At 54.4% G+C, this 56,354-nt stretch carries 57 protein-coding genes, 2 pseudogenes and 1 riboswitch (2 of these 60 cut by a window edge); of the genes and pseudogenes, 29 read left to right on the top strand and 30 right to left on the bottom strand.

Going from position 1 to position 56,354, the window contains the following annotated elements:
- The 5 genes from manX to mntP form a co-directional block, all read left to right on the top strand.
- Positions 1-357, top strand: partial view of a PTS mannose transporter subunit IIAB gene (gene manX, locus ABLV07_RS05310; RefSeq protein ID WP_348853571.1) — the 3' end only. It extends 609 nt beyond the left edge of the window; 357 of the gene's 966 nt are visible here — the last part of the coding sequence; the start codon falls outside the window, past its left edge; it ends in the stop codon at positions 355-357.
- 55 nt (positions 358-412) lie between these two features.
- Positions 413-1,213 (top strand): PTS mannose/fructose/sorbose transporter subunit IIC, encoded by an 801-nt coding sequence (locus tag ABLV07_RS05305; RefSeq protein ID WP_015366039.1) that lies wholly within the window; start codon positions 413-415, stop codon positions 1,211-1,213.
- Positions 1,214-1,225: 12 nt separating this feature from the next.
- A complete protein-coding gene (locus tag ABLV07_RS05300; RefSeq protein ID WP_015366038.1) occupies positions 1,226-2,077 on the top strand; it encodes a PTS mannose transporter subunit IID in 852 nt (283 codons plus the stop codon).
- 95 nt (positions 2,078-2,172) lie between these two features.
- Positions 2,173-2,631 carry a DUF986 family protein gene (locus ABLV07_RS05295; RefSeq protein ID WP_047040812.1) on the top strand — a complete coding sequence of 153 codons (459 nt, stop codon included), beginning with the start codon at positions 2,173-2,175 and terminating at the stop codon, positions 2,629-2,631.
- A 199-nt stretch (positions 2,632-2,830) separates the two neighbouring features.
- Positions 2,831-2,979, top strand: a riboswitch (yybP-ykoY riboswitch).
- A 62-nt stretch (positions 2,980-3,041) separates the two neighbouring features.
- On the top strand, positions 3,042-3,608 hold the full coding sequence (gene mntP / locus ABLV07_RS05290) for a manganese efflux pump MntP (RefSeq protein ID WP_015366036.1): 567 nt from the start codon (positions 3,042-3,044) through the stop codon (positions 3,606-3,608).
- Positions 3,609-3,611: 3 nt separating this feature from the next.
- On the opposite strand, the gene rlmA is transcribed toward mntP, so the two are convergent.
- The 6 genes from rlmA to mgrB form a co-directional block, all read right to left on the bottom strand.
- Positions 3,612-4,406, bottom strand: a complete 795-nt coding sequence (rlmA, locus tag ABLV07_RS05285; protein ID WP_015705931.1) for a 23S rRNA (guanine(745)-N(1))-methyltransferase — start codon at positions 4,404-4,406, stop codon at positions 3,612-3,614.
- 61 nt (positions 4,407-4,467) lie between these two features.
- Positions 4,468-6,213 carry a peptidoglycan glycosyltransferase FtsI gene (gene ftsI, locus ABLV07_RS05280; RefSeq protein WP_020078474.1) on the bottom strand — a complete coding sequence of 582 codons (1,746 nt, stop codon included), beginning with the start codon at positions 6,211-6,213 and terminating at the stop codon, positions 4,468-4,470.
- A 190-nt stretch (positions 6,214-6,403) separates the two neighbouring features.
- Positions 6,404-6,613: a transcription antiterminator/RNA stability regulator CspE gene (cspE, locus tag ABLV07_RS05275; protein WP_001062678.1), complete on the bottom strand. Its 210-nt coding sequence runs from the start codon at positions 6,611-6,613 to the stop codon at positions 6,404-6,406.
- A gap of 40 nt (positions 6,614-6,653) precedes the next feature.
- A complete protein-coding gene (locus ABLV07_RS05270; protein ID WP_071530300.1) occupies positions 6,654-6,770 on the bottom strand; it encodes a DUF2627 domain-containing protein in 117 nt (38 codons plus the stop codon).
- 641 nt (positions 6,771-7,411) lie between these two features.
- Positions 7,412-7,702, bottom strand: a complete 291-nt coding sequence (locus ABLV07_RS05265) for a YebO family protein (RefSeq protein WP_015366033.1) — start codon at positions 7,700-7,702, stop codon at positions 7,412-7,414.
- Between the two features lie 74 nt (positions 7,703-7,776).
- Positions 7,777-7,920 carry a PhoP/PhoQ regulator MgrB gene (gene mgrB, locus ABLV07_RS05260; RefSeq protein WP_015366032.1) on the bottom strand — a complete coding sequence of 48 codons (144 nt, stop codon included), beginning with the start codon at positions 7,918-7,920 and terminating at the stop codon, positions 7,777-7,779.
- Between the two features lie 159 nt (positions 7,921-8,079).
- Here mgrB and ABLV07_RS05255 point away from each other — a divergent pair, with 159 nt between their 5' ends.
- Entirely contained in the window at positions 8,080-8,319 is a 240-nt protein-coding gene (locus ABLV07_RS05255; RefSeq protein ID WP_058675517.1) for a YobH family protein, read from the top strand.
- A gap of 51 nt (positions 8,320-8,370) precedes the next feature.
- Here the strand turns inward: ABLV07_RS05255 and kdgR are convergent, their stop codons facing one another.
- Positions 8,371-9,162 carry a DNA-binding transcriptional regulator KdgR gene (gene kdgR, locus ABLV07_RS05250; RefSeq protein WP_015366030.1) on the bottom strand — a complete coding sequence of 264 codons (792 nt, stop codon included), beginning with the start codon at positions 9,160-9,162 and terminating at the stop codon, positions 8,371-8,373.
- 177 nt (positions 9,163-9,339) lie between these two features.
- Between kdgR and ABLV07_RS05245 the strand changes: the two genes are divergently transcribed.
- Positions 9,340-10,710, top strand: a complete 1,371-nt coding sequence (locus tag ABLV07_RS05245) for an MFS transporter (RefSeq protein WP_015705935.1) — start codon at positions 9,340-9,342, stop codon at positions 10,708-10,710.
- A 70-nt stretch (positions 10,711-10,780) separates the two neighbouring features.
- Here ABLV07_RS05245 and htpX read toward each other — a convergent pair whose 3' ends face one another.
- The 4 genes and pseudogenes from htpX to ABLV07_RS05225 all read right to left on the bottom strand — a co-directional run bounded on the left by htpX (position 10,781) and on the right by ABLV07_RS05225 (position 15,247).
- Entirely contained in the window at positions 10,781-11,665 is an 885-nt protein-coding gene (htpX, locus tag ABLV07_RS05240) for a protease HtpX (RefSeq protein WP_015366028.1), read from the bottom strand.
- Between the two features lie 235 nt (positions 11,666-11,900).
- A complete protein-coding gene (prc, locus tag ABLV07_RS05235; protein WP_015705936.1) occupies positions 11,901-13,949 on the bottom strand; it encodes a carboxy terminal-processing peptidase in 2,049 nt (682 codons plus the stop codon).
- A gap of 19 nt (positions 13,950-13,968) precedes the next feature.
- Positions 13,969-14,652, bottom strand: a complete 684-nt coding sequence (gene proQ / locus ABLV07_RS05230) for an RNA chaperone ProQ (RefSeq protein ID WP_015366026.1) — start codon at positions 14,650-14,652, stop codon at positions 13,969-13,971.
- A gap of 81 nt (positions 14,653-14,733) precedes the next feature.
- Positions 14,734-15,247, bottom strand: a pseudogene (locus ABLV07_RS05225) (GAF domain-containing protein).
- A gap of 133 nt (positions 15,248-15,380) precedes the next feature.
- Here ABLV07_RS05225 and yebS point away from each other — a divergent pair.
- From yebS to ABLV07_RS05200, 5 genes are all read left to right on the top strand, one after another.
- Positions 15,381-16,664, top strand: coding sequence for a membrane integrity lipid transport subunit YebS (gene yebS / locus ABLV07_RS05220; RefSeq protein WP_015705937.1), 1,284 nt, complete (start codon positions 15,381-15,383; stop codon positions 16,662-16,664).
- Positions 16,633-19,266 (top strand): PqiB family protein, encoded by a 2,634-nt coding sequence (locus tag ABLV07_RS05215; RefSeq protein ID WP_015366023.1) that lies wholly within the window; start codon positions 16,633-16,635, stop codon positions 19,264-19,266. The genes yebS and ABLV07_RS05215 overlap by 32 nt, the downstream gene beginning before the upstream one ends.
- Positions 19,267-19,353: 87 nt before the next feature.
- A complete protein-coding gene (rsmF, locus tag ABLV07_RS05210; protein WP_072058496.1) occupies positions 19,354-20,787 on the top strand; it encodes a 16S rRNA (cytosine(1407)-C(5))-methyltransferase RsmF in 1,434 nt (477 codons plus the stop codon).
- Positions 20,788-20,899: 112 nt separating this feature from the next.
- Complete coding sequence (locus tag ABLV07_RS05205; protein WP_015705939.1) at positions 20,900-21,139, top strand: YebV family protein; 240 nt, start codon at positions 20,900-20,902, stop codon at positions 21,137-21,139.
- 101 nt (positions 21,140-21,240) lie between these two features.
- Positions 21,241-21,432, top strand: a complete 192-nt coding sequence (locus tag ABLV07_RS05200; protein WP_015366020.1) for a YebW family protein — start codon at positions 21,241-21,243, stop codon at positions 21,430-21,432.
- On the opposite strand, the gene pphA is transcribed toward ABLV07_RS05200, so the two are convergent.
- Positions 21,429-22,085: a protein-serine/threonine phosphatase gene (gene pphA, locus ABLV07_RS05195; RefSeq protein ID WP_015366019.1), complete on the bottom strand. Its 657-nt coding sequence runs from the start codon at positions 22,083-22,085 to the stop codon at positions 21,429-21,431. The genes ABLV07_RS05200 and pphA overlap by 4 nt on opposite strands.
- Before the next feature lie 145 nt (positions 22,086-22,230).
- Here pphA and ABLV07_RS05190 point away from each other — a divergent pair, with 145 nt between their 5' ends.
- The 7 genes from ABLV07_RS05190 to ABLV07_RS05160 all read left to right on the top strand — a co-directional run bounded on the left by ABLV07_RS05190 (position 22,231) and on the right by ABLV07_RS05160 (position 29,117).
- Complete coding sequence (locus ABLV07_RS05190) at positions 22,231-23,199, top strand: VirK/YbjX family protein (protein ID WP_162198566.1); 969 nt, start codon at positions 22,231-22,233, stop codon at positions 23,197-23,199.
- 118 nt (positions 23,200-23,317) lie between these two features.
- Positions 23,318-23,461, top strand: coding sequence for an Ecr family regulatory small membrane protein (locus ABLV07_RS05185; RefSeq protein ID WP_015366016.1), 144 nt, complete (start codon positions 23,318-23,320; stop codon positions 23,459-23,461).
- A gap of 483 nt (positions 23,462-23,944) precedes the next feature.
- Complete coding sequence (locus ABLV07_RS05180) at positions 23,945-24,517, top strand: spore coat protein U domain-containing protein (protein ID WP_015705943.1); 573 nt, start codon at positions 23,945-23,947, stop codon at positions 24,515-24,517.
- A gap of 21 nt (positions 24,518-24,538) precedes the next feature.
- Positions 24,539-25,057: a spore coat U domain-containing protein gene (locus ABLV07_RS05175; RefSeq protein WP_015366014.1), complete on the top strand. Its 519-nt coding sequence runs from the start codon at positions 24,539-24,541 to the stop codon at positions 25,055-25,057.
- Between the two features lie 17 nt (positions 25,058-25,074).
- A complete protein-coding gene (locus ABLV07_RS05170) occupies positions 25,075-25,824 on the top strand; it encodes a molecular chaperone (RefSeq protein ID WP_015366013.1) in 750 nt (249 codons plus the stop codon).
- Between the two features lie 2 nt (positions 25,825-25,826).
- Complete coding sequence (locus ABLV07_RS05165; RefSeq protein ID WP_045360584.1) at positions 25,827-28,151, top strand: fimbria/pilus outer membrane usher protein; 2,325 nt, start codon at positions 25,827-25,829, stop codon at positions 28,149-28,151.
- Between the two features lie 12 nt (positions 28,152-28,163).
- On the top strand, positions 28,164-29,117 hold the full coding sequence (locus tag ABLV07_RS05160) for a spore coat U domain-containing protein (RefSeq protein WP_100279670.1): 954 nt from the start codon (positions 28,164-28,166) through the stop codon (positions 29,115-29,117).
- A gap of 387 nt (positions 29,118-29,504) precedes the next feature.
- On the opposite strand, the gene ABLV07_RS05155 is transcribed toward ABLV07_RS05160, so the two are convergent.
- Genes ABLV07_RS05155 through yobA form a run of 3 tightly spaced genes read right to left on the bottom strand, consistent with a single transcriptional unit; the run spans position 29,505 to position 31,107 of the window.
- Positions 29,505-29,846 (bottom strand): YebY family protein, encoded by a 342-nt coding sequence (locus ABLV07_RS05155; protein WP_015705946.1) that lies wholly within the window; start codon positions 29,844-29,846, stop codon positions 29,505-29,507.
- Positions 29,847-29,859: 13 nt separating this feature from the next.
- Positions 29,860-30,729, bottom strand: coding sequence for a copper homeostasis membrane protein CopD (gene copD / locus ABLV07_RS05150; protein ID WP_042893412.1), 870 nt, complete (start codon positions 30,727-30,729; stop codon positions 29,860-29,862).
- Positions 30,730-30,732: 3 nt separating this feature from the next.
- Positions 30,733-31,107 carry a CopC domain-containing protein YobA gene (gene yobA / locus ABLV07_RS05145; RefSeq protein WP_015366008.1) on the bottom strand — a complete coding sequence of 125 codons (375 nt, stop codon included), beginning with the start codon at positions 31,105-31,107 and terminating at the stop codon, positions 30,733-30,735.
- Between the two features lie 134 nt (positions 31,108-31,241).
- On the opposite strand from yobA, the gene ABLV07_RS05140 reads away from it, so the two are divergent.
- Entirely contained in the window at positions 31,242-31,472 is a 231-nt protein-coding gene (locus ABLV07_RS05140) for a DNA polymerase III subunit theta (protein ID WP_015366007.1), read from the top strand.
- A gap of 79 nt (positions 31,473-31,551) precedes the next feature.
- Positions 31,552-32,211, top strand: coding sequence for an exodeoxyribonuclease X (gene exoX / locus ABLV07_RS05135; protein WP_015366006.1), 660 nt, complete (start codon positions 31,552-31,554; stop codon positions 32,209-32,211).
- Between the two features lie 2 nt (positions 32,212-32,213).
- Here exoX and ptrB read toward each other — a convergent pair whose 3' ends face one another.
- The 3 genes from ptrB to ABLV07_RS05120 all read right to left on the bottom strand — a co-directional run bounded on the left by ptrB (position 32,214) and on the right by ABLV07_RS05120 (position 35,532).
- The gene (gene ptrB / locus ABLV07_RS05130; RefSeq protein WP_032708611.1) at positions 32,214-34,274 is read right to left on the bottom strand and encodes an oligopeptidase B; all 2,061 of its coding nucleotides are present in this window, start codon (positions 34,272-34,274) and stop codon (positions 32,214-32,216) included.
- Between the two features lie 122 nt (positions 34,275-34,396).
- Positions 34,397-35,068 carry a DUF533 domain-containing protein gene (locus ABLV07_RS05125; RefSeq protein ID WP_015705950.1) on the bottom strand — a complete coding sequence of 224 codons (672 nt, stop codon included), beginning with the start codon at positions 35,066-35,068 and terminating at the stop codon, positions 34,397-34,399.
- A 104-nt stretch (positions 35,069-35,172) separates the two neighbouring features.
- Positions 35,173-35,532, bottom strand: coding sequence for a YebG family protein (locus ABLV07_RS05120; protein ID WP_015705951.1), 360 nt, complete (start codon positions 35,530-35,532; stop codon positions 35,173-35,175).
- Between the two features lie 136 nt (positions 35,533-35,668).
- Between ABLV07_RS05120 and purT the strand changes: the two genes are divergently transcribed.
- Positions 35,669-36,847, top strand: a complete 1,179-nt coding sequence (gene purT / locus ABLV07_RS05115) for a formate-dependent phosphoribosylglycinamide formyltransferase (protein WP_015366002.1) — start codon at positions 35,669-35,671, stop codon at positions 36,845-36,847.
- Between the two features lie 54 nt (positions 36,848-36,901).
- On the opposite strand, the gene ABLV07_RS05110 is transcribed toward purT, so the two are convergent.
- The 3 genes from ABLV07_RS05110 to zwf form a co-directional block, all read right to left on the bottom strand.
- Positions 36,902-37,543: a bifunctional 4-hydroxy-2-oxoglutarate aldolase/2-dehydro-3-deoxy-phosphogluconate aldolase gene (locus ABLV07_RS05110; RefSeq protein WP_015366001.1), complete on the bottom strand. Its 642-nt coding sequence runs from the start codon at positions 37,541-37,543 to the stop codon at positions 36,902-36,904.
- A gap of 38 nt (positions 37,544-37,581) precedes the next feature.
- The gene (gene edd / locus ABLV07_RS05105) at positions 37,582-39,393 is read right to left on the bottom strand and encodes a phosphogluconate dehydratase (protein WP_015366000.1); all 1,812 of its coding nucleotides are present in this window, start codon (positions 39,391-39,393) and stop codon (positions 37,582-37,584) included.
- Positions 39,394-39,615: 222 nt separating this feature from the next.
- Complete coding sequence (gene zwf, locus ABLV07_RS05100) at positions 39,616-41,091, bottom strand: glucose-6-phosphate dehydrogenase (protein WP_015365999.1); 1,476 nt, start codon at positions 41,089-41,091, stop codon at positions 39,616-39,618.
- Between the two features lie 319 nt (positions 41,092-41,410).
- Here zwf and ABLV07_RS05095 point away from each other — a divergent pair.
- Together ABLV07_RS05095 and pyk are read left to right on the top strand one after the other, a co-directional pair.
- Positions 41,411-42,315, top strand: a pseudogene (locus ABLV07_RS05095) (MurR/RpiR family transcriptional regulator).
- A 125-nt stretch (positions 42,316-42,440) separates the two neighbouring features.
- Positions 42,441-43,883 (top strand): pyruvate kinase, encoded by a 1,443-nt coding sequence (pyk, locus tag ABLV07_RS05090; protein WP_015365996.1) that lies wholly within the window; start codon positions 42,441-42,443, stop codon positions 43,881-43,883.
- Between the two features lie 249 nt (positions 43,884-44,132).
- Here the strand turns inward: pyk and lpxM are convergent, their stop codons facing one another.
- From lpxM to znuA, 3 genes are all read right to left on the bottom strand, one after another.
- Positions 44,133-45,104: a lauroyl-Kdo(2)-lipid IV(A) myristoyltransferase gene (gene lpxM / locus ABLV07_RS05085; protein WP_032705956.1), complete on the bottom strand. Its 972-nt coding sequence runs from the start codon at positions 45,102-45,104 to the stop codon at positions 44,133-44,135.
- A gap of 126 nt (positions 45,105-45,230) precedes the next feature.
- Positions 45,231-46,550 (bottom strand): murein DD-endopeptidase MepM, encoded by a 1,320-nt coding sequence (gene mepM, locus ABLV07_RS05080; RefSeq protein ID WP_015365994.1) that lies wholly within the window; start codon positions 46,548-46,550, stop codon positions 45,231-45,233.
- Positions 46,551-46,565: 15 nt separating this feature from the next.
- Positions 46,566-47,510 carry a zinc ABC transporter substrate-binding protein ZnuA gene (gene znuA / locus ABLV07_RS05075; protein ID WP_045360651.1) on the bottom strand — a complete coding sequence of 315 codons (945 nt, stop codon included), beginning with the start codon at positions 47,508-47,510 and terminating at the stop codon, positions 46,566-46,568.
- 78 nt (positions 47,511-47,588) lie between these two features.
- On the opposite strand from znuA, the gene znuC reads away from it, so the two are divergent.
- Both znuC and znuB read left to right on the top strand, forming a co-directional pair.
- Complete coding sequence (znuC, locus tag ABLV07_RS05070; protein WP_015365992.1) at positions 47,589-48,341, top strand: zinc ABC transporter ATP-binding protein ZnuC; 753 nt, start codon at positions 47,589-47,591, stop codon at positions 48,339-48,341.
- Complete coding sequence (gene znuB / locus ABLV07_RS05065) at positions 48,341-49,126, top strand: zinc ABC transporter permease subunit ZnuB (protein WP_015365991.1); 786 nt, start codon at positions 48,341-48,343, stop codon at positions 49,124-49,126. Before znuC ends, znuB begins: the two co-directional genes overlap by 1 nt.
- A 39-nt stretch (positions 49,127-49,165) precedes the next feature.
- On the opposite strand, the gene ruvB is transcribed toward znuB, so the two are convergent.
- The 6 genes from ruvB to aspS form a co-directional block, all read right to left on the bottom strand.
- Entirely contained in the window at positions 49,166-50,176 is a 1,011-nt protein-coding gene (gene ruvB / locus ABLV07_RS05060; RefSeq protein WP_015365990.1) for a Holliday junction branch migration DNA helicase RuvB, read from the bottom strand.
- 8 nt (positions 50,177-50,184) lie between these two features.
- Positions 50,185-50,796 (bottom strand): Holliday junction branch migration protein RuvA, encoded by a 612-nt coding sequence (ruvA, locus tag ABLV07_RS05055; protein ID WP_015365989.1) that lies wholly within the window; start codon positions 50,794-50,796, stop codon positions 50,185-50,187.
- A gap of 81 nt (positions 50,797-50,877) precedes the next feature.
- Positions 50,878-51,399: a crossover junction endodeoxyribonuclease RuvC gene (gene ruvC / locus ABLV07_RS05050; protein WP_015365988.1), complete on the bottom strand. Its 522-nt coding sequence runs from the start codon at positions 51,397-51,399 to the stop codon at positions 50,878-50,880.
- Between the two features lie 45 nt (positions 51,400-51,444).
- Complete coding sequence (locus ABLV07_RS05045; protein ID WP_015365987.1) at positions 51,445-52,185, bottom strand: YebC/PmpR family DNA-binding transcriptional regulator; 741 nt, start codon at positions 52,183-52,185, stop codon at positions 51,445-51,447.
- A 49-nt stretch (positions 52,186-52,234) separates the two neighbouring features.
- Positions 52,235-52,678 (bottom strand): dihydroneopterin triphosphate diphosphatase, encoded by a 444-nt coding sequence (gene nudB / locus ABLV07_RS05040; RefSeq protein WP_015365986.1) that lies wholly within the window; start codon positions 52,676-52,678, stop codon positions 52,235-52,237.
- Position 52,679: 1 nt separating this feature from the next.
- Positions 52,680-54,467 (bottom strand): aspartate--tRNA ligase, encoded by a 1,788-nt coding sequence (aspS, locus tag ABLV07_RS05035; protein ID WP_032705959.1) that lies wholly within the window; start codon positions 54,465-54,467, stop codon positions 52,680-52,682.
- 266 nt (positions 54,468-54,733) lie between these two features.
- Here aspS and ABLV07_RS05030 point away from each other — a divergent pair, with 266 nt between their 5' ends.
- The 3 genes in view from ABLV07_RS05030 to ABLV07_RS05020 are tightly spaced (at most 53 nt apart) and all read left to right on the top strand, a layout consistent with a single transcriptional unit that may run on beyond the window.
- On the top strand, positions 54,734-55,300 hold the full coding sequence (locus tag ABLV07_RS05030) for a hydrolase (RefSeq protein WP_015705959.1): 567 nt from the start codon (positions 54,734-54,736) through the stop codon (positions 55,298-55,300).
- On the top strand, positions 55,297-56,115 hold the full coding sequence (locus ABLV07_RS05025) for a DUF72 domain-containing protein (RefSeq protein WP_015705960.1): 819 nt from the start codon (positions 55,297-55,299) through the stop codon (positions 56,113-56,115). The genes ABLV07_RS05030 and ABLV07_RS05025 overlap by 4 nt, the downstream gene beginning before the upstream one ends.
- A 53-nt stretch (positions 56,116-56,168) precedes the next feature.
- Positions 56,169-56,354 carry the 5' portion of an MAPEG family protein gene (locus tag ABLV07_RS05020; protein WP_015365982.1) on the top strand. 210 nt of this gene lie beyond the right edge of the window, so only the first 186 of its 396 coding nucleotides appear in the window; it begins with the start codon at positions 56,169-56,171; its stop codon lies beyond the right edge, outside the window.

Below are 56,354 nucleotides of genomic sequence, written 5' to 3'. Positions count from 1 at the left end.
ACGCTGCTGACCCAGGTGGCTCCTCCGGGCGTGACCGCTCACGTTGTTGATGTCGCGAAGATGATTCGCGTCTATAACAACCCGAAGTACGCCGGCGAGCGCGTCATGCTGCTGTTCACTAACCCAACGGACGTTGAACGTATTGTTGAAGGCGGCGTGAAAATTACCAGCGTCAACATCGGCGGTATGGCTTTCCGCCAGGGTAAAACGCAGGTCAATAACGCGATTTCGGTCGATGCGACAGATATCGAAGCATTCAAGAAGTTGAATGCCCGCGGTATTGAACTGGAAGCGCGTAAAGTTTCCACCGACCAGAAACTGAAAATGATGGATTTGATCGCCAAGGTGGGTAACTAACCCGGCGCTCGCGAGCCAACCTTCACTTTAAGACTTAATCAACAGGAGAAGTACAATGGAGATTACCCTTCTTCAGATTGTGCTGGTGTTCATCGTCGCGTGTATTGCGGGTATGGAGTCGGTACTTGATGAATTTCAGTTCCACCGTCCTCTGGTCGCCTGTACGTTAATTGGCGCCGTTCTCGGTGACATGAAAACCGGTATCATCATCGGCGGTACGCTGGAAATGATCGCTCTGGGCTGGATGAACATCGGTGCGGCAGTTGCGCCTGATGCCGCGCTGGCATCCATTATTTCTACCGTACTGGTTATCGCCGGTCACCAAAGCATTGGCGCCGGTATCGCTCTGGCTATCCCGCTGGCGGCGGCAGGCCAGGTTCTGACCATTATCGTTCGTACCATCACCGTTGCCTTCCAGCACGCGGCGGATAAAGCCGCTGAAAACGGTAACCTGACGGCCATCTCCTGGCTGCACGTTTCCTCGCTGTTCCTGCAGGCAATGCGTATCGCCATCCCGGCGGTTATCGTAGCCATCTCTGTCGGTACCAGCGAAGTTCAGGGTCTGCTGAATGCCATTCCGGAAGTCGTGACTGGCGGTCTGAATATCGCGGGCGGCATGATCGTCGTCGTCGGTTACGCGATGGTCATCAACATGATGCGCGCGGGCTATCTGATGCCGTTCTTCTATCTCGGTTTCGTCACCGCGGCCTTCACCAATTTCAACCTGGTTGCGCTGGGTGTGATTGGTGCCGTTATGGCCATTCTCTACATTCAGCTGAGCCCGAAATATAACCGCGTAGCGGGTGCCCCGGCTCAGGCGGCTGGTAACAACGATCTCGATAACGAACTGGACTAACAGGTGAGCGAAATGGTTGATATGACTAAAAATACCACCGAGAAAAAACTCACTCAGAGTGATATTCGTGGCGTGTTCATTCGTTCTAACCTGTTCCAGGGTTCATGGAACTTCGAACGTATGCAGGCGCTGGGCTTCTGCTTCTCTATGGTTCCGGCAATCCGTCGCCTGTACCCGGAGAACAACGATGCGCGTAAGCAGGCTATTAAGCGTCACCTTGAGTTCTTCAACACCCATCCGTACGTCGCGGCGCCGGTACTCGGCGTAACGCTGGCGATGGAAGAGCAGCGTGCTAACGGCGCGGAAATCGACGATGGCGCAATCAACGGTATCAAAGTCGGTTTGATGGGGCCGCTGGCAGGCGTCGGCGACCCGATCTTCTGGGGTACCGTGCGTCCGGTATTCGCCGCGCTCGGCGCCGGTATCGCGATGAGCGGTAGCCTGCTTGGTCCGCTACTGTTCTTCATCCTGTTCAATGCCGTGCGTCTGCTGACCCGCTACTACGGCGTAGCATACGGCTATCGTAAAGGCGTGGACATCGTTAAGGATATGGGCGGCGGCTTCCTGCAGAAACTGACCGAGGGGGCGTCAATCCTCGGCCTGTTTGTCATGGGGGCCCTGGTTAACAAATGGACGCACGTTAATATCCCGCTGGTGGTTTCCACGATCACCGGTCAGGATGGTCAGACTCGCGTGACCACCGTGCAGACCATCCTTGACCAGCTGATGCCGGGACTGGTGCCGCTGCTGCTGACCTTCGCTTGTATGTGGCTGCTGCGTAAGAAAGTCAACCCGCTGTGGATCATCGTTGGCTTCTTCGTCATCGGTATTGCCGGCTACGCGGTCGGCCTGCTGGGTCAATAATCGTCACGTAGTAGGCCGGGGGCAGCTTTGTCCCCGGCTTTTTTTTAGCGTTAAAACGTGTACCTGTATGCAGGTCCACGCTGGCTGGAGGATCAATGGCAATCACGGAGCTGGTGCTCATTCTGTTTATCGTCGCCCTGGTGGCTTTCGCTATCTACGACCAATTCATCATGCCGCGCCGCAATGGCCCCACCCTGCTGTCAATCCCCCTGCTGCGTCGTGGACGCGTCGACGGGATGATTTTCGTCGGCCTGACGGCGATTCTCATTTACAACAATATTGCCAGCCATGGCGAAATAATCACCACCTGGTTATTATCTGCGCTGGCATTAATGGGGTTATATCTGTTCTGGATCCGTACGCCGCGAATTCTGTTTAAAAAGAGCGGTTTTTTCTTTGCCAACGTGTGGATTGAATATCCGCGGATTAAAGCGATGAATTTGTCGGAAGATGGCGTACTGGTGATGCAATTAGAGCAGCGGCGCCTGCTTATTCGCGTACGAAATATCGACGATCTGGAAAAAATATACAAACTACTCGTTACCATTCAATAAGTTACGGATATAGCCTGAGCTATATTTCCGCCAGTCATTACTGTGGGAATATATAGCCATGGCTATATTTACCCGCCTTACCTCGTTATATTATTTAACCAATCCTTCACTTAATATTTTAAATGAAAATCGTTATCATTTATTGTAGCTAATATTATTTTTCTGTGATTGTTTTACCTTCTCAAAATATGTTAAGGTTGCGCCCGTCGTTGGGGAGTAGCCGATTTTCCGCAGGTGGAAAATGTACGTGTCAACATACTCGTTGCAAAACGTGGCACGTACGGGTTGAGCGGTCGTTCAGTCAGGCGAGACCATAGATACATCACTGCTGTACGTTATGCTCAGGCTCCGCGTATATTTACTGGGGGCAGCGATGTGTCATATGGATATTCCCCGGTCAGGACACGCTCATGAATATTTCTGCCACTATCCTTCTTGCCTTTGGTATGTCGATGGACGCGTTTGCCGCTTCTATCGGTAAAGGCGCCACCCTGCATAAACCTAAATTTTCTGAAGCGCTGCGCACCGGTCTTATATTCGGCGCGATCGAAACCCTGACGCCGCTGGTCGGCTGGGGGCTGGGCATGTTGGCCAGCCAGTTTGTACTGGAATGGAACCACTGGATCGCGTTCGTGCTGCTGGTGTTTCTCGGCGGGCGTATGGTGATTGAAGGTTTTCGCGGCGGCGATGACGATGAATGTGAAGCGCCGCGTCGCCACGGCTTCTGGTTGCTGGTGACTACCGCATTCGCTACCAGTCTTGACGCGATGGCCGTTGGCGTGGGGCTTGCTTTCCTGCAGGTCAATATTATCGCCACCGCGCTGGCTATCGGCTGCGCCACCTTTACCATGTCAACGCTAGGAATTATGGTTGGCCGCTTTATCGGCCCGCTGCTCGGCAAACGGGCCGAAATTCTCGGCGGTATCGTGCTAATCGGTATCGGCGCGCAGATTCTGTGGGGCCATTTCGCGCCGTAGCCCTTACGCCTCGCGCTGCCAGCAGTGAATCATGAAATCGGTCTGGCAGCCAAAGGTCTCCTGCTGGCGCAGTAATTCTCGTACCTCCGGTTTCGCTCGCCAGGCAAACGGCGTCATCTGCAGTAACGCTTCCGCCTGCGTGCCGCTCAACTGCATCGGATAGGCTAACTGCTGCTCATGACGCAGCGTAAAGCCCGGCATCGCTTCCCGGTTCAGTTCATGCAAACGAACTTCATCGTAGATCAGCCCTTTCAGCTCCATCAGATGGCGCGGTCCCGGCGTAGCGGTAATCACCCAACCGCCGCCTTTCACTACACGCGCTAATTCGTCCGCGTTACAGGGCGCATAAATACGCACCACCGCATCCAGAGACCGATCGGCAAAAGGCAACCGTTGGCTGGAAGCAACGCAGAATTCGACCTGCGGGTAACGTTTAGCGGCGGCGCGGATCGCCGATTTTGAGACATCGAGGCCGAAACTGCGTGCGGCAATGGCGGCGAAAGCATGCGTGTAGTATCCCTCTCCGCAGCCAATATCCAGCAACTCGCCCGGCGCGAAAGCCCGCAGATAGCTGCAAATCGCCTCACGCAACGGCTGATAATATCCGCCATCGAGGAAGGCGCGGCGCGCCTGCATCATCTCAGCGCTATCGCCCGGGTCGCGCGAACGTTTGAACTGCACCGGCAGTAAATTGACATACCCTTCCTTTGCCAGATCGAACTGGTGCCGCTGCGGGCAAATATAGCTATTTTCGCTGCGGCTAAGCGGCGCGTGGCATAGTGGACAGGTATAAGACATGATAACTCCGGTGGCGCTGAAAGGGCGAAAGTGTAGCGCTATTCGCCCTCGCAGACCACTGTTACAGCGCGGGAACCGAATCCTCGCGGTTATGCATGACGATAAGATTCTCAGAGCCCTGCGGCATACCGTCGGGCATTACGTTTTCCAGACGCAACACATCGCCCATGATCTGGCTGAACACCGGCGCGGATACCGCCCCGCCATAGTATTTACCGTTGCTGGGGTCGTTTATCACCACCACCAGCGCAAACTTCGGCTGACTGGCCGGCGCCACGCCGGCGGTGTAGGCGACGTATTTATCGATGTATTTCCCGTCGGGGCCAATTTTCTTCGCCGTGCCGGTTTTCACCGCGATACGATAATCGCGTACCGCCGCTTTCGTCCCGCCCCCACCCGGCAGCGCCACGCTCTCCATCATATGTTCCACTTCATGCACGATCTCCTGCGGCATAACTCGCGTACCGATAACCGGCGGATCGATACGGGTTATCGACAGTGGGCGTTCAATGCCGTAGCCGCCGATCGTCGCATAGACATGCGCCAGCTGCAGCGGGGTTACCATCAGTCCATAGCCAAAGGCGAAGGTGGCGCGATCCAGCTCACCCCAATAACGGCGATGCGGCATTAACCCGGAGCTTTCGCCGGTCAAGCCAAGCCCGGTCGGGTCGCCAAAGCCAAAGGCCTTATAAGTGTCGATCAAGTGTTGCACCGGCATTGCCAGTGAGAGGTGCGAAACCCCGGTATCGCTCGATTTTTGCAAAATACCGGTGAGCGTCAACTCAGGATAATAACCCACATCGCGAATGCGATGACCATCAAGGGTAAAGGGATGGGTATCAACCACGCTATCCGGCTGCACAATCCCCTGCTGCAGCGCGGTCATAATCACCAGCGGTTTGACCGTTGAACCCGGCTCAAAGGTATCGCTGATAGCGCGATTTCGAAAATCATCGAGCTGGGCGCTGTCGCGGTTATTAGGGTTGAAGTCCGGGTAACTGGCCATCGACAGGATTTCGCCGGTATCAATCTTGATTAATACCGCCGCGCCGGATTCCGCCTTATTCCACCGTACGGCATTATCCAACGCATCTTCCGTCACCGTCTGCAGGCGCTCGTCAATACTGAGCTGCAGGTTATGCGCCGGCACAGCGGCCTGCTCGGTAATATTCTCAATCACGTGGCCATGGCGGTCCTTACGCACCAGCCGACGCCCCGGCGTTCCCATGAGCTGTTTGTTAAAGCTTTTTTCAACCCCCTCGATCCCCTGATTATCCACGTTGGTAAAACCCAGCAGGTTCGCCGCGACGTGCCCGGCGGGATAGAAGCGGCGTGATTCATCGCGCAGATAAACGCCCGGCAGGTGTAATTTATCGATCCACTCCGCCTGTTCCGGATTAACCTGACGCGCGAGATAGAGGAATCGGGCATGCGGATGTGACTGCACCCGATGAGAGAGGTCAATAAGATCAATATGCAACGCTTCCGCCATTGCCTGCCAGCGCGGGCCATAGCCGACGCCGCCCTTCTCCAGCATGGTCTGTGGATCTATCCAGATTGCGCTTACCGGCACGCTCACCGCCAGCGGGCGTCCTTCACGATCGCTGATAGTTCCGCGCATTACGGCAATGGGTTCTTCGCGCAGCGAACGCATATCCTCTTGTTTAACCAGATTATCCGGAGAGACGATTTGCAGCCAACCTACCCTCGCCAGCAGAAATCCAAGACATCCCAAAATCGCCACACACAGCAACCCAAAACGGATAGGGAGAAAATTTGTGGCGGACTTACTTTTATTCTTTTGCACCGTAGCTCCAGCATTATTTTGCAACCACCTGATTTAACAGAAAATTGGCAAAACAGACTGCTAAACAGTGCTAATAAGGGTGATGTTTTGCAACAAAGCGCGTCGGAGGGGAAATATTGGAAATACTTTGCAACAGATGCTAAAAAGCCCCGCTATAGCGAGGCTTTCTTACAAGATGAGTGGTCTTGAATCAGATAGCAGTTACGTTAACTGCAGCCGGACCTTTCTGGCCGTCCTGAATTTCGAACTCAACGTTCTGGCCTTCAGCCAGAGTTTTGAAGCCGTTACCCTGGATTGCAGAGAAGTGTACGAACACGTCTTTGCTGCCATCAGCCGGAGTAATGAAGCCAAAACCTTTAGACTCGTTGAACCACTTAACTTGACCTTTAATCTTTGCCATTTGCAAAATTCCTTAAACTGTTTTCTTCACCCGCAGGTGCTTACATAGATAAAACTGACACATAACTGCATGAGGCACTAATATAAGGTTCGGCAGAGAAGCGGTATTCAACGACAACGTGTTTACTCAGGACTTCTTTACTGAAAATGCCACACATAAACAGAACTGTACCTCGTTTAACCCGAAACGTGTTATCACACACAACGTAAATAATGGCAAGCCATTTTTAAACGTGTCACGATCGTTCGCACAAATTATCAGGAAATCATTTGATCGCCTGCACATTTATGCGTCTTTGCCGCGCCTGGCTTATCTTTGCATCGTTACCAAACACACAATAACGTATGCCTGATAAATGCAACTTTTTTACCATAGCTCAACAACTTCTGTTCGTCCAGGTACGTACGTATACGAACTGCCATATTTGAGGGGGTGTTGCGGCATCATCTGCATAATGATGCGCAAATAACTTTAAAGAACAAGAGGAAATCGCCTTAACTCGCCGCGTAGTAGTGTTAATTAAACCCCTAACTCGTTACAGCCCAAATATCCGCTAAAATAGCCCTTAATAATGAAATATTAATGACAAAGTATTGCCGTCAAGCAATAGAAACGTTTCGTTATTACTTTTTTTGATTAGCTCAAAAGATTATTCAATATGTGAAACAGAGCGTGGATGTTTAATTCATTAAACGGTAACGACCGGCCGCGAAATGGGGAATTACATAAGAATAAGTTATAGCAAAATTTTGTAGCACTCACAGGCGCGCACGCGATGTGCACACCTGTTCTTCAAACTTAACGTTCGGCAACGAGACGAATGAAATCGTCGTCGTTTTTCTCCTTCTCATCCGCTGAAGGTTCAGCAACCTCTTCTTTGTGCGGCGCATTGGCTTCACAGAGACGGCGCAGCAGCGCATTTTGCCGCTTTTGTTGATCCAGCAGCGACTGCAGCAGTTCGATTTGCTCATTGCTACGTGAACTGGCGCGATTCACAAAGAACCATAACAGCAGCCCCACCAACAGCAGTACAACGGAAAGCGCCAGAGACGCCAGACTTACAATCCCAGGATTCAGTAACTCACTCATTTCACCACCTCAAAGAGAAGGCGTTCATTCTACCACCCGCGCGGCAGAAGAAAATCCGTCGGCACAAAAATGTCTTACCAGGGGATGAACTTGTTAATAGCGCAAATACCGCTGAAAAATTGCACATCCTGATCGCACATTACGTTAAGCATCTGAGTCCACAGCAGCAAACAACCCGCTATGACAACGATCAGCAAAACCCAGCGTAATTTTTTCACTCCACACTCCGTACCATAATCAGATGTTGCCAGGATAACACGACCTTCTTAAACCGCGGCTAACTGTAATACGAAAGGCAAGTTTAGGAATCATAGACTTGTATCAAATAGTGTTCGTGCCAGAATACACGGCAGGATCATACAAATAACGAGGCAAAAATGCGATTGATCATTCGCTCTATTGTCATACTGGCGATTGTCTGGATTGGCGTATTATTAAGCGGTTATGGCGTGTTAATTAGCAGCAATCAGAATGCTGGCGGGCTGGGACTGCAATGCAAATACCTGACAGCGCAGGGTATCACCACCGCACAATATGTTCATTCTGATAGCGGTATTATCGGTATTACCAACTGCCCTATTCTGCGCAAAAGCGTGAAGGTTATCGACCAGGGTTAAAATGACAGGAGCTACAGGGTAAGGTATTACGCTGTAGCTCATCATTCACTGTCAGAACGGGTAACGGTTATAACCCATCTGCTCGGAAATCTTACGCGCCGCAGCGTGCAACATCGCCACATATTCGTGCAAACGTTCTTCAGAGAAACGCAGCGTCGGGAAGGAGATACTCAGGCCGGCAATCACCACGCCGAAGCGATCGAAGACCGGCACCGCAATACAGCGTAATCCTTCTTCCTGCTCCTCATTGTCTTCGCCATAGCCCTGCTCGCGCACCTGGTCCAGCACTTTCAATAGCGCGCTGGTATCAGTAATGGTTCGCTCGGTGCTACGTTTGTACTCGACACCGTCCATGATTTGCTCGACTTCCGCCCGGTCGCGCCACGCCAGCAGCACTTTGCCAATGGCGGTGCTGTACAGCGGATTACGTCGGCCGATACGCGAATACATCCGCAGGTTGTACATGGAATCAATTTTGTGGATGTAAACGATGCTGTCTTCATCCAGCGCGCCGAGGTGAATCGTCTCTTTGGTCAGGCGAGAAATTTCACGCATCTGGATATCCGCGCTGCGGATCAGGTCAACGTTCTGCAACGCCCGCGCGCCAAGCTCGAACAACTTCAGCGTTAAAGAATATTTCTCAGACTCGCCTTCCTGCGCGACATAGCCCAGTGACTTCATAGTCTGTAAAAAACGATACACCGTGCTTTTGGACATCATCACACGCTGTGACAATTCGGTGATACCAATCTCACGCTCTTCGCCCAAAGCCTGCAGGATGCCAAAAACTTTTAATACTGAAGAGACAGAATCTGGCTGTTTATCCATATCAGCAGCTGCCATTGTTCACCTCATCGTAACTGTTTTATAAAATTCAGAACTGTTTTTTATTATAAATTCACATTATGACCGTCGCAATCGTTGTTCTGCGAGTTGGTTACAAATCTGCGACTTATGGTTGAATAATCAATGCTAAAATCATTAATCAGAAAATAGTTTCCTCTAAGACTTAAACTTCACATGGAAAAAAAACTTTTGGATGGCCTGCCGGTTCCCCAGCGTTACGGCGCCATTCTGACGATTGTATTAGGCCTGACGATGGCCGTACTCGACGGCGCTATCGCCAACGTCGCCCTGCCGACTATCGCCACCGACCTGAATGCCTCGCCGGCATCTTCAATCTGGATAGTCAACGCCTATCAAATCGCTATCGTCATCGCCCTGCTGCCACTCTCGTTTCTTGGCGATATGGTTGGCTATCGACGAATCTATAAAATTGGTCTGGTAGTGTTTACCATCACCTCGCTGATTTGCGCCCTCTCCCGAAGTCTCGAGATGTTAACGCTGGCGCGTGTGGCCCAGGGGCTGGGCGGCGCGGCGCTGATGAGCGTCAACACGGCGCTGATTCGCCTTATCTATCCTAAGAGGCAGCTAGGTCGCGGAATGGGCATCAACTCTTTCGTCGTTGCCGTCTCCTCCGCCGCGGGGCCTACCATTGCCGCCGCTATCCTCTCGCTTGCTTCCTGGCAATGGCTGTTTTTAATCAACGTACCGCTGGGGATTATTTCCATCTTCCTCGCCATGCGCTTTTTACCGCCCAACAGCAGCGCCAGCAAGATTACCCGTTTCGATCTGCCGAGCGCGATGATGAACGCCCTTACCTTCGGGTTGCTCATCACGGCGCTGGGCGGCTTTGCCCAGGGGCAATCCGGTTACCTGGTATTGGCCGAGGTCATTGCTATGCTGATTATCGGCTTCTTCTTTGTTCGCCGGCAGTTGCGCATGCCGGTCCCACTGCTGCCGGTTGATTTACTGCGCATTCCAATCTTTTCGCTCTCTATCTGCACCTCGATCTGCTCTTTTTGCGCGCAGATGCTGGCGATGGTTTCCCTGCCCTTTTTCCTGCAAACCGTTATCGGACGCAGCGAAGTAGAGACCGGGTTACTGTTAACGCCGTGGCCGTTGGCGACCATGGTGATGGCCCCTCTGGCGGGTTATTTGATCGAGAAGGTTCATGCCGGGCTGTTGGGGGCAATGGGACTGCTGATCATGGCCTGCGGCCTGTTTGGCCTTGCGCTATTACCCTCTTCACCTTCCGATCTCGATATTATCTGGCGGATGGCGTTGTGCGGCGCAGGTTTCGGTCTGTTTCAGTCGCCAAACAACCATACCATTGTCTCCTCTGCGCCAGGACATCGCAGCGGAGGCGCCAGCGGTATGCTGGGTACCGCACGCTTACTGGGACAAAGTAGCGGCGCCGCGCTGGTCGCCCTGCTGTTTAACCTGGCAGGCAATAGCGGCACCCACACCGCGCTTCTGCTGGCCGGCTCCCTGGCGGTCATTGCCGCCGCCATCAGCGGGCTACGCGTAACTCAACCGCGCGCCGCCTGATAACGAGCGGCCAAAAAAAATCCGCAGCCGGAAAGCTGCGGATTTTTATTTTCAGCGTCTGCACGGCAGATTATTTCAGGTATTCTCCGCTACGCAGCGCTTCAATACGTTTGTCCAACGGCGGATGGGTCATGAACAGTTCGCTCATCGATTTCGCTTTACCGTTGATACAGAACGCCATCATGCTGCTGGCTTCCTGCGGTTCATAGCTGGTTTTCAAACGCTGCAATGCAGCAATCATTTTCTCACGACCGACCAGTTTGGCGGAACCTGCATCGGCATGGAATTCACGATAGCGCGAGAACCACATGGTGATGATGCTGGCGAGAATACCGAATACCAGTTCCAGTACGGTAGCGACCGCAAAGTAGATAAGCGGGTTACCGTTGCTGCTTTCACCTTCATCTTCACGGTTGCCGCCGAGGAAACCGGCCGCAATCTGCGCGATAACGCGGGAAATAAAGATAACGAAGGTGTTCACTACACCCTGAATCAGCGTCATGGTGACCATGTCGCCATTAGCAATATGGCTGATTTCGTGAGCGATAACAGCTTCCGCTTCATCACGGCTCATATTCTGCAGCAGACCGGTACTCACGGCGACCAGAGAAGCGTCGCGGCGCGCGCCGGTGGCGAAGGCGTTGATGTCAGGGGCGTGATAAATCGCCACCTGCGGCATGGCGATGCCTGCCTGCTGCGCCTGCTGTGCGACGGTGTTCATCAACCAACGCTCAGTTTCGTTACGCGGCTGTTCGATAACTTCCCCACCAACCGACTTCAGCGCCATCCATTTCGACATCAACAGCGAAACGATCGAGCCGCCAAAACCAAACAGCAGCGCCATGATCAGCAGGCCGGTCATGCTGCTCGACTGGATCCCCGTCAGGCTAAGCACCAGGCCAAACACCACCATGACTGCCAGGTTAGTCAGCAGGAAAAGCGCGATTCGCATCATAATATTCTTTTTACCTCGATTTAACAAAACGCACTATGCGATACCCCATATCGTATGGGTCAGATGCTAATTTTCAACGATCAGACCCCGCTAAGTCACGAGAAAGACACAACTTTACATTTTGTAGCATATCGCTGACACCCCAGGCGAGTGTTGACAATTTTGTTGAATAAAGTCGACAGCCGGATGAGGACAGAAAAAGAAACGGGCACAATCACTTGTGCCCGTTGAGGAGTTATTTGCTAACCGGTGGTTCTACCGGAGGCTGCGCTTTTTCCTGTTGCGCCAGGTCAATCGCGATATGCACGGTTTCATCAAGATACGGATCCGGCTCCTGATAATCCTTCGGCAGATCGTCTATCTTTTTGAGAAGCGGCTTGCCTTCGCGCTTAAGGCGATCGTTTACCCGCGCCAGACGAATCGCATCATCTTCTTCATTCTCTTTCTCACGCTGCGCGTAGTTCAGAGAAACGATATTGCGCTTATCTTTCATGGCGTTAAAGCGCGCAATATCCTTCATGATGTACTGGAATTCCGGATCTTTTGCGATACGGTCTTCATGGCGCTTAAGCAGTTCAGGTTCGAACGGTTTCATATCCCCGGACTTCACGTAGGTCGCCGGATCGATGCTATCCCACGGCAGCGCGTTATCTTCATACTGCTCGCCGGTATCGCGATCTTCTTTACCGGTTGGCATCATGATGTCCGGAGTAACCCCTTTACGCTGAGTGCTGCCGCCGTTAATGCGGTAGAACTTCTGGATGGTGTACTGCACGGAACCTAATGCCGGCCATTCCGGGCGCAGCATCTGATCGTAGATACGGTTCAGCGAACGATACTGCTGAACGGTGCCTTTACCGAAGGTCTGCTCGCCAACAATCAGCGCACGGCCATAGTCCTGCATCGCGGCAGCAAAAATTTCCGATGCGGAAGCGCTGAAGCGATCGACTAAGACCACCAGCGGGCCTTTATAGTAAACCACACCGTCGGTATCGCTATCTTCGCGGACCTTACCGTTGTTATCACGCACCTGTACTACCGGGCCGGATGGGATAAACAGACCAGAAAGCGAAACCGCCTCCGTCAGCGCCCCACCGCCGTTACTGCGCAAATCGATGACGATACTGCTGACGTTCTGTTTTTCCAGCTTCTGCAGTTGTACTTTGACATCATCAGTCAGGCCAACGTAGAAACCCGGGATATCCAGCACGCCGACTTTTTCTTTACCGACGGTTTTGACCGACATCTTAACCGCGCGATCTTCAAGACGAATACGTTCGCGGGTCAGAGTAACAATACGGGTTTTCGCCCCTTTGCCCGCTGGCAGAACCTCCAGGCGAACTTTACTGCCCTTCGGCCCTTTGATCAGCGCGACAACATCGTCCAGCCGCCAGCCGATAACATCAACCATGCTCTTACCCGGCTGACCAACGCCGACGATACGGTCGCCAACGCTAATCGCTTTGCTCTTCGCCGCCGGGCCGCCGGCAACCAGTGAATTGATCACCGTGTAGTCGTCGTCCATCTGCAGCACCGCGCCAATACCTTCCAGAGACAAGCTCATTTCAGTATTAAACTGTTCGGTGTTACGCGGGGAGAGATAGTTGGTATGCGGGTCGATTTCGCGGGCGAAAGCGGTCATCGCCAGCGAGAAGACGTCTTCGCTGTTGGTTTGGGCCAGGCGACGAATCGCAAACTTATAACGCCGGGTCAGGGTTTCACGAATTTCTTTATCGTCTTTACCCGCCAGCTTCAGGCTCAGTTCATCGAACTTCACCTTGGCGTCCCACAACGCGTTAAGCTCGGCTTCATCCTTCGGCCACGGCGCCTTGCTGCGATCGAGGTTGAAGTTGTCGTTGCCGGTAAAATTCATCGGACGATCCAGTACCTTCAGGGCGTACTGGTAACGCTCAAAGCGACGCTTCTGCGCGAGGTTGTACAGGTCGTAGAAAACGTCCAGTTTGCCGCTGCGCAGTTCATCGCCGATTTTATTTTTTTGCGCCGCAAACTGAGAAACATCGCTGGCCAACAGCACGTTATGGCTGTAATCCAGCAGATTCAGATAGCGGTCGAAAATCTTTGCCGAAAAGGCGTTGTCGAGATCAAACTGCCGATAATGGGAGCGGGTAAAGCGCGAGGTAACGCGCTCGCTCACCGTCGCGTGCTGCGGCTCTTCTTTCAGCACGGGAATTTGATCGACTCGGGTGATATCGTCCACGGCGAAGGCATGGCCTGCTATTGCTAGCAGGCCCGCAAGCGCGGTGAGCTTAAAAAGTTTGTTCATGCCTGGCCCGGCCTCCGTTTCAGAACACCAGGTGTTCTGCGCGTACAATCATTGACATACCAGAAGTCAGCTGTACACGAACGCCATCTTTGGTGATTTCCACAACGGTGGCGTCCATTGCGTTGTTGCCTGCTTTCACCTTCAGAGCCTGACCGACGCTCAATACAGAGACGTCAGACACCGGGGTAAGACGTTGCTCTTCACGCGGTGCTTTGGCAGCTGCAGGACGCGGCTTACGCTGTTCACTACCTTCTTTACGGCGAGCCTGCGGCTGAGGACGCGGTTTACGCTCGCGGCGTGCACCTTCTTCCTGTTGGCCTGCCGCGGCAGCGGCTTCGCGCTTTTTAGCCTGCTGGCTGGCGCGCTGCGCCTGAACGCGAGCTTTGGCTTCTTCGAGCTGCTGACGGGCGTGAGCAACGTGTTGCTCTTCCAGTTCACCGCACGGGTTGCCGTCGAGATCGACGCGAATCGCTCCCGCTTTCACGCCGTACAGATAACGCCAGCTCGAAGTATAAAGACGTAAGGCAGCGCGCAGTTGGGTTTTGCTGAGATTCATCTCGCCGCCAACTCGCTCTACAAGATCCTGAAAAATACCGATTTTCAGGGGGCGCGCTTCGCCTTCAGCGCTGAAACACTGAGGAAAACGTTCGGCCAGAAACGCGATTACTTCTTTACTGCTATTCAACTTAGGTTGATTTTCCATGAAATTTCCTGATTACAACGGACGTAGCCAACAAGCCGCAGGCATGAACAGGCGTCATTATAATGACGTCATCGCTAAATGCTACGTTATCCGTTGATTATCCTGCGACGTGGGCAAAGATTTTTTGATAATCGGTCGCCGCAATCAGCGTTTCGAGGCGCGAGACCAGCTCTGCAAGCCCCTGTTCGTCTTCTGCGGTGAAGCGGGAATACGCCGTGCTATCGATATCCAGTACGCCGATAATCTGATTATTCACCTGCAACGGAAAGACGATTTCCGAATTGCTGGCGGCGTCACAGGCGATATGGCCATCAAACGCATGGACATCTTCCACGCGCTGGACGCGGTTCTGCGCCACGGCGGAACCGCACACGCCGCGGCCGACCGGAATACGTACACAGGCCAGCTTACCCTGGAACGGCCCCAGCACCAGCGTATCGCCTTCCAGGAGATAAAAACCGGCCCAGTTGACCTCTTCCAGGCGTTCAAACAGTAACGCGCTGGTATTTGAGATCATTGCCAAAAAACTGGTTTCGCCTGCCATAAGCGCCTGAAAATCGCGGTTCAGATCCGCGTAGAATTCTGTTTTGTTCATTTTTTAATCACTTAGTTGTCTTACTATCTCATCTGCAGATGCCTACTAAAATAAGCATTAAATGCCTTCGGGCTCAAGATGAATTCATTCCTGGGTTAATATAGTGGGATACATTCATTCCCGAACGTAATAAATGCTGATAAAAACACCCTCAATCACGCCGACGAAGAAGATTACCGTTCATTCGGTCAGTTCGCCAACGCCGCATGCGCACTATCAGCGCTGTACGCAGTGCGACATGCTGTTCCGCATACCGGTTGTGAAACGAAATCAATGCGCCTGGTGTCCGCGGTGCAACGCGAAGGTACGCGACGGCCGCGATTGGTCCCTTTCCCGGCTCGCTAGTATGGCGTTTACAATGATGTTGCTGATGCCGTTCGCCTGGAGCGAGCCGCTACTGCGTTTGCATCTGCTCGGCGTGCGTATTGACGCCAACGTCCTGCAGGGGATCTGGCAGATGACCAACCAGGGCGATCCCATTACCGCTGCGATGGTGCTCTTCTGCGCGGTGGTTGCGCCCGTCCTGCTGGTGGTCTCCATCGCCTACCTTTGGCTTGGCAACGTGCTGGGGATGAACCTACGTCCGGTGCTGCTGATGCTCGGCAAACTGAAAGAGTGGGTGATGCTGGACATTTATCTGGTCGGTATCGGCGTCGCCTCCATTAAGGTCCAGGACTATGCTTTCCTGCAGCCCGGCATCGGCCTGATCGCCTTTATCGCGCTGACCCTACTCAGCATCCTGACGCTCATCCACATGAACGTTGAAGAGTTGTGGGAGCGTTTTTATCCCGAACGACCGGCCATGCGCTACGACACCAATCTTCAGGTTTGCACCGGCTGTCACTATACCGGTTATCGCGACTCCCGCGGCCGCTGCCGCCGGTGCCATACCTCGCTGCATCATCGCCGGCCGCAAAGCCTGCAGCGCAGTTGGGCGGCTTTGATTGCGTCGCTGGTTTTCCTGCTGCCGGCCAACCTGCTGCCGATTTCGATAATCTACGTCAATGGCGCGCGCCAGGAAGATACGATTCTTTCGGGGATCATTTCACTTGCCAACAGCAACATCGCAATCGCCGGCGTAGTGTTCATCGCCAGTATTTTGGTACCATTCACCAAAGTTATAGTGTTATTTACCCTGCTGGTCAGCATACAATTCAAGTGCGAACAGGGGCTACGTACGCGTATCCTGCTGCTGCGGCTGATTACCTGGATCGGCCGCTGGTCGATGTTGGATCTGTTTGTTATCTCATTAACCATGTCGTTGATAAACCGCGATCAGCTCCTGGCCTTTACCATGGGGCCGGCGGCGGTCTATTTCGGCGGCGCGGTGATTTTAACTATCCTTGCAGTTGAATGGCTGGACAGCCGCTTACTTTGGGACGCTCATGAGTCAGGAAACGCCCGCTTCGCCGACTGAAGCCAAAATAAAAACCAAACGCCGTATCTCGCCATTCTGGCTGTTGCCGGTCATCGCGCTGATGATTGCCGGATGGCTCATCTGGACCAGCTTTGAAGGTCGGGGAACGACGATTACCATCGATTTCCAGTCCGCAAACGGGATTGTTCCGGGACGTACCCCTATCCGCTATCAAGGGGTAGAGGTTGGTACGGTACAGGATATCTCTTTGAGTAAGGACCTCAGCAAGATTGAAGTTTCCGCCAGCGTGAAGAGCGATATGAAAGACGCGCTGCGCAAAGATACCCAGTTCTGGCTGGTGACGCCAAAAGCCTCTCTGGCCGGCGTTTCCGGGCTGGATGCGCTGGTCGGCGGTAACTATATCGGTATGATGCCGGGCAAAGGCGAACCGGAAGATCATTTCGTCGCCCTGGATACTCAGCCGAAATACCGCATCAACAACGGCGAACTGATGATTCATCTGCAGGCGCCGGATCTTGGTTCGCTGAACAGCGGATCGCTGGTCTATTTCCGTAAAATCCCGGTTGGCCGGGTGTATGACTACACGCTCAACGCCAACAATCAGGGGGTGACGATTGATGTATTAATCGAACGTCGCTTCACTAATCTGGTTAAAAAAGGCAGTCGATTCTGGAACGTCTCCGGGATTAAAGCCGACGTCAGCCTGAGCGGCGCCAAAGTCCAGCTGGAAAACCTCTCCGCGTTAGTTAACGGCGCCATCGCCTTTGACTCGCCTGACGACTCCAAAGCGGCGGCGCAAAACGACGAGTACAATCTGTACGAAGATCTGGCGCACAGCCAGCGCGGGGTGCTGGTGACGTTGGAGCTACCCGACGGCGATGGGTTGAAAGCAGGTTCTACGCCGCTGATGTACCAGGGGCTGGAAGTGGGACAGTTAACCAAACTCAATCTCAATCCCGGCGGTAAAGTTACCGGTGAGATGACCGTCGACCCGAGTGTGGTCACCCTGCTTCGGGATAAGACGCTGATTCAAATGAAGAAGCCGAAAATCTCACTGGATAACCCAAGCGTTAGCGCCCTGCTCACCGGCAATACTTTTGAACTGGTCCCTGGTGACGGCGAGCCGCGCAATCACTTTATGGTGATGCCAGCCGATAAAGCGCTACTGGAAGAGCCGAACGTCGCCACCGTTACTTTATCGGCGCCGGAAAGCTATGGCGTTTCCGCCGGCCAGCCGCTGATGCTGCACGGCGTTAAAGTCGGCCAGGTGCTGGAACGCAAGCTAACCGCAGAGGGTGTCACTTTCCAGGTCGCCATTGCGCCGGAGTATCGCAATCTGGTACGCGGCGATAGCAAATTTGTCGTCAACAGCCGCCTTGATGTGAAAGTTGGGCTGGATGGCGTGCAGGTGCTTGGCGCCAGCGCCAGCGAATGGGTCGATGGCGGGATCCGCATCATCCCCGGCGAAAAAGGGGAAATGCAGAGTCGCTATCCGCTGTATGCCAACCTGGAAAAAGCACAGGAAAATAGCCTCAGTGAAATCCCGACCACCACGCTGAGTCTTTCCGCGGAAACGCTGCCCGATGTGCAGGCAGGCTCCGTGGTGTTGTATCGCAAATTCGCCGTCGGCGAGATCATCTCGGTGAAACCTCGTAGTAATGCTTTCGATATCGATCTGCATATCAAACCGGAATATCGCCACCTGCTGACCAATAACAGCGTCTTCTGGGCCGAAGGCGGCGCGAAGGTAAAACTCGACGGTAATGGGCTAACCGTGCAGGCGTCGCCACTGGCGCGCGCGCTGAAAGGCGCGATCAGCTTTGATAACCTCAACGGCAGCAGCGCCAACGCGCGCTTGAACAATAAGCGTGTCCTGTACGCCTCCGAAACCGCCGCCCGCGCGGTGGGTGGCCAGATCACGCTGCACGCTTTCGATGCCGGTAAAATGGCGGCGGGCATGCCGATTCGCTACCTCGGTATCGACATCGGCCAGATCCAGTCGCTGGAGTTGATTACGGCAAAAAATGAAGTTCAGGCGAAAGCGGTGCTTTATCCGGAATATGTCGGCACCTTTGCCCGTGCCGGTACCCGCTTCTCGGTGATTACGCCGCAGATCTCTGCCGCCGGCGTTGAACATCTGGACACGATCTTCCAGTCATATATCAACGTTGAACCTGGACGTGGTTCGCCGCGCCGCGACTTCGAGATTCAGGACACCACCATCACCGATTCGCGCTACATCGACGGCCTGAGTATTATCGTCGAAGTGCCGGAAGCCGGTTCGCTTGATATTGGTACGCCGGTGCTGTTCCGCGGCCTGGAAGTGGGTACCGTGACCGGGCTGACGCTGGGCTCGATGTCCGACCGCGTAATGGTTAAGCTGCGTATCAGTAAGCGCTACCAGTACTTAGTGCGCAATAACTCGGTGTTCTGGCTGGCTTCCGGCTATAGCCTCGACTTCGGCCTGATTGGCGGAGTGGTGAAGACGGGTACCTTTAACCAGTTTATCCGCGGCGGTATCGCCTTTGCCACCCCGCCGGGAACGCCACTGGCGCCAAAAGCGCAGGATGGCAAACACTTCCTGCTGCTGGAAAGCGAGCCGAAAGAGTGGCGCGATTGGGGAACGGCACTGCCTAATTAATTCCCAATGCCTCATAAACGCCCCGGTGTCCCGCGCCGGGGCGTTTATGATAAACTGCGCACCCTTTTTTCTTGTGGTGCGCTGCTCGTGGCTCAAAACGCTGTCTATCTTCCGGAACCCTTCCTCGCTCAAATGCGTGCGGCTATGCCAACGCATCTCTCTTTCGATGACTTTATCGCCGCCTGCCAGCGTCCGCTGCGCCGCAGCATTCGCGTCAATACGTTGAAGATAACGGTCGCGGATTTTCTGCAACTGGTCGCCCCTTACGGCTGGCAGTTAACGCCGGTTCCGTGGTGTGCCGAGGGTTTCTGGATCGAGCGTGATGATGACGATGTACTACCGCTGGGCAGCACCGCCGAACATCTGAGCGGACTATTTTATATTCAGGAAGCGAGCTCGATGCTGCCGGTGGCGGCGCTGTTCGCCGATGGTGAAATGCCCGAGCGAGTGATGGACGTCGCCGCTGCGCCGGGTTCCAAGACCACGCAGATAGCCGCCCGGATGGGCAACCACGGAGCGATCCTGGCCAACGAATTTTCTGCCAGCCGGGTGAAAGTGCTGCACGCCAATATCAGCCGCTGCGGCATTAATAACGTTGCCCTCACCCACTTCGACGGGCGCGTCTTCGGCGCCGCGCTGCCCGAATGCTTTGATGCCATTTTGCTCGACGCCCCCTGCTCGGGCGAAGGAGTAGTGCGTAAAGATCCCGACGCGCTGAAAAACTGGTCGCCGGAAAGTAATCAGGAGATTGCCGCCACCCAACGTGAGCTCATTGACAGCGCCTTTCATGCTCTGCGTCCTGGCGGCACCCTCGTCTACTCCACCTGTACGCTGAACCGTGAAGAAAACGAGGAAGTGGTTAACTGGCTGCTGCAAACCTACCCGCAGGCGGTTGAAGTCCTGACGCTGGATTCACTCTTCCCGCAGGCTCGCGAAGCGCTCACCGACGAAGGTTTCCTGCACGTATTCCCGCAGATTTTTGATTGTGAGGGTTTTTTCGTTGCCCGCCTGCGTAAAACCGCCTCTATCGATCCGCTGCCTGCGCCTGGCTATAAAGTAGGCAAGTTCCCCTTCGCACCGATGAAGGGCCGGGAAGCCGCCGCTGTCGCCGCCGCCGCTAATGCTGTTGGCCTGCAATGGCCAGAGCATCTTCGTTTATGGCAACGCGATAAAGAAATCTGGCTGTTCCCGCAAGAACTGGAAGCGTTAATCGGCAGGGTTCGTTTTTCTCGCATTGGGATTCGTCTCGCTGAAACACATAACAAAGGCTACCGCTGGCAACATGAAGCGGTGATCTCACTGGCCACGCCAGAGGCTCCTTTTGAGCTCACCTTAACGGAAGCGGAGGAGTGGTACCGTGGACGCGATGTCTATCCCGAAGCGCCGCCGCAGCAGGACGATGTCATCGTCACTTTCCAGGGAATGCCATTAGGGCTCGCTAAACGCATAGGGTCACGTCTGAAAAATAGTTATCCCCGCGAACTGGTGCGCGACGGCAAACTCTTCGCCGGAAAGTCGTGATCGCGCGCTAAAAAGCGCACTTTTTGACTGGCGATTTACTCCCCGTTGTCTACGCTGAAAAATGACGGCCTAACTGGTCGTACCACAACTCAGCAGACAAACGGGGTGAATGATGAGTAAAACTAACGTACGAATCGGCGCGTTTGAAATCGACGACGCCGAGCTGCACGGCGAATCACAGGGTGAGCGAACGTTAAGCATTCCTTGTAAATCCGATCCTGACTTATGCATGCAACTGGACGCCTGGGATGCCGAGACCAGCGTTCCCGCCATTCTCAATGGCGAACATTCTGTACTCTACCGTAAACATTACGATCGCCAATCCGATGCCTGGGTCATGCGCCTTGCCTGACTCAAATGAACCCGTCGCCTGAGACGGGTTATTTATATCCCTCCCCCGCTGCGCTAACTTCCCCTACACTTACCTTATGTTTATTCGCTTATGAGGGCTGGATGTTCGCCTTAGTATTATTCATTTGCTATCTGGACGGCGGGTGCGAAGACATCGTGGTTGATGTTTACAATAGCGAGCGACAATGCCTCGTCGCGATGGACGATCAGCGAATTCGCCAGGGCGGCTGTTTCCCGGTAGAAGATTTTATCGACGGCTTCTGGCGTCCAGCGACGGAATATAGCGACTTTTAAACAGCCGACTGCAGTTGCACCAGCGTTAACTCGCCGCCAAATACCGCGCCGGTATCAATGTAATGTTGGTTATCGCTATCGTAACGATGTTTAAGCGGCGTATGGCCAAACCAAAAGTGATCGGCCCCGGCGATCTCACCGTGCCGCCCCGCCAGATGATCGGTCAAACGCTGGCGGCTCCAGAGTACCTGATGCTCCGCCACGGGCAACTGCCAACGGTAGACGCTGGCTGGATAGTCGGCATGGGCAATCACGTGGGTGGTATCATCCTGGCAGCGCAGTTCAATGATTAGCGGCAATTCCAGACAGCGGATAAACAACAAATCAGCCAACCGTTTCTGTTCTTGTGAGGCCGTTTGATACCAGTCGCCACCGTTCAACGTCCACAGCGCCATCTCCCCGCTCGCCCGCGCATCAAGCGCCATCTGCTCATGGTTACCACGCACCGCTCTGAACCACCGGTAACCGAGCAGACCCAGGCATTCCACGCTTTGCGGCCCACGGTCAATCAAATCACCAACAGAAATAAGAAGATCCTGCCAGGGGTCAAATTTTAGCTGGCGCAGGTGAGACATTAATAAAGCAAAACAACCATGTAGATCGCCCACCAGCCAAATATTACGCCAGGTGCTACCTGCCAATCGCTGATACATATTTCACCCCCTCAGCTAATTATACAAAATATTACTGAAGGCGAGGTCGTTAATTCATACGTCAATCAACGTTAAACAAGGCGTAAATATAGTCTGGCGAGCCATTAAGCTTGTCCCGCGACATCCGTAGAATAAAGATAAAATAATGACGAGGTATGACATCGTGACGGACAATAGCCTGCATTCATCATGCACACTTCAGCAACGCTCAAATTTGATTGCCGATCTGGTAATGGGGCGTATCACGCCCGCGCCTATCTGGCAAAAGCGCAACTATCGGCTTAAATTTTTGCTGCGTACGGCGCTGTTCTATCAGCCGACCCGCGAGATGCTGGACACCCTTTCTGCGCGTGGTGATTTCCGCCAACTGCTGGCGGCGCAGGCTACGCTGCCAGGTAAAGTACATCGCCAGTATTTAGTGCGCGACCTTAACGCCCGTCAGCGTTCCCAGGCTATCATTAGCCACTATCAGTACGTCGACTCGCTGGGCGAGAACCGATTGGCAACGGCCATGATATCGCCGTCAGAACGACCGTTACTGACCCTGTCCGCGAAAGATGATGCGGCCTTCACGCTCTTTGCCTCGTCAGCCGGCAAAGCCGAACGAGAAGGTGAAACGACTCTTTGGCTTCGCGATAGCCAGCAGCAACTGTTAGCCAGCGCTACGTTTAGTGTGATTCACCATCAAGGAGAGTGGCAACTGGTCATCGGCGGCCTGCAGGGACCGCGCCGCAATGTCTCTCATGACGCAATTAAACACGCGACCCGCGCCTGCTACGGCCTGTTCCCCAAACGTCTGCTGCTGGAATTCATCTGGCTGTTGGCCGGCCAAAGCAATATCCAGGCTATTTACGCCGTCAGCGATAATGGCCACGTATTCCGCGCTCTGCGCTATCGTTTGAGCAAAGGTCGGCACTTCCATGCCAGCTACGATGAGTTCTGGCAATCAATTGAAGGTGTGCGTAACGATAGTTACCGCTGGCGCTTGCCGCTGAAGCTGGAAAGGAAATCGCTGGAAAGTATCGCCAGCAAAAAACGCGCCGAATATCGCCGCCGTTTCCAGTTAATGGATGATATGGCCGTACAGGTGGCTAATCTGCTACGCGTAAAATAAATATTCATCTCTTATTACGAAAAAATTTCGCCGTTTTAAATAACGGCGTTTTCATTTGCAGATACTTTGGTTAATATCGTGGCCTGTTGATAATCGGTTTAAGTTGGCCATTGACACCATGAGTAAAACTGAAATTTTCCTGCTACTGATTATCCTGCTTATTTTAGGCAGTGCCCTGTGGTTTATTTTCAGTGACGAGATATGGGTATTGGTCAGCTATCTGGAAACTTCACTCTATCCAACGTTAATCACCCCAGAATAACTCCATCGCTCAACACGTAAACCGCATTAATAGTATAGCATTCCATCATTGCCTTATTTTATTTATCATACAAATATGTATACTAGCGGCTTCCGATGTAGACCCACCTTTCACCTGCACTATGGGTCTGGTTGCGTGCAGGTGTCTTCTTTCTGTTGTTTTTTTACTCTCCCCCCTACTAACTTCTTCCCTGGCATTTCGCCAAAAATATGCGCTAACACGACAATTGCAAAAATTATACTAAGCCCTCCTTTCTGCTATTCATAAAATTCAGAACAAACCACAGAAAAACAATCATAAACAAGAAGTTAAAACCATACAAAAACAAGAAACCAGCTCAAAACACCAATAATAACAATAAAACAGACAAATATAAAAAAATAAGCATTTTTCCAGACAGCGATTATATGTTGATTAATGGGATTAATCTCATCTTCACAAAAACAGGGTTTTACTTAGCGGCTTTCAATCCAGAGGTTCATCATGAACGTCCACACTTTTTCGCGCACTTTGCCTGGTATCTTTATCACAACAGCGCTTCTCGTTCAGGCGCCATGGGTCGCTGCAGCTGGGCTAACCACCGGTACATTAACGGGTCAGGTCGGGGTGCAGTTGACTATCGGCTCGGGCTGTACCGTCACCAATGGTTCCAGCGCAAGCGGGGTAAACAGCTGGGGTACCATTGATTTCGGCACCTATAGCGATTTGGTTAACGCCATAGATAGCAATCTGATTGGCAGCGGCGGCGCCAGCGCGGTCTCAATCATCTGTAGCAATAACCTTCCCGCAACGCTGACATTGAATAACGGTCAGCATGTAGGGACAACCGGACTGCGCCAAATGCAAAGCGCCGACGGCGATCAAATTGCCTACCGGCTTTACTCAAATAGCACCCGTCAGGCTGAATTTACCAGTGCCGGTATCGGTATCACGGGGACGGGTAGCGCTCAGGAAATCCCGATTTATGCCCGGGTGTTGCCGGCAGATCAAGGCGGCGTAACCGCCCCTGCTGAGGGTTTCTACCAGGACGTGGTCACTGCAACATTAACCTGGTAACGCTGTGGAGAAACGGATGTCATGTTGCGCGCAATTTGGCTACTCATATTCTTTTTTTCGACCACAGCCGTCTGGGCTGACAGTGCGCAGAAAACCTTCAAAGTGACCGCGCAGATCACGACCGGCTGCCTGCTTGGCAACGGAACAGGGACCCCTGGCGCTGATTTTGGCACCTTAAATTTTGGCTCCATGTCATCGCTTTATAGCAATGTTGATGTCGCCAGCTCCGCTGGCGCGGGCTCTATCGTTGTCGCGTGTACGCCGGGGATGGCGATCTCGCTGGCGCTTGACTATGGCGTCAACGGCGGCTCTGCGGCTCAACGCTATATGTCCAACGCCACCGGCAGTACGCTGGCTTACCAGCTTTTTCAGGATGCTAACCGCTCTACCGTTTGGGGGACTGGCGCTCAAGCCTACAGCGTCGCCTCATTCCCCAACACGACACAAACTTATACGGTTTATGGCCGCCTTTTTGCCACGAATGGCTTCCCGGCGCAAGGTTCATACACTGATACCGTTACGGTCACGCTGACCTATTAAAATAAGACAGGTTGAATATGATTCATCGTTGTATTGTTGTTTTGCTGGGTTCATCAATAAGTCTTAACGCCTGGGCCGCCAGCTCGGTGCTGGTGTGGCCTATTTTTCAAACCATCAGCGCCAGCGATAAAGGCTCTGAACTGTGGCTGGAAAACCGCGGCGCGACGGCGGTAAATTTACAACTACGCATTTTCGGTTGGGATCAAAAAGAATCTAAAGATCTTTATGCCGATCAAAACGATGTGGTCTCCAGCCCCCCGTTCGCCAATGTTCAGCCAGGACAACGTCAACTTATTCGCCTGATGCGTGTGTCTCCGGTCGCCAGCGGCCAGGAAAAATCATATCGAATCGTGATTGATGAAATTCCCGCGGCGCAGCCGACAAAACAGACTGACAAGAGTTCCGCCGGCCTGAATATGCGCATGCGCTATGTACTGCCTTTGTTTATCTACGGGCAAGGCGCGCAACCACTGAAGCTGGAAAGCAGCGTCGAACCAATACGAACCGCGCTAAGCTGGTCGCTTAGCGGTCAGAATCTGTGTATTAACAATGCCGGGAATCAACACGCCAGGTTGAGTAATGTCTACTGGTCAACATCAGCAGGAAAGCCGCAGGTCGAACAAACTCAGGGTTTACTGGGGTATGTGCTGGCTAAACGTCGCGTCTGTTTCCCGACATCAGGCCGCGCGGCGAACGCATCCGGGATGCGCCTGTTTGCGAAATTGACTGATAATAGTCAGGCGGTGGAAATTCCGGCAGCGCGTTAACCATGAGGCTTCTCATCGGAACCGGTGGTCTGCTGGCTATTGCTTCGGCAACGGCCTGGGCGGCTACCTATGATTCGTTACCCGCACCTGCGGCCACGCCAGGCACACAGCAGGAGTACGTGCTGTATCTCGGCATTTCCGTCAACGGCAACACGCCTGTGGGTACCGTGCCGGTGAAAGTGATTAATGATCGTTATTGGATCTCCGCTGCGGTACTCAAGCAGATGTGGATCCCTGTTCCCGACGGCAAAACGCTGGTTGACGTAGGAGAGATAGCGGAGGTCAAGGTCGTTTACGACCAGCCCGGGCAAATGCTGAAATTAACCGTTCCGGATAATTGGCTGCCGGAGCAACATATTGGTAATAGTCGCGAGCAGGAGTATCTGCAGGCGATCAGTACCCCTGGGCTGTTGTTTAACTACGATTCCTATAGCCTGGCTTCTACTGGCGGCGAGCGAACCACCAGCACCTCGACGGAATTTCGCCTTTTCGGCCCAGCCGGGGTGTTTTCAAACAATGCAGTGATCAGACAGAACTGGTCATCTCGTCACGACGATAGCCAACAAGGCTATATTCGCTACGACTCGCTGTGGAAATATAGCGACCCGGAAAGTCTGCTCAGCTATCAGGCGGGGGATGTGGTAAGTAATGCTTTAACATGGAGTAGTTCAGTACGTGTTGGCGGTATTCGTCTCAGCCGTAACTTTGCGGTACGCCCTGACCTGATCACCTACCCTTTGCTCAATCTTTCCGGTAGCGCGGCGGTCCCCTCCAGTGTCGATCTCTTTATCAACGGCTACAAAGCCAGCTCAACGCAAATTAACGGCGGCCCTTATACTCTCACCAACGTACCCTACATCAGCGGCGCCGGCGAAGCGACTATCGTCACAACCGATGCGCTTGGCCGCCAGGTCTCCACTAGCGTGCCTTTTTATGTCTCCAACACTCTGCTACGCCAGGGACTCAGCGATTTCGATTTTACCCTCGGCGCGTTGCGTAATAATTACGGCACTAAAAACGCCGACTACGGTGCCGGCGCCGTCAGCGCGATCTATCGCTATGGCTTGACCAATTGGCTGACGGTGTCAACGCATACTGAAGACCGGCAAGGATTAACCAACGGCGGTATCGGCAGCGACATCACTATTGGCACGATTGGCACCTTGAGCCTGTCTGCCAGTGCGAGCCAGGGTGATAAGCAGGGCAACCAGTATTCCGCGGGCTATTCGTACTACGGCAATATCTGGGGGATTAACTATCAGCATATTCAACGCAGCGAGAATTTCGCCAATCTCTCCAGCTATCGCTCAACGACAACCCTCAGCCGTCAGTCAGACCAGGCGACATTAAGTCTCAGCCCATGGGGAAAAGTGCTTGGCGCATTTAGCCTCGGATATTTCGATATCCAGGCCCAGGACAACAGCCGCACCCGGCTGATGAACTTTTCCTGGAGCCGAAGCCTGTGGCGGAACAGCAGCTTTAACCTGAGCATCAACCGCGATTTGCAGGCAGACACCTACTCCAGCATGATGCAGATAACCATTCCCTTCGACAGTTTCGGTTCACTGCAGTTAAGCAGCCAGCGCGCCAGCTCCGGCGAGTGGGGGCAAAACGTCGCCTACAATCGTTCCGCCCCTGCGGAAGGCGGTTTCGGCTGGAATTTAGCCCACTCCATCAGTGGAGATCGCTACAGCCAGGCGGATCTGACCTGGGTGAATGATGTTTCAACCTTGAGCGGCGGTTATTACGGTTCGCAGCATGATAATCAGGGCTGGTTTGAAGCAGCAGGCTCGGTGGTAATGATGGATAGCAGCCTGTTCTTCGCGCGACGAATCAGCGATTCATTTATCGTCGTCTCGACCGCCGGCTATCCGGACGTCGCGGTCAATTATGAAAATCGAAAAGTCGGCACTACCGACGATAGCGGGCACCTGCTGATCCCGTGGGCCGCCGCCTGGTATCCGGGCAAAGTGACCCTCGACACTCTGCCGCTGCCAACCGACGTTGAGGCTAAAGTCGTCGAGAAACGCATTGCGGTGCGGGAAGCCAGCGGTGCGCTGGTTGATTTCCCGGTTACACGCGTGCGTTCGGCCTCGATAACTTTGGTTGATAAAACGGGTCATCCTTTGCCGCTGGGAACGGCCGTTGAGGAACTTACCAGCCAGCAGTCTGGCGTGGTCGGTTATGACGGTCTGGTGTGGTTTACCCATCTAAACCAGCAAAACCAATTAGTTATTCACACGGCTAACGGCGAATGCCGGGCTTTATTCACGCTGCCGGAATCTACGCCGGTGCCACAACGTATCGGCCCACTAAGCTGTGGCTAAGAATGAACGGAGATGACTTTGAAAGCGATTCTTTGGTTATGTTCATTACTCGTTATTTCAGGCTACAGCGGCTTGATACACGCAGATTGCAAGATTAAGCCTAGCTCGCCTAATTTTGGCTCAGTGAGATCGTTTGATGTGGCGGCAACTCCGCAAGGGGTAAGCGCCGGTGCAGGCTTTAGCTGTACCAACATACTATCGCTTTTTTCAACCAGCACCATTACCGCAACGCTCAAAGATTCGGCAAATAAAAGTGGCAAAATCCCTCGACTTTATAGCAGCGCTAACAACGCCTGGATCCCCTATCGAGTTTGTAAAGATGCCGGCTGTAACCCGTCGTATCAAATTGATGGTGCAATCCCCTGGACCATTAACGCGTTGGTTGATCTATTAGGCTTATTTAATACCAGTGACGGAACCATTCCGCTTTATTTCCAGACAATAGCAGGAAGTAATATCCCTGCGGGAACCTATAACGACACCTTGACCATTGAATGGAAATATCACTATTGCCTGATAGGCGCGCTGGGGATCTGCGTACCGGACGATGGCACGTTAACTTCACAAGTTCTTATAACTATGAACGTGACTAACTATTGCTATATTGATGACGCGCCCGATGTCGCCTTCTCCACAGCGGCTCTGGTAGCCGCTTTTAGCGAGGTCAGCGGGCAGTTAACTATCCGCTGCACGCAGAATGCGGCATACAGCATTAATCTTTCCAGCATCAACGCCCTTAACGGCAGTTGGCGGCAAATGAGCCAAACGATTAATTCGACAAATTATTACCTGCAATATCAGCTTTATAAAACCGACGGTAGCGCCTGGACGCCAACAGCAGATGTCAGCCTGGTGGGAAATGGCAACGCACAGCAAACAAACTTCAAAGCTCGGGTGAACGCCTCACAGAGCAATCAACCTGCTGGCGTGTACAGTGATACGGTATTGGTTACCGTGAGCTATTGATTATATTGTCACGTTTTTTTGTAAAGGGAATGTTAAGAATAACTTTGTTGTGATATAAGGGAAAAAGCTCAGCGTTCAGCCGGATGAGCATTAACGATGGATGTGTATAACTCGCTGAATAATAGATAAAAAGAGACCGAACACGATTCCTGTATTCGGTCCAGGGAAATGGCTCTTGGGAGAGAGCCGTGCGCTAAAAGTTGGCATTAATGCAGGCTAAGTCGCCTTGCCTTATAAGAATAGTTGACTGTGACAGGTTTTCCAGTCCGCGACAAAAGCGGTTGAAAAATTGCTGACAAAATCCGTTGCGCCAACAAAAAACCGCCGCGTTTTCTTACCAGACGCCGGCGGTTTTTTATCTTTAAAACAAAGTGATATAGGTAATTATCAGCAGAGTTTTTGCGCACGTTCGATAAATGGCGCCAGGCTCATTTTTTGTCCCGGATGCTGCGGGTCGTCGGCCTGGATGACAGAAATCGGCTGAGCGCTGGTCTTGCCGGCCTTCACTTCCTGCTCGGCGACATCATTCAGCGGATACTGCACCAGGGTGCTCGGGTTGATGGCGTACAGCGCATTACCCGGGCGGCAGGTTAACATGACTTCTTCACGGGTGAACGCCCAGTTGTCCTTACCCACTTCAAAACGGCTCACGGTAATCACCTGCGGCGCCGCCAGCGCGGCGCCTGAGCTTGCCAGTAATAACATTGTCAGAACGATTTTTTTCATCATTTAGCCAGTTAATTCAATTAGGTTGCCAGGTCGCGAACAGGCTGACAGCAAGTATTGCCAGCGCGGCAAGCGCCATTTCCAGCTGTGTAGTGCGTAAAATAGTTCGTTCCGCCCACGAGCCGTTACCTGACATTCGCGGTACCAGAACATACCTGTTCACCAGCGCAATTGCTACCATCCCGGCGACCAGCGCACATTTGAACAACAACACCGTTCCCCACGGTGAGTCGCCAATCAGCTGTCCCTGTATCAACAGCGTATTGCCAATCCCGCTGGCAATCGCGCCAGCCACGGCCAGATGCCCATAGTGTGAAAAACGCATCATGGCGGTTATCGCTACCTGACGCCAGCGCCCGCGCGCCAGTCGCAGACAGTAGACAAATGGCAACAGCCCGCCGGCCCATGCCGAGACGCAAAACAGATGTAACGCGTGATTGGTGCGCTGTAATGCGCCAACCCAACCATCATGCATCGCCGCATGCCCCACGCCAGCCATCAACAACAACTGCGCGCAAAATAGCAGTAACAATAGACGCGCCGGGCGACGGGGTTTGATCCACGCGACCGCCAGCGCAATCCACGCCAGCACCACCTGCCACAGCCAAACGCCGCCAAACTGCGTCCCGATAACAGCGCGCCAGATTGTGGGTTGCCAGACATCATTCCAGCCATCGCCCATCAACCCGCCCTGCGCCATCAGCATCAAGGTAGCTGAAATAGCGCTAATCATTAGCAGGTAGCGCAGCAGTGGATAAAAGCGCTGCATCAACAGGCGACGCAGCGAGACTGGCGCCCACCATGCGCCGTACAGCGCGCAACCGAAGGCCGTCATCAATGAGATGAAGTGGACAAACCGCAGGCCGACATACACTCCCGACAGCATGGATTACTTCACGCTGAAGTGGTATTGCCCTTTGGTCTTATGGCCGTCAACGGAGACCACATGCCACTCTACGGTGTACTCGCCCGCCGCCAGCGGTTCATTCAGCGGCAGCGTTAATTGCGCTTTATTACCGTCGCTGCGGGCCAGTTTGCCGGTAGCGACAGGTTTATTCTGCGGGCCGTTGAGGGTCACGCCGCTGAAGGAGAGCTCGACGCCTTCACTAAACGTTAACGTAAGCGCCTGCGGCGAAACGGAGACCGTCGAATCGGCCGCCGGGATTTGTTGTTGCAGATGAGCATGAGCAAAAGCGCTGGCGGTGGTTAACATAGCGCTGAGAAATACGGCGGCACTTAGCGCGCGTCCGGCGATGGTTCGCATAAACATCATTCCTTTTTGTTATGTATGTTGGACAGAGAATAACCCTGTATAATAGCAGAGTCGAGCTAAGCATCCGGGACTTGCCTTTCAGCGTCACGCTTAGTAACTTTTGCGCCGTAATGAAGGAGGTACTGATGGCAAATAATCTGGCAAAAATTTCGCAAGATGAAATGGACAAGGTCAACGTTGACCTCGCAGCGGCCGGCGTCGCCTTTAAAGAACGCTACAATATGCCCGTCGTTGCCGATCTCGTCGAGCGAGAGCAACCGGCTCACCTGCGCGACTGGTTTCGTGAACGATTGATCGCGCACCGTCTGGCATCCGTGTCACTTTCCCGCCTGCCGTATGAACCGAAAGCGAAATGATTGCTCATTCCTTGAGGATCCCCCCATTGGCAACCGCCGCACATTCTATTACGCTGGGGTTTTTGGCGAGGAGTAAGCCATGCTGCGCGTAATCGATACCGAAACCTGCGGTTTGCAGGGCGGCATTGTTGAAATTGCCTCCGTCGATATCATCGACGGCCGGATAACCAATCCCATGAGTCATCTGGTGCGCCCTGACCGCCCAATCAGCCCGCAGGCAATGGCAATCCATCGCATCACTGAAGAGATGGTGGCCGATAAGCCCTGGATTGAAGAAATCGTGCCGCACTACCAGGGCAGCCCATGGTATGTCGCCCATAACGCCAGCTTTGATCGCCGGGTATTACCGGAAATGAACGGCGAGTGGATTTGTACTATGAAGCTGGCGCGCCGCCTGTGGCCGGGGATTAAGTACAGCAATATGGGGTTGTATAAGTCGCGCAAGCTGAGCGTAGCCACACCGCCGGGTTTGCATCACCACCGCGCGCTGTACGACTGCTATATCACCGCCGCCCTACTGTTGGATATCATGCAGGTTTCCGGCTGGTCGCCGGATGAAATGGCCGACATAACCGGCCGCCCGGCGCTGCTGACTACCTTTACCTTCGGCAAATATCGCGGCAAAGCGGTGTCGGAAGTGGCGGAAAACGATCCAGGTTATTTACGTTGGCTGTTCAATAACCTGGACCGGATGAGCCCGGAACTGCGTCTGACCCTCAAACATTATCTCGGCGAATAACGCTACACTTCCACCTTGCCGGGCAAAGTCCCTTGCGCGAGGGCGATTAAAAAGGCGTACTCCAATGCCACGCCCTCGTAGCTTTTAAACCGTCCCGACTTACCGCCATGTCCGGAATCCATATCGGTACATAACAGCAGCAGATTGTCGTCGGTTTTCAGCTCGCGTAGCTTCGCCACCCACTTCGCGGGCTCCCAATATTGCACCTGCGAATCATGCAGCCCGGTGGTCACTAACATATGCGGATAAGCCTGGGCTGAGACGCCATCATAGGGGCTATAGCTCTTCATATAGTGATAATAGGTTTCGTCCTGCGGATTCCCCCACTCCTCAAACTCACCGGTCGTGAGCGGAATAGATTCGTCGAGCATGGTGGTCAGTACGTCAACAAACGGCACCTGCGCCACCACGCCGTGGAACAAATCCGGTCGTTGGTTAATCGCCACGCCCATCAACATGCCGCCGGCGCTGCCGCCCATGCCATAACATAATTTAGGGTCGCCATATCCCTGCGCCAGCAGCGCATCGCAGACGTCCAGATAATCGTTAAAGGTATTCTTCTTGTTGAGGAATTTGCCGTCTTCATACCACTGCTGTCCAAGTTCGCCGCCGCCGCGAATATGGGCTATTGCAAAGACAAAACCTCGATCCAGCAGGCTCAAACGGCTGGCGCTAAAATCAGCGTCCATGCTGGCGCCGTAAGAGCCATAGCCGTACACCAGTAACGGGTTGGCCCCTTTGCGAAAGTGTTCGCGGTGATAAACCAGCGATACCGGCACCTCCACGCCGTCACGCGCTTTCACCCACAGGTGTTCGCTGCGATAACAGGCGGCGTCAAAGCCCTGCACTTCCTGTTGCTTGATAACCCGCCGCTCGCCGGTATCCATATCCAGCTCAAATAGCGTATCCGGGGTGGTCATCGATGAATAACCGTAGCGCAGCCTTGATGTTTCTGGTTCGGGATTATAGGCAAGCCAGGTGACGTAAGCGGGATCGTCAAAGGCAATGCCAACCACTTCCCGCGTTTTACGGTTGATCTGCCGCAGGCTGGTCAATCCCCGCTGACGCTCCTCGACCACCAGCCAGTCGGTGAATAGAGTAAAACCTTCGAGCATCACATCGGGACGCGCCGGGATCAGCGTCTGCCACTGGTCTTCGTCGCGGAGCACGGTGCGGTAAAGCCCGAAGTTTTTGCCATCGCGATTAGAACGCAGATAAAACGCGTGCTGATAATGATCGAGGCTATATTCATGATCCTTGCGTCGTGGCAAAAAACACACCGGCTCCGCATCGGGAAGCTCCGGGTTAAGTAATAACACTTCGCTGGTAGTGGCGCTGGCAAGGTAAATCACCACAAACTGCTGGGAGGTGGTCTTATGCACGCTGACATAAAACGTGTCGTCTTTCTCTTCGTAGACCAGTACATCGTTATCTGCGGTGGTACCAACGGCATGTCGCCAGACCTGATACGGCAGCAGCGTCGTCGGGTGTTTGCGCACGTACCACAAGAAGCGAGAGTCATTGCTCCAGGCGAATCCTGGCGTGACGTTTTCCAGGATCTCCGCCGACCATTCGCCGCTGCTCAGATCCTTAAAACGTAAGCCATACTGACGTCGTGAAAGGTAATCTTCCGCCACCGCCATCAGTTGGTTGTTCGGCGCGACGCCTAATCCGCCGAGGGTGTAAAATTCGCTTTTCGCCGCCCGTTGGTTGGCATCAAGCAAAATCTCCCATTCATCCCACTCTTCTTTGAGCACTGACTGACGTTGGTAGATCGCATATTCACAGCCCGGTTCATAAACCTGGCGATAGCGGTAGCCATTTTTGCTATAGGGAGCGGAGACCTCCCGCTGCGGAATGCGATCGATGATTTCCTTCAGCACCCGCTCCTGCAGGCTGCTTTGCGAGTCCATCACCTTTTTACCGTAGTCATTTTCCTGATGGAGATAGTCCAGCACTTCCGGGCGCGCGCGTTCGTCATCGCGCAGCCAGTAGTAATTATCGATGCGAGTGTCGCCATGTAGCGTCATGGCGTGGGGGATCCGTTTAGCTTTCGGTAGCATGCGTTATTCTTCTGCGTCTTATTATGGAATCACAAAATCACTCAGGGCATCGTGCGCCCTGAACGATGTCGTGTCTATAAGGGTGGCAAAAGTGGCCAGCGATGCAAGCGGAACGCTCTCTTTTAAGAATCAAGCGCCTGCTTTTGCGCCTGAACATCGCGTTCTATCTCTTCTCGGACATCTTCAGGCAGTTTAAGCGCGTCACCGAGCGCATCCAGGTAGCTGCGCTCCATAAAATGGTCGATATCAATTACCGCGCAGCTGAGGTAGTAAATTTCCAGCGCTTCTTGCCCATCGCGCACGCTTTGCGCCAGCCGTTGCGGGTCGAGCGGCTGGGTTAAAACCCTGTCGATCAACACCCGGCCCTGCACGTCGATGTTCGCCGCTCGCAACTGCTCTTCTATATGCTGACGTTCACGCTCGTCAATATGACCGTCGCTTTTGGCGGCGAAGACTAACGCGGTAATCAGCCGCTCGCTGCGCGCATCGAGCACAACCGGTTCCTGGGTAGACGCTGTTGATGTCTGTGTCGCGATATCTGCCTGCTGGCCGCGCATTTTTTGCTGATACTTATTCCACAGCACGCTGCCGGCCACCGCGCCACCGCCAACCAGCAGCGCGCCGGTGCCATATTTCGCCAGCAGCTTACGCGATGATTTGCTGGCGACCAACAAGCCAGCAAGGCCGCCCAAGGCGCCGGGCAGCAGGTTTTTAGCGGATGAAGATTTTTCAGCGGAGACGGGATTGCCCTGCTGGCCCAGCAGGGACTGGAGTTGATTAAGCCAGTTAGCCATAACATTCCTCATAGCGCGAGATGCAATGCCATCAGCCTAAACGACGAGACGTCAGGAAATGTTATGACTGGCTAAAGATGCGAAAATTTCCGCTTCGCCGGTTATCAGGCGGCCTTTGCTTTGCGCGGCTTTTTCGCGGCGCCTTCTTCGGCGGCACCAGGCTGAGCTTCATCCTCTGTAGGCGCAGACTCCGGCATTTCTGCCGCCGCCTCAGCATGCTCTTCTGCTTCCGGCAATTTCCCTGACTTCAGAATGTGGTGTAAGGCGTCTTTGCGCTCGGCCAGCCACATCGACATATTGTCACGCTGAGCTTCATCCAATTCCAGCGGGCACGTGACCAGCCAGTCATTGAGCACCTCTGCCAAATCGAGCATTTTGTCGTAAGCATCGGCCTCTTTTTTGCTGGCAAAAGACATTTTTTCCTCACCTTCACGGATCACGACGTATTTGATTTCAACCGCCATTGTGCAGCCTCTTTATACTGTATTTATATACAGCATATCAAATTTCGCCGCTGTTCTCAACTTACGCGTGTAAAGACAGACGCAAACGTTTTCGTTTATAATGCGCGCCATGTTCTGTTTACGCTGAGAGTAGGTTATGACTTTATTAGGCACCGCGCTGCGCCCCGCGGCCACGAAGGTAATGTTGTTAGGTTCCGGCGAGCTCGGAAAAGAAGTCGCCATTGAGTGCCAGCGGTTGGGTATTGAAACCATCGCCGTCGACCGCTATCCCGATGCGCCGGCGATGCAGGTGGCCCATCGTTCGCACGTCATCAATATGCTGCACGGCGACGCGCTGCGTGAACTGATCGCCTTAGAAAAGCCGGATTATATCGTGCCGGAGATCGAAGCCATTGCTACCGACACGCTTGTTGAGCTGGAGCTGGCCGGGCAAAAAGTAGTGCCGACGGCGAGAGCCGCAAAACTCACCATGAATCGCGAAGGCATTCGCCGCCTCGCGGCCGAAGAGCTGCAAATTCCCACCTCTGCCTATCGTTTTGCCGACAGTGAAGAGGGGTTCCGCGCTGCCGTCGACGAAATTGGTTTGCCTTGTATCATTAAGCCGGTGATGAGCTCCTCCGGTAAAGGCCAGAGCTTTATCCGCTCGGCTGACCAGCTCAGCGCCGCCTGGCAATACGCCCAACAAGGCGGGCGAGCAGGCGCCGGACGCGTCATCGTCGAAGGGGTGGTAAATTTTGATTTTGAAATTACGCTGCTCACCGTCAGCGCCGTCGACGGCGTCCACTTTTGCGCCCCGGTAGGCCATCGTCAGGAAGATGGCGACTACCGTGAATCCTGGCAGCCGCAGCAGATGAGCGATCTCGCGCTGCAACGCGCGCAGGAGATCGCCCGCAAAGTGGTGCTGGCGCTGGGGGGATATGGACTGTTCGGCGTTGAATTGTTCGTTTGCGGCGATGAAGTGATCTTCAGCGAAGTCTCCCCTCGCCCGCACGATACCGGTATGGTCACTCTGATCTCGCAGGATCTTTCGGAATTCGCCCTGCACGTTCGCGCCTTCCTCGGCCTGCCGATCGGCGCCATCCGCCAGTATGGACCGGCGGCATCGGCGGTGATTTTACCGCAGCTAACCAGTGAGAACGTGACCTTTAGCAATCTACAGGCCGCCGTCGGCGCGAGTCTGCAGTTGCGTCTGTTCGGTAAACCGGAGATCGCCGGCGCGCGTCGCCTGGGGGTTACCCTGGCGGTTGCTGACAACGTCGATGAAGCCATCAGCCGCGCCAAAACCGCTGCCGCCGCGGTCGTCGTGAAGGGATAAAAAAAAGCCCGGTCGCTCACGCGGACCGGGCTTCTGTCATTACAGGCGCAGAAATTATTTCGCGCCTTCTACCGCTTCGCGGGCCAGTTTGGTGATGCGATCGTAGTCGCCGTTTTCCAGCGCGTCGGCCGGAACCAGCCAGGAGCCGCCGATGCACAGCACGCTGTTCAGCGCCAGATAGTCGCGGTAATTCGCCGGAGAGATGCCGCCGGTCGGGCAAAAACGAATGTGGCCGAATGGACCGGCAATCGCCTGCAACGCTTTCACGCCGCCGTTCGCTTCCGCCGGGAAGAATTTGAACTCTTTCAGGCCATACTGCATGCCCAGCATCAGCTCGGATACGGTGCTAATACCCGGGATCAGCGGGATGGTGCCTTCGCCGGTCGCCGCTTTCAGCAGGGATTCGGTCAGGCCCGGGCTGATAGCGAACTGCGCGCCTGCTTCAGTAACGGCTTTCAGCTGCTCAACGTTGGTCACGGTCCCGGCGCCGACAATCGCCTCCGGCACTTCTTTGGCGATAGCGCGGATAGCTTCCAGCGCGCATTCGGTGCGCAGCGTAACTTCCAGAACGCGTACACCACCGGCAACCAGCGCTTTCGCCATTGGCACCGCGTGTTCCAGCTTTTTCACCACGATAACCGGTACGACCGGGCCGTTAGTGAGGATTGCTTCTGCAGTTGTTTTCCAGTTTTTCATCAGAGTTTTCTCTCGCCAGATCTACAAATCGAATCGTCTTAAAAAGTAATGCAGGTTGCGCCCTGCTCGGCTCCGGAGAGCTTCTCACGCAGCGCGCCGAACATCTCGCGGCCGGTTCCGACCCGCGAGCTGCTCAGGTCAGGAATATGCGGCTGGCGTGCGGCCAGTTCAGCTTCATCTACCAGCAGGGTCAACTCGCCGGTCTGCCCGTTAACGCGAATCATGTCGCCATCGCGCACTTTCGCCAGCAGCCCGCCATCGTAGGCTTCAGGAGTAACATGGATGGCTGACGGTACCTTGCCTGATGCGCCGGAAAGTCGGCCATCGGTGACCAGCGCAATTTTGAAACGGCGGTCCAATAATACACCAAGTGGCGGCATAAGTTTATGTAATTCTGGCATGCCGTTCGCTTTCGGCCCCTGATGGCGTACAACGACTACACAATCTTTATCCAGCAGTCCCGCTTCAAACGCCGGCAGTACGTCGTGCTGGCTCTCAAAGACGACCGCTGGCGCTTCGATAATCTGGTTCTCAACCGGCACCGCGGAGGTCTTCATGACCGCACGACCGAGGTTACCGCTCAGCACTTTGGTACCGCCATGGCGGGAGAATGGTTTCTCGAAGGTAGCGATGACCTGATCGTCAAGCGGCGCGGTCGCCCCTTCACGCCAGTCCAGCTCACCGTTATTCAGCCAGGGTTCCATGGTGTAACGCGACAAGCCGAAGCCGGCGACGGTATTGACATCTTCATGCAGCAATCCGCCTTTCAGCAGCTCGCGCACCAGTACCGGCACGCCGCCTGCCGCTTGGAAGTGGTTAATGTCCGCCGGACCGTTTGGATACAGACGCGCCAGCAGCGGCACCACATCGGAAAGATCGGAGAAATCATCCCAGTTAATGATAATGCCCGCCGCGCGCGCCATCGCCACCAGGTGCATCGTATGGTTGGTGGAGCCGCCGGTCGCCAGCAGCGCAACGATACCGTTGACCACCACTTTTTCGTCAATCATTTTACCCAGCGGCATCCACTCATTGCCGTTGCCGGTCATGCGCGTCACCTGACGAGCTGCGGCGCTGGTCAGCGCTTCGCGCAACGGGGCGTCCGGATGAACAAACGAGGAACCTGGCAGCTGCATGCCCATAAACTCAACCACCATCTGGTTGGTGTTGGCGGTACCGTAGAAGGTACAGGTGCCCGGGGCATGATAAGAGGCAGCTTCGGATTCAAGCAGCGCCATACGGTCAACTTTACCTTCGGCGTACAGCTGACGAATGCGCACTTTTTCTTTATTCGGCAGGCCGCTGGCCATCGGGCCGGACGGAATAAACACCGACGGCAGATGGCCGAAGGAAAGCGCCGCCATGGTCAGACCGGGAACAATTTTATCGCATACGCCAAGATACAACGCGCCGTCGAACATATTGTGCGACAGACCGATGGCGGCAGACATGGCAATCACTTCGCGGCTCAGCAGCGACAGCTCCATGCCATCCTGGCCCTGCGTCACGCCGTCACACATTGCCGGCACGCCACCAGCCACTTGCCCTACCGCATTGGCGGAGTGCAAGGCTTTACGGATGATATCCGGATAATGTTCATAAGGCTGGTGAGCGGACAACATATCGTTATAGGAGGTGATAATAGCGATGTTGTTGCGCAACATGCTCTTCAGCGACGCTTTATCATCTGCCTGACAGGCGGCAAAACCGTGCGCCAGGTTACCGCAGGCCAACTGCGAACGATGGACGGTATCGCTTTTGGCTTGATTAATTCGTGCGAGGTAGGCTGAGCGGGTTTCGCGTGACCGTTCGATAATGCGATTTGTTACCCGTAACATTGTCGAATTCATAGAGGCTCCTCAAAATTTATCTGTCCGGCCACCGCGCGATGACGACGAAAAATGGTGTAAATGGCACCACCACTGGGGCTCAGGGGCAAAATGTCTACAGGCAGTGTAATAAAAAAAGCCCCGGGGGTGAATCCTCCCGGGGCTTAAAAGATTAAAAATTATGCGCCAGACTGCGCCAGATCATGTTACCGGTAAAATAACTCTCCCGGATTAACGCTAGTCTTACTCGAATTCGTTCCAGGAACGGCCATCGCGGGTGATCATCGCCACCGACGCCACCGGTCCCCAGGTACCAGCCTGGTAAGGCTTCGGCGCATCGCCGTCGGCCGCCCATGCGCCGGTAATGGAGTCAACCCACTTCCACGCTTCTTCCACTTCATCGCGACGCACGAACAGCGCCTGAATACCGCGCATGGTTTCCAGCAGCAGGCGTTCATAGGCATCCGCTAAGTGCGTCTGATTGAAGGTTTCGGAGTAGCTCAGATCCAGCTTGGTGATCTGCAGATTATGCTTGTGATCGAGGCCTGGAACTTTGTTAAGCACCTGAATATCCACACCTTCATCCGGCTGCAGACGAATGGTCAATTTATTCTGCGGCAGCTCCTGCCAGGTCTCTTTGAACAGGTTCAATTCCGGAGTTTTGAAGTACACCACCACTTCGGAGCATTTCGTCGGCAGGCGTTTACCGGTACGCAAGTAGAACGGCACCCCAGCCCAACGCCAGTTATCGATATCCACGCGAATGGCTACGAAGGTCTCCGTGTTGCTGGATTTGTTAGCGCCCTCTTCTTCCAGATAGCCCGGTACTTTTTTACCTTGCGCGAACCCGGCGGTGTACTGACCGCGGACGGTTTTCTCACGCACGTTCGAGCGATCGATACGGCGCAGCGATTTCAGCACTTTCACTTTTTCATCGCGGATGCTGTCGGCAGTCAGATCCGACGGCGGCGACATGGCGATCATGCACAGGATCTGCAGCAAATGGTTCTGGATCATGTCGCGCATCTGCCCGGCTTGATCGAAATAACCCCAGCGGCCTTCAATACCCACTTCTTCCGCCACGGTGATTTCAACGTGGTCAATGGTGCGGCAGTCCCAGTTATTCACAAACAGGGAGTTAGCAAAGCGCAGCGCCAGCAGGTTCAGTACCGTCTCTTTACCCAGATAATGGTCGATGCGGTAAACCTGGCACTCTTCGAAATACTCGCCCACCTGGTCATTAATTTCCCGGGAGGTTTCCAGCGAGGTACCGAGCGGTTTTTCCATCACCACCCGCGCGGGCTTGGCATTCAGCTTCGCTTCGCCCAGGCCTTTGCAGATAGCGCCGAACGTGCTTGGCGGCATCGCGAAGTAGTTAATGGTGACGCGGTTTTCCTGATCCAGCATATCGCCCAGACGCGTAAAACCGCTGGTATCGTTGACATCAAGATTACAGAAGTCCAGACGACCGCTCAGGGTATCCCATAAACCTTCGTCGATTTTCTCTTTCATGAAGGTTTCTAACGCTTCACGCACAACTTTGGTGTAAGCGTCTTTATCCCAATCAGCGCGACCGACGCCGATGATGCGGGTTTCAGGGTTAATCTGGCCAGCTTTTTCAAGCTGATACAGGGAAGGCAACAGTTTACGGCGCGCGAGGTCACCTTTCGCGCCGAAAATGACCAGATCGCATGCCTGGGCCGTTTGCGTTACCGCCATGTCATTCTCCTCAGTTGATAGTCTGGTGCTTATGCCAGGCTAAATTTGTAATTTTCTTACGCTGCACTGTACTGTGTTTACGAATTTCCTGAAACCCTTGGCGGTGCTTTCCCGACGTTACCGCACATAGAGGAAAAGCGTTCGCCGACAAATTGGGCATCAGGCTAAGAATGTTCGTTGTTTCGTCTGGTTTTCAGTTAGTAAAATACGACTCTGATCATGTAATGAAAAAAAACGACATTTTTTCTCGTCATTCCTCACCGCTTCTGATTGCGGAGGGGTATATTCTTGCTAAAACGCCTGATGATTTCACCCATTAATGAAATCGTTTCCATTGATGAGCGCCTGTAAACAATGAACATGCTGGAAAAAATCCAGTCCCGACTGGAAAACCTTAGCAAATCTGAACGCAAAGTGGCGGAAGTCATTCTTGCCACACCGGCGCAGGCCATTCACTCAAGCATAGCGGCCCTCGCGCTGGAAGCCGGCGTCAGCGAGCCGACCGTAAACCGATTTTGTCGCAGCCTGGAAACCCGGGGGTTCCCCGATTTTAAACTGCACCTGGCGCAAAGTCTGGCACACGGTACCCTCTATGTTAACCGTAATGTCGATGAAGACGACAGCGTCGAATCCTATACGGCGAAAATTTTCGAATCGGCGATGGCCAGCCTCGATCAGGTACATCATGCGCTGGATATGTCCGCGGTCAACCGGGCAGTCGATCTGCTTACCCAGGCGAAGAAAATTTCCTTCTTCGGCCTGGGGTCTTCAGCAGCCGTCGCGCATGACGCGATGAATAAATTTTTCCGTTTTAACGTCCCGGTCATCTACTCCGACGATATTGTCCTACAGCGCATGAGCTGTATGAATTGTAACGATGATGACGTGGTGGTCATCATTTCACATACCGGACGCACCAAAAGCCTGGTTGAACTGGCGCAGTTAGCGCGTGAAAACGATGCCATGGTCATTGCCATCACTTCGGCCGGGACCCCGCTGGCGCGGGAGTCGACGCTGGCCATTACCCTGGATGTTCCGGAAGACACCGATATTTATATGCCGATGGTGTCGCGCCTGGCCCAGCTCACGGTAATTGATGTGCTGGCGACCGGCTTTACCCTGCGCCGTGGAGCAAAATTCAGAGATAACTTGAAGAGGGTCAAGGAAGCGCTGAAGGAATCGCGCTTTGATAAAGAACTACTCATTAGTAGTGATAAACAATAATAGTCATTATAAGTCAGAGACCAATTATATCCCGGTAGCGTAGCAGTTCCGCCCGTTAGCGGATTTGGCGCTACCGAATCCATGTTCACGCAACACCAAAGTTGTTTCAGTCAACGGAGTATTACATGTCCAGAAGGCTTCGCAGAACCAAAATCGTAACGACCTTAGGCCCGGCAACTGACCGCGATAACAACCTCGAAAAAGTTATCGCCGCGGGCGCTAACGTCGTACGCATGAACTTCTCTCACGGTACCCCGGAAGATCACCAACTCCGCGCAGACAAAGTCCGTGAAATTGCAGCAAAACTGGGCCGCCACGTTGCGATTCTCGGCGACCTGCAGGGGCCGAAAATCCGCGTCTCCACCTTCAAAGAAGGCAAAATTTTCCTCAACATTGGCGACAAATTCCTGCTCGACGCCAACCTGGGCAAAGGCGAAGGCGATAAAGAAAAAGTCGGCATCGACTATAAAGGCCTGCCAGCGGACGTCGTTCCAGGCGATATCCTGCTGCTCGACGATGGACGCGTGCAGCTGAAGGTCCTGGAAGTACAGGGGATGAAAGTTTTCACCGAAGTTACCGTTGGTGGCCCGCTATCTAACAATAAAGGTATCAACAAACTCGGCGGCGGGCTGTCTGCAGAAGCGTTAACCGATAAAGACAAAGCCGATATCGTTACCGCCGCAAAAATTGGCGTTGATTACCTGGCGGTCTCCTTCCCGCGCTGCGGCGAAGACCTGAACTACGCTCGCCGTCTGGCCCGTGACGCTGGTTGCGATGCGAAAATCGTCGCTAAAGTCGAGCGTGCGGAAGCGGTCTGCGACCAGGATGCCATGGACGACGTTATTCTCGCCTCCGATGTGGTGATGGTAGCTCGCGGCGATCTCGGTGTGGAAATCGGCGATCCGGAATTGGTGGGTATCCAGAAGGCGCTGATCCGCCGCGCTCGCCAGCTTAATCGCTCGGTCATCACCGCCACGCAGATGATGGAATCAATGATTACCAATCCGATGCCGACCCGCGCGGAAGTCATGGACGTGGCGAACGCCGTACTGGACGGTACCGATGCCGTGATGCTCTCCGCGGAAACCGCTGCCGGCCAGTATCCGTCTGAAACCGTCGCCGCGATGGCGCGGGTGTGCCTGGGCGCAGAGAAGATCCCAAGTCTCAACGTTTCCAAACACCGTCTTGACGTCCAGTTCGACAATGTCGAAGAAGCGATTGCCATGTCGGCGATGTATGCGGCCAACCACCTGAAAGGTATTACCGCGATTATCACCATGACCGAGTCCGGCCGCACCGCGTTGATGACTTCACGTATCAGCTCCGGCCTGCCAATTTTCGCCCTCTCCCGTCACGAGCGTACTCTGAACCTGACGGCGCTCTATCGTGGCGTGACGCCGGTTCATTTCGACAGCCATAACGACGGCGTTGCCGCCGCGCACGACGCGGTTAACCTGCTGCGTGATAAAGGCTATCTGGTCTCCGGCGACCTGGTGGTCGTCACCCAGGGCGACGTGATGAGCACCATCGGCAGCACCAACACCACCCGTATCCTGACCGTTGAGTAATCGCCTTCAGTGATGGGTAAGCCTCCTTACGGAGGCTTTTTTATGCTTGTTATCCTGGTAAATGCAGGCATCACAACATGCCGGCGATGGTAGCATACGGAAATGTTTTGTAGGCCCGCGCAAGCGCGGCGCCGCCGGGCAATATCCGCGGATAAGAAGCTGCTTTTGCGCCGGATGGCGGCTGCGCCTTATCCGGCCTACGGTCTGGTAAATGCAGGCGCCGTAGCCCTGCTCAGCGCAGCATACAGCTTACTTCTTCGGAAACAGTTCGTTGCGCTTGTAAGGCTCGGTTTCGCCCGGCTTACGCGTCTTCAGCAGTTTCAGGATCCAGGTATACTGCTCAGGATGCGGCCTGACGAAAATCTCAACCTCTTCGTTCATACGGCGCGCAATCGTCGTATCATCAGCTTCCAGCAGATCGTCCATCGGCGGGCGCACCAGCACCGTCAGGCGATGCGTTTTACCGTCATACACCGGGAACAGCGGTACTACACGCGCGCGGCAGACTTTCATCAAACGACCAATCGCCGGAAGAGTCGCTTTATAAGTCGCGAAGAAATCGACAAATTCGCTATGCTCGGCGCCGTGATCCTGGTCGGGCAGATAATAGCCCCAGTATCCCTGGCGAACCGATTGAATAAATGGCTTGATACCATCGTTACGCGCGTGCATCCGCCCGCCGAAACGACGGCGCACGGTGTTCCAGACATAGTCAAATACCGGATTCCCCTGGTTATGGAACATCGCCGCCATTTTTTGCCCGCCCGAAGCCATCAGCATCGCCGGAATATCCACGCCCCAGGCGTGCGGCACTAAAAAGATGACCTTTTCATTATTACGCTGCAGCTCGTCGATGATCTCTTTCCCTTGCCAGTCAACGCGGGACATCACGCGCTGCGGATCGCGCATGCCGAGTTCGGCCATCATCACCATTGCCTGCGGAGCCGACATATACATTGCATCGATGATCGCTTCACGCTCTTGCTCGCTTTTTTCCGGGAAGCAGTACAACAGGTTAATCTGCGCCCGACGGCGCGAGCTCTTTGCCAGACGCCCAACGAAACGCCCCAGTTTGCCGAGAATAGGATCGCGGAAAGAGGGAGGGGTCAGCGCAATACCGGCGAAGGCGAAAACGCCCAACCACGCGCCCCAATAGCGCGGCAGTAAAAAAGATTTCTCAAATTTGGGGATAAACTCAATGTTATTTTTTTTCGTTTCCATGCCCGGTCCGCAGAAGGTCTGCTCAATCAATAAAGATAATGGCTTAGTTTAGCGATACGTCACTCATCGCACAAAAGAAAAAGCCGGCGCATTACGGACGCCGGCTTTCTGTAATGATTATTCAGGCTAATCAAAGCGCAGTTGCGGGATAACCTCTTTGGCCTGCGCCAGATAATCGGTACGATCGGAACCGGTTAAGCCTTCGGTACGCGGCAGTTTCGCCGTCAGCGGATTAACCGCCTGCTGGTTAATCCAGACTTCATAGTGCAGGTGCGGGCCAGTAGAACGCCCGGTATTGCCCGACAGCGCGATACGATCGCCGCGTTTCACTTTCTGCCCCGGTTTCACCAGCAGCTTGCGCAGGTGCATATAGCGGGTGGTATAGGTTCGGCCATGACGCACGGCAACATAGTAGCCTGCCGCGCCGCTGCGTTTCGCCACCACCACTTCACCATCGCCGACAGAAAGCACCGGCGTGCCCTGCGGCATAGCGAAGTCAACGCCGCGGTGCGGCGCGACGCGCCCGGTCACTGGATTCAGGCGACGCGGGTTGAAGTTAGACGACACGCGGAACTGACGCGAGGTCGGGAAGCGCAGGAAGCCCTTCGCCAGACCCGTACCGTTGCGATCGTAGAATTTGCCATCTTCGGCGCGGATCGCGTAATAGTCTTTGCCATCGGAACGTAAACGCACGCCTAACAGCTGGCTCTGCTCGCGCTTGCCATCAAGCATTTCACGCGACATCAGGACAGAGAATTCATCGCCTTTTTTCAGCTTGCGGAAGTCCATCTGCCACTGCATCGCTTTGATGACCGCGCTGATTTCCGAGCTGGTAAGGCCAGCATCACGGGCGCTGGAGACAAAGCTGGCGCCAACGGTGCCTTTCAGGACGTTGTTGACCCAATCCCCTTTCTGCAGCTCGCTGCTCATTTTAAAACCATTGGCGACGCGGTTATAAGTACGCGTCTCACGGCGTGACATCTCCCACGTCAAGCTTTGTAGATCGCCATCAGCGGTTAGCGTCCAGGAGAGCTGTTGACCAATTTTAAGATTACGCAGCTCTTTATCAGCAGAGGAGAGTTGAGCGATATCGCCCATATCAATACCGTACTGATTAAGAATACTGCTCAGCGTATCGCCGGTAGAAACCACATATTCATGGCCGCCGGAGTCGCTATCGGATTTGTCATCGAGCTCATCCTGCGGGATAGCTTCTTCTTCCTGCGGCGCCTGATCGATGGGTTCGGAAGCTTCCGGCAACAGAGAGCGGATTTCGCTTTTTTCCAGCTCAATCGTTCTGACTATCGGGGCTGATTCCGGGTGGTAGATGTAGGGCCGCCAGACGGCGACCGCTAACGTTAGAACGCTCAACGACCCCAGCATAACGCGATGGGGTCGTGGCAGATTGTTGAATGCCTGAGTGACAGCGCGGGCTATCTGTTGCACGTATTCACTTCCTCGTTAATCTCCTTTCAGGCAGCTTGAATACTGATGCCCCAACTGGCTCAGGAACTGAGGGTAACTGTCTTTACCCAGCTTAATTCCGATTCCAAGTGGATCCAGGGTTCCCATGCGCACGGAGGTCCCCCTGGCAACAGCTTCGATGACCGCTGGCCTGAATTGTGGCTCAGCAAAAACGCACGTCGCTTTTTGCTCAACCAACTGTGTTCTTATTTCGTGTAAACGCTGCGCACCAGGCTGGATTTCAGGGTTGACGGTAAAATGCCCCAATGAGGTCAAACCGTAATGTTTTTCGTAGTAGCCATAGGCATCATGAAAAACGAAATACCCCTTACCTTTCACCGGCGCCAGCTCGTTACTCACCTGTTTGTCGGTTGCGGCTAATTTTGCCTCAAATTCCTTCAGGTTGGCGTCAAGTTTGGCTCGACTCTGCGGCATAAGTTCCAATAATTTATCGTGGATTGCAACCGCTGAGAGCCGCGCTATCTCTGGGGAGAGCCACAGATGCATATTGTAAATGCCGTGATGGTGATCGCCGTCACTTTTTTCGCCATTAGCATGTTCGTGACCATGTTCGTCATCGTCATCATCCGTCCCTTTGATGAGCAACGGTTTCACCCCATCCAACTGGGCGATGGTGACCTTTTTCTGCTCCGCAATGCTTTGCGTTGACTTGTCCATGAATGCTTCCATTTCTGGACCAATCCATACCACTAAGTCTGCGTTCTGTAAGCGTTTTACATCAGACGGGCGTAGTGAATAATCATGCTCGGAAGCCCCGTCAGGCAATAACACCTGAGTCTCCGTCACGCCATCGGCGATAGCGGAAGCGATAAAGCCAAGGGGTTTCATGGAAGCGACGACGGCGGCATGCGCAACCGGGGCATGAGCGAACAAAAAAGCGGCGCTAAGTCCAGCGCAAAGAAGCGTATTTTTATGTAACATAATGCGACTAATCATCGTAATGAGCGAAAGTGATGTGATATTATAACATTCAATCGCTAGTGCAACCCCTAATTTGACATGACGAATCTTGTAACGCTGGAAAAAGTCGCGGTCGTCTACGGCCAGCGGCGCGTGTTGTCTGACATTTCGCTAACGCTAAAACCAGGCAAAATTTTAACGCTTCTTGGCCCGAACGGCGCCGGGAAATCGACGCTGGTACGCGTAGTGCTCGGCCTGGTGACGCCGACCGAAGGTGCTATCCAGCGCGAGAAAAATCTGCGTATCGGCTACGTACCACAAAAACTGCATCTTGATGCTACTATGCCGCTGACGGTCAGCCGCTTTATGCGCCTGCGTCCAGGTACGCGCAAGCAGGTTATTATGCCGGCGCTGCAGCGCGTGCAGGCCGGGCATCTTATCGATGCGCCAATGCAAAAACTCTCCGGCGGCGAAACCCAGCGCGTGTTGCTGGCGCGGGCCCTGTTAAATCAGCCACAACTGCTGGTGCTGGATGAACCTACCCAGGGCGTCGACGTTAATGGGCAGGTAGCGCTGTATGATTTAATTAATCAACTGCGTCAGGAGCTGAACTGCGCGGTCTTAATGGTTTCCCACGATCTCCACCTGGTGATGGCCAAAACCGATGAAGTGCTGTGCCTGAACCAGCATATTTGCTGCTCCGGAACTCCGGAAGTGGTCTCGATGCACCCGGAATTTATCTCCATGTTCGGCCCGCGCGGCGCGGAACAGCTGGGGATTTATCGTCACCAACATAATCACCGCCACGACCTGCAGGGGCGGATTGTACTGCGTCGGGGAAATGGCCGCTAATGATTGAATTACTGTTACCCGGCTGGTTAGCCGGCATGATGCTTGCCTGCGCGGCGGGCCCCCTGGGTTCGTTCGTGGTCTGGCGGAGAATGTCCTACTTTGGCGATACGCTGGCGCATGCTTCGCTGCTTGGGGTGGCGTTTGGGCTGCTGCTCAACGTGAATCCGTTTTATGCGGTTATCGTGGTCACGCTGCTGCTGGCGGGCGGCCTGGTGTGGCTGGAAAAACGCCCTCACCTGGCGGTCGATACCCTGCTGGGTATTATGGCCCACAGCGCGCTGTCGCTCGGTCTGGTGGTGGTGAGCCTGATGTCGAACGTGCGCGTCGACCTGATGGCCTATCTGTTTGGCGATCTATTAGCCGTTACTCCACAGGATTTAATCTCCATTGCATCAGGCGTAGTGGTGGTGGTCGCGATATTGCTCTGGCAGTGGCGTAACCTGCTGGCGATGACCATCAGCCCTGATTTAGCGTTTGTTGACGGCGTGAAGTTACAGCGGGTTAAGCTGCTGCTGATGCTGGTGACGGCATTGACTATCGGCGTGGCAATGAAATTCGTCGGCGCGCTGATCATCACTTCGCTGTTGATAATCCCGGCCGCTACCGCCCGCCGCTTTGCCCGCACGCCGGAACAGATGGCCGCGGTAGCCGTTGGCGTGGGTATGCTGGCGGTAACCGGGGGATTAACCTTCTCGGCGTTCTACGATACCCCAGCAGGGCCTTCGGTTGTGCTGTGCGCAGCGGCGCTGTTTGTTCTGAGTATGATGAAGAAAACGGCGAGTTGATTGAGAGGCTACCCGGTAGCGCAAAGCTACCGGGTTTCATCAGGGCATTTCCGGCGGGGTAATACCGAAGTGATTCCAGGCGCGCACCGTCGCCATTCGGCCACGCGGCGTGCGCTGCAGGAACCCCTGCTGAATTAAGTACGGCTCCAGCACGTCTTCAATGGTTTCCCGCTCCTCGCCGATAGCCGCCGCGAGGTTATCGAGGCCGACCGGACCACCGAAGAATTTATCGATCACCGCCAATAGCAGCTTGCGATCCATATAATCAAACCCTTCGGCATCCACGTTGAGCATATCCAGCGCCTGAGCGGCGATCTCAGCGGAGATAGTGCCATCGTGACGCACTTCGGCAAAGTCGCGCACCCGGCGCAGCAGGCGGTTGGCGATACGCGGCGTACCGCGCGCGCGACGGGCGACTTCCAGCGCCCCTTCTTCGCTCATCTCCAGCCCCATATGACGGGCGCTACGGCCAACAATGTGCTGCAGGTCCGGCACCTGATAAAACTCGAGGCGCTGTACGATACCAAAGCGGTCGCGCAGCGGCGAAGTCAATGAGCCGGCGCGGGTGGTGGCGCCAATCAGGGTAAACGGCGGCAGATCGATTTTAATCGAGCGCGCGGCCGGGCCTTCGCCAATCATGATATCCAGCTGGTAATCTTCCATCGCCGGATACAGCACCTCTTCCACTACCGGTGAAAGGCGGTGGATTTCATCAATAAACAGGACATCATGCGGCTCAAGGTTGGTCAGCATTGCCGCCAGGTCGCCAGCCTTTTCCAGCACCGGGCCGGAGGTGGTACGCAGATTCACGCCCATTTCGTTGGCAACGATATTGGCAAGCGTGGTTTTCCCCAACCCTGGCGGGCCAAAAATTAACAGGTGATCGAGCGCATCGCCACGCAGTTTCGCCGCCTGGATAAAGATCTCCATCTGCGAACGCACCTGCGGCTGGCCGACGTACTCTGCGAGCAATTTGGGGCGGATAGCGCGGTCAGCGGCCTCTTCGAAACCAATGCTGTCGCCTGATACCAGCCGATCTGCTTCAATCATCCCTTACCTCACAACGCCGCGCGCAGCGCTTCGCGGATTAGCGTTTCACTGTTAGCATCCGGACGGGCGATTTTGCTCACCATCCGGCTGGCCTCTTGTGGTTTATAGCCCAGCGCCACCAGCGCGGCAACCGCTTCTTGCTCCGCGTCGTCGGCAGTTGGGCCGGCAGGCGTGGTCAGCACCAGATCGGCGGCCGGAGTAAACAGGTCGCCATGCAGGCCTTTGAAGCGATCTTTCATCTCGACGATTAAACGCTCGGCAGTTTTCTTGCCGATACCCGGCAGTTTCACCAGCGAGGCGACTTCTTCACGCTCAACGGCGTTCACAAACTGCTGCGCCGACATGCCGGAAAGGATAGCCAGCGCCAGCTTCGGCCCGACGCCGTTGGTTTTGATAAGCTCTTTAAACAGGGTGCGTTCCTGCTTGTTGTTAAAACCGTACAGCAGCTGCGCGTCTTCGCGTACCACAAAATGGGTGAAGACGATGGCTTCCTGGCCGGCTTCCGGTAGCTCGTAGAAGCAGGTCATCGGCATATGGACTTCATAACCTACGCCCCCGGTTTCCAGTAATACCAGCGGGGGTTGCTTTTCGAGAATGATGCCTCTGAGTCTGCCTATCACGTAGCGCTCCTGAATAAAGGGCCGAAAGTTTAATGCGTTATCATAAAAAAAGGCTGGATGAATATCCAGCCTGATTTGTGATTATCGTAACCGCCCTCGCGCCAGATTGAGCCGGGTCTCGCTAATTTGAGCCAGGTTCTGGCTGAGGTGGCAATGGGTGATGGCGATGGCCAGCGCATCCGCCGCATCCGCCTGCGGATTTGCCGGAAGTTTCAACAAGGTACGCACCATATGCTGTACCTGGCTCTTTTCCGCGCTACCGATACCGACGACGGTTTGCTTAACCTGGCGAGCCGCGTACTCAAAAACCGGCAGGTCCTGGTTCGTCGCCGCGACAATCGCCACTCCGCGCGCCTGCCCAAGCTTCAACGCCGAATCGGCATTTTTCGCCATAAAGACCTGCTCGATAGCGAAATAGTCGGGCTGGAACTGGGTAATAATTTCGGTGACGCCGGCGTATATCAGCTTCAGCCGCGACGGCAGATCGTCTACTTTGGTGCGGATACATCCGCTGCCAAGGTAGCTCAACTGCCGTCCGACCTGGCGAATCACGCCATAACCGGTCACGCGTGACCCCGGGTCAATGCCGAGAATAATGGCCATCACGCGCCTCCAGTAATAACTCACCCGCAATACCGGCTACCGGCATCACAGCGTTGCGGCAACCTCATCGGAGATTTCGCCGTTATGATACACTTCCTGCACGTCGTCGCAGTCTTCCAGCATATCAATAAGACGCAGCAGCTTCGGCGCGGTTTCCGCATCCATATCCGCTTTAGTCGACGGGATCATTGAGACTTCAGCAGCATCGGCTTTCAGGCCTGCGGCTTCCAGCGCATCACGTACCGCGCCCATCTCTTCCCAGGCGGTGTAAACGTCAATGGCGCCGTCATCATAGGTGACAACGTCTTCAGCACCCGCTTCCAGCGCGGCTTCCATGATGGTGTCTTCGTCGCCTTTCTCGAAGGAGATCACGCCTTTTTTGCTGAACAGATAGGCCACAGAACCGTCGGTTCCGAGGTTACCACCGGTTTTGGTAAAGGCGTGGCGCACTTCGGCTACGGTACGGTTACGGTTGTCGCTCAGACATTCAACCATTACCGCGGTGCCGCCCGGGCCGTAACCTTCATAAATGATGGTTTCCATGTTCGCGTCTTCATCACCGCCGACGCCGCGCGCGATGGCGCGGTTCAGGGTGTCGCGAGTCATGTTGTTGGACAGCGCTTTATCTACCGCCGCGCGCAGACGCGGGTTGGATGCCGGATCGCCGCCGCCCAGACGCGCAGCGGTGACCAGCTCGCGAATGATTTTAGTAAAGATCTTACCGCGCTTGGCATCTTGCGCCGCTTTGCGGTGTTTGGTGTTGGCCCATTTACTATGACCTGCCATAAAAAACTCTCCAAAAAAGCCGTCTTTCCGCGGCAAACGCCGCGGGAAGTTACCCGGCGTTAATTACAAATTCTTCAATCGCCTGCCGGTTGCTCCACGATTTAGTTAGCGCGGCGGCATCCGACGCGCTAACCCAGCGGTAATCCAGATGTTCAGTGAAAACAATCTGGCGCTCATGGGGCAGCGCAAGACGGAACCAGAATTCCGTATTGCGCTCGACGCCCGGCGCATAGCGATGACGTAAGTGAGAAAATATCTCGAACTCCACCGTACGCTGACAGTCAATTAAGGCCAGTTGCTCGCGAGCAACATCAATGGCGACCTCTTCCTTTACTTCGCGCGCGGCGGCCTGCAACGCGGTTTCCCCCTCTTCCAGGCTGCCGGTAACCGACTGCCAGAAAGCGGGATCGTCGCGTCGCTGCAACATCAGCACCCGCTTCGTATCTTCGGCGTAAATCACCACCAGAACGGAGACGGGCAGCTTGAATGACATCTTAGTTGTTCTCCGGAGACTCTTTTGCCTCTTTCGCCACAACCTGAATCCCCAGTTCGCCTAACGCGGCAGGATTCGCGAAGCTCGGCGCTTCGGTCATCAGGCACGCGGCAGCCGTGGTTTTCGGGAAGGCGATAACGTCACGGATGTTATCGGTACCGGTCAGCAGCATGGTCAGGCGATCGAGGCCAAACGCCAGGCCGGCGTGCGGCGGGGTACCGTATTTCAGCGCATCCAGCAGGAAGCCGAATTTTTCACGCTGTTCTTGTTCGTTAATGCCCAGAATACCAAACACGGTTTGCTGCATTTCACCGCTGTGGATACGCACCGAACCACCACCGACTTCGTAGCCATTGATGACCATGTCGTAGGCGTTAGCCACAGCATCTTCCGGCGCGGCTTTCAGCTCAGCGGCGGTCATATCTTTCGGCGAGGTGAACGGGTGGTGCATCGCGGTCAGGCCGCCTTCACCGTCGTCTTCGAACATTGGGAAGTCGATAACCCACAGCGGCGCCCATTTGTTCTCGTCGGTGAGATTCAGGTCTTTGCCCAGCTTCAGACGCAGCGCGCCGAGGGCATCAGCAACCACTTTCTTGTTGTCAGCGCCGAAGAAGATCATGTCGCCGTCTTGCGCGCCGGTGCGCTCAAGGATAGCTTCCACGATTTCGGCGTTGAGGAATTTCGCCACCGGGCTATTGATGCCTTCAAGGCCCTTCGCACGCTCGGTCACTTTAATATAGGCCAACCCTTTCGCACCGTAGATCTGCACGAATTTGCCGTATTCATCAATCTGTTTACGGGTCAGCGCCGCACCGCCCGGTACGCGTAAGGCAGCAACGCGGCCTTTGGCGTCGTTAGCCGGGCCGGAGAAGACGGCGAATTCTACTGCTTTCACCAGATCGGCTACGTCTACCAGTTCCATCGGGTTACGCAGGTCCGGTTTATCGGAACCGTAACGACGCTCCGCTTCGGCAAAGGTCATCACCGGGAATTGACCGAGGTCTACGCCCTTCACGTCCTGCCACAGCTTACGTACCAGATCTTCCATCACTTCACGCACCTGCGGTGCGGTCATGAACGAAGTTTCAACATCAATCTGGGTAAATTCAGGCTGACGGTCGGCACGCAGGTCTTCGTCGCGGAAGCATTTGACTATCTGATAGTAACGATCGAATCCGGACATCATCAGTAGCTGTTTGAACAGCTGCGGAGACTGCGGCAGCGCGTAGAATTTACCTTTATGGACGCGCGACGGCACCAGATAGTCACGCGCGCCTTCCGGCGTAGCTTTGGTCAGCATCGGGGTTTCGATATCGAGGAACCCGTGATCGTCCATGAAGCGGCGCACGAAGCTGGTGATTTTGGCGCGGGTTTTCAGGCGCTGAGCCATTTCCGGACGACGCAGGTCAAGATAGCGGTATTTCAGGCGCGCTTCTTCGGTGTTGACGTGGTTGGAGTCCAGCGGCAGCGCTTCCGCGCGGTTGATGATGGTCAGGTCAGACGCCAGCACTTCGATTTCGCCGGTGGCCATCTCGCGGTTAACGTTGCGCTCTTCACGCGCGCGCACGGTGCCGGTGATTTGGATGCAGAACTCATTACGCAGTTCGGAAGCCAGTTTTAATGCATCCGCACGATCCGGATCGAAAAACACCTGCACGATGCCTTCACGGTCGCGCATATCGATGAAGATAAGGCTACCGAGATCACGACGACGGTTGACCCAACCACACAGGGTCACTTGCTGCCCCACGTGGGACTGACGTAGCTGTCCGCAATATTCTGTACGCATGAGATATCCCTTAACTTAGCCGCAGGCGGATGTTGCCTGCCTTGCAGGCGACGAGGTCGCAGCTTTGCTGAATGTCACTACTGAATGAAAAAAGGCGGCTATTATACTGGAAATTCTGTCTGACGATAAGCCCGACGCAGTTTGTACGCTGCTTTGCTGCGCGCTTATTGCTTGTGCTCACATAAATTAACAAAATTTGTTACCCTTGAGCTGAATTAGCAACGGTATTGTAGCGGCCTGACAAGAGAACAAGATACGGGGATACCATGTTAGAACTCAATGCGAAAAAGACCGCGCTGGTCATTATTGACCTGCAAGAAGGCATTTTACCTTTTGCCGGCGGTCCGCACCGCGCCGACGAGGTGGTGACGCGCGCGGCAAAGCTGGCTGAAAAATGTCGTCAACAGGGTTCGCCCGTCATCATGGTTCGAGTGGGCTGGTCCGCCGATTTCGCCGAAGCGTTAAAACAGCCGGTAGATGCCCAGACTGGCGCCGTAAAATTACCTGAAAACTGGTGGGTCTATCCGCCGGCGCTCGGCAAACAGGATAGCGATATCGAAGTCACGAAACGCCAGTGGGGCGCGTTCTACGGCACCGATCTTGAACTGCAGCTTCGCCGCCGTGGTATCGACACCATTATTCTGTGCGGCATCTCCACCAATATCGGCGTGGAATCCACCGCCCGCAATGCCTGGGAACTGGGTTTCAGTCTGGTCATCGCCGAGGATGCATGCAGCGCCGCCTCCGCCGAACAGCATCAGGGCAGTATGACCCATATCTTCCCGCGCATCGCCCGCGTGCGCAGCACTGAGGACATTCTCGCCGCCTTATGATTTATATCGGGCTCCCGCAATGGTCGCACCCTAAATGGGTGCGCCTTGGCATCACCGGCCTTGAAGAGTATGCCCGCCATTTTAACTGCGTGGAGGGTAATACCACCCTGTATGCCTTACCAAAGGCCGAGATAGTCGATCGCTGGTTTCAACAAACTCACGATGATTTTCGGTTCTGTTTTAAATTCCCGGCCACGATTTCGCATCAGGCGGCGCTGCGCGACTGCGACGACTTAAGCCACGAATTTTTTACTCGTCTGGCGCCGCTGGAATCGCGCATCGGCCAGTACTGGCTTCAGTTGCCCGCCACCTTCGGCCCGCGCGACCTCCCTGCCCTGTGGCAGTTTCTCGATACGCTACCGAAAAACTTCACCTACGGCGTTGAAGTTCGCCATCCTGAGTTTTTCGCCAAAGGCGATGCTGAACAACAGCTTAATCGTGGCTTGCACCAGCGCAACGCCAACCGCGTGATCCTCGATAGCCGCCCGGTACATAGCGCCGTCGCGCGCAACCCGGCGATGATTGACGCGCAAAAAAAGAAACCCAAAGTTCCGGTTCACGCGGTCATGACCGCGGAGCAGCCGATGGTGCGTTTTATCGGCAGCGACGATATGGCGCAGAATCGCGAATTATTTCGCGTCTGGTTACAGACGCTGCCAAAGTGGCATCAGTCAGCCACGCCATGGCTGTTTCTACATACCCCGGATATCGCCCAGGCGCCTGAACTGGTGGATACGCTATGGGAAGATTTACGTGCGGTGCTGCCGGGCGTCGGCGCCGCGCCGTCAATTCCGCAGCAATCCTCGCTTTTCTGATATCCTGCTATGATAGTCGGAACCACCTGACATAATTAAAGGGAGTTTTGGGTATGGTCAGCGCGCTGTATGCGGTTTTGGGTGCGTTATTGTTAATCAAGTTTTCCTTCGACGTGGTACGTCTGCGCATGCAGTATCGCGTCGGCTATGGCGACGGTGGTTTTAGTGAACTACAGGTCGCTATTCGCGTTCATGGCAATGCGGTGGAATACGTCCCCATTGGGCTCATTCTGCTGTTG

The sequence above is a fragment of the Klebsiella sp. CN_Kp097 genome, assembly GCF_040064495.1.
Classification (GTDB): domain Bacteria; phylum Pseudomonadota; class Gammaproteobacteria; order Enterobacterales; family Enterobacteriaceae; genus Klebsiella; species Klebsiella aerogenes.
This window is presented reverse-complemented; position numbering and strand designations above follow the sequence as displayed.

Coding starts and splice junctions, on each gene's coding strand:
- ABLV07_RS05305 (WP_015366039.1), top strand. CDS start 413: ATGGAGATTACCCTTCTTCAGATTGTGCTGGTGTTCATCGTCGCGTGT.
- ABLV07_RS05300 (WP_015366038.1), top strand. CDS start 1,226: ATGGTTGATATGACTAAAAATACCACCGAGAAAAAACTCACTCAGAGT.
- ABLV07_RS05295 (WP_047040812.1), top strand. CDS start 2,173: ATGGCAATCACGGAGCTGGTGCTCATTCTGTTTATCGTCGCCCTGGTG.
- mntP (WP_015366036.1), top strand. CDS start 3,042: ATGAATATTTCTGCCACTATCCTTCTTGCCTTTGGTATGTCGATGGAC.
- rlmA (WP_015705931.1), bottom strand. CDS start 4,406: ATGTCTTATACCTGTCCACTATGCCACGCGCCGCTTAGCCGCAGCGAA.
- cspE (WP_001062678.1), bottom strand. CDS start 6,613: ATGGCAAAGATTAAAGGTCAAGTTAAGTGGTTCAACGAGTCTAAAGGT.
- ABLV07_RS05270 (WP_071530300.1), bottom strand. CDS start 6,770: ATGTGTGGCATTTTCAGTAAAGAAGTCCTGAGTAAACACGTTGTCGTT.
- ABLV07_RS05265 (WP_015366033.1), bottom strand. CDS start 7,702: ATGAGTGAGTTACTGAATCCTGGGATTGTAAGTCTGGCGTCTCTGGCG.
- ABLV07_RS05255 (WP_058675517.1), top strand. CDS start 8,080: ATGCGATTGATCATTCGCTCTATTGTCATACTGGCGATTGTCTGGATT.
- kdgR (WP_015366030.1), bottom strand. CDS start 9,162: ATGGCAGCTGCTGATATGGATAAACAGCCAGATTCTGTCTCTTCAGTA.
- ABLV07_RS05245 (WP_015705935.1), top strand. CDS start 9,340: ATGGAAAAAAAACTTTTGGATGGCCTGCCGGTTCCCCAGCGTTACGGC.
- htpX (WP_015366028.1), bottom strand. CDS start 11,665: ATGATGCGAATCGCGCTTTTCCTGCTGACTAACCTGGCAGTCATGGTG.
- prc (WP_015705936.1), bottom strand. CDS start 13,949: ATGAACAAACTTTTTAAGCTCACCGCGCTTGCGGGCCTGCTAGCAATA.
- proQ (WP_015366026.1), bottom strand. CDS start 14,652: ATGGAAAATCAACCTAAGTTGAATAGCAGTAAAGAAGTAATCGCGTTT.
- yebS (WP_015705937.1), top strand. CDS start 15,381: ATGCTGATAAAAACACCCTCAATCACGCCGACGAAGAAGATTACCGTT.
- ABLV07_RS05215 (WP_015366023.1), top strand. CDS start 16,633: ATGAGTCAGGAAACGCCCGCTTCGCCGACTGAAGCCAAAATAAAAACC.
- ABLV07_RS05205 (WP_015705939.1), top strand. CDS start 20,900: ATGAGTAAAACTAACGTACGAATCGGCGCGTTTGAAATCGACGACGCC.
- ABLV07_RS05200 (WP_015366020.1), top strand. CDS start 21,241: ATGTTCGCCTTAGTATTATTCATTTGCTATCTGGACGGCGGGTGCGAA.
- pphA (WP_015366019.1), bottom strand. CDS start 22,085: ATGTATCAGCGATTGGCAGGTAGCACCTGGCGTAATATTTGGCTGGTG.
- ABLV07_RS05190 (WP_162198566.1), top strand. CDS start 22,231: ATGACGAGGTATGACATCGTGACGGACAATAGCCTGCATTCATCATGC.
- ABLV07_RS05185 (WP_015366016.1), top strand. CDS start 23,318: ATGAGTAAAACTGAAATTTTCCTGCTACTGATTATCCTGCTTATTTTA.
- ABLV07_RS05180 (WP_015705943.1), top strand. CDS start 23,945: ATGAACGTCCACACTTTTTCGCGCACTTTGCCTGGTATCTTTATCACA.
- ABLV07_RS05175 (WP_015366014.1), top strand. CDS start 24,539: ATGTTGCGCGCAATTTGGCTACTCATATTCTTTTTTTCGACCACAGCC.
- ABLV07_RS05170 (WP_015366013.1), top strand. CDS start 25,075: ATGATTCATCGTTGTATTGTTGTTTTGCTGGGTTCATCAATAAGTCTT.
- ABLV07_RS05165 (WP_045360584.1), top strand. CDS start 25,827: ATGAGGCTTCTCATCGGAACCGGTGGTCTGCTGGCTATTGCTTCGGCA.
- ABLV07_RS05160 (WP_100279670.1), top strand. CDS start 28,164: ATGACTTTGAAAGCGATTCTTTGGTTATGTTCATTACTCGTTATTTCA.
- ABLV07_RS05155 (WP_015705946.1), bottom strand. CDS start 29,846: ATGATGAAAAAAATCGTTCTGACAATGTTATTACTGGCAAGCTCAGGC.
- copD (WP_042893412.1), bottom strand. CDS start 30,729: ATGCTGTCGGGAGTGTATGTCGGCCTGCGGTTTGTCCACTTCATCTCA.
- yobA (WP_015366008.1), bottom strand. CDS start 31,107: ATGCGAACCATCGCCGGACGCGCGCTAAGTGCCGCCGTATTTCTCAGC.
- ABLV07_RS05140 (WP_015366007.1), top strand. CDS start 31,242: ATGGCAAATAATCTGGCAAAAATTTCGCAAGATGAAATGGACAAGGTC.
- exoX (WP_015366006.1), top strand. CDS start 31,552: ATGCTGCGCGTAATCGATACCGAAACCTGCGGTTTGCAGGGCGGCATT.
- ptrB (WP_032708611.1), bottom strand. CDS start 34,274: ATGCTACCGAAAGCTAAACGGATCCCCCACGCCATGACGCTACATGGC.
- ABLV07_RS05125 (WP_015705950.1), bottom strand. CDS start 35,068: ATGGCTAACTGGCTTAATCAACTCCAGTCCCTGCTGGGCCAGCAGGGC.
- ABLV07_RS05120 (WP_015705951.1), bottom strand. CDS start 35,532: ATGGCGGTTGAAATCAAATACGTCGTGATCCGTGAAGGTGAGGAAAAA.
- purT (WP_015366002.1), top strand. CDS start 35,669: ATGACTTTATTAGGCACCGCGCTGCGCCCCGCGGCCACGAAGGTAATG.
- ABLV07_RS05110 (WP_015366001.1), bottom strand. CDS start 37,543: ATGAAAAACTGGAAAACAACTGCAGAAGCAATCCTCACTAACGGCCCG.
- edd (WP_015366000.1), bottom strand. CDS start 39,393: ATGAATTCGACAATGTTACGGGTAACAAATCGCATTATCGAACGGTCA.
- zwf (WP_015365999.1), bottom strand. CDS start 41,091: ATGGCGGTAACGCAAACGGCCCAGGCATGCGATCTGGTCATTTTCGGC.
- pyk (WP_015365996.1), top strand. CDS start 42,441: ATGTCCAGAAGGCTTCGCAGAACCAAAATCGTAACGACCTTAGGCCCG.
- lpxM (WP_032705956.1), bottom strand. CDS start 45,104: ATGGAAACGAAAAAAAATAACATTGAGTTTATCCCCAAATTTGAGAAA.
- znuA (WP_045360651.1), bottom strand. CDS start 47,510: ATGTTACATAAAAATACGCTTCTTTGCGCTGGACTTAGCGCCGCTTTT.
- znuC (WP_015365992.1), top strand. CDS start 47,589: ATGACGAATCTTGTAACGCTGGAAAAAGTCGCGGTCGTCTACGGCCAG.
- znuB (WP_015365991.1), top strand. CDS start 48,341: ATGATTGAATTACTGTTACCCGGCTGGTTAGCCGGCATGATGCTTGCC.
- ruvB (WP_015365990.1), bottom strand. CDS start 50,176: ATGATTGAAGCAGATCGGCTGGTATCAGGCGACAGCATTGGTTTCGAA.
- ruvC (WP_015365988.1), bottom strand. CDS start 51,399: ATGGCCATTATTCTCGGCATTGACCCGGGGTCACGCGTGACCGGTTAT.
- ABLV07_RS05045 (WP_015365987.1), bottom strand. CDS start 52,185: ATGGCAGGTCATAGTAAATGGGCCAACACCAAACACCGCAAAGCGGCG.
- nudB (WP_015365986.1), bottom strand. CDS start 52,678: ATGTCATTCAAGCTGCCCGTCTCCGTTCTGGTGGTGATTTACGCCGAA.
- aspS (WP_032705959.1), bottom strand. CDS start 54,467: ATGCGTACAGAATATTGCGGACAGCTACGTCAGTCCCACGTGGGGCAG.
- ABLV07_RS05030 (WP_015705959.1), top strand. CDS start 54,734: ATGTTAGAACTCAATGCGAAAAAGACCGCGCTGGTCATTATTGACCTG.
- ABLV07_RS05025 (WP_015705960.1), top strand. CDS start 55,297: ATGATTTATATCGGGCTCCCGCAATGGTCGCACCCTAAATGGGTGCGC.